Annotated in this window: 37 protein-coding genes; 14 read left to right on the forward strand and 23 right to left on the reverse strand. The window is 65.1% G+C overall.

Translation table 11 applies throughout. The features are described from left to right. Nucleotides 1–68: 68 nt before the first annotated feature. Nucleotides 69–422 (reverse strand): hypothetical protein, encoded by a 354-nt coding sequence (locus XnspCFBP7698_RS20395; RefSeq protein WP_233549045.1) that lies wholly within the window; start codon nt 420–422, stop codon nt 69–71. A gap of 335 nt (nt 423–757) precedes the next feature. On the opposite strand from XnspCFBP7698_RS20395, the gene XnspCFBP7698_RS20405 reads away from it, so the two are divergent. Together XnspCFBP7698_RS20405 and XnspCFBP7698_RS20410 are read left to right on the forward strand one after the other, a co-directional pair. Next, on the forward strand, nt 758–1792 hold the full coding sequence (locus XnspCFBP7698_RS20405; RefSeq protein ID WP_104581713.1) for a kelch repeat-containing protein: 1035 nt from the start codon (nt 758–760) through the stop codon (nt 1790–1792). A gap of 115 nt (nt 1793–1907) precedes the next feature. Beyond that, entirely contained in the window at nt 1908–2804 is an 897-nt protein-coding gene (locus XnspCFBP7698_RS20410) for a DUF3800 domain-containing protein (protein ID WP_233549046.1), read from the forward strand. Between the two features lie 199 nt (nt 2805–3003). Here the strand turns inward: XnspCFBP7698_RS20410 and XnspCFBP7698_RS20415 are convergent, their stop codons facing one another. The 6 genes from XnspCFBP7698_RS20415 to XnspCFBP7698_RS20440 form a co-directional block, all read right to left on the reverse strand. Beyond that, nucleotides 3004–4041: an SMP-30/gluconolactonase/LRE family protein gene (locus tag XnspCFBP7698_RS20415; RefSeq protein WP_047694008.1), complete on the reverse strand. Its 1038-nt coding sequence runs from the start codon at nt 4039–4041 to the stop codon at nt 3004–3006. A 78-nt stretch (nt 4042–4119) separates the two neighbouring features. Beyond that, nucleotides 4120–5289, reverse strand: coding sequence for an endo-1,4-beta-xylanase (locus XnspCFBP7698_RS20420; RefSeq protein WP_104581711.1), 1170 nt, complete (start codon nt 5287–5289; stop codon nt 4120–4122). A gap of 60 nt (nt 5290–5349) precedes the next feature. Continuing rightward, nucleotides 5350–8061 carry a beta-galactosidase GalB gene (galB, locus tag XnspCFBP7698_RS20425; RefSeq protein WP_104581710.1) on the reverse strand — a complete coding sequence of 904 codons (2712 nt, stop codon included), beginning with the start codon at nt 8059–8061 and terminating at the stop codon, nt 5350–5352. 160 nt (nt 8062–8221) lie between these two features. After that, nucleotides 8222–9643 carry a glucuronate isomerase gene (gene uxaC / locus XnspCFBP7698_RS20430; RefSeq protein ID WP_104581709.1) on the reverse strand — a complete coding sequence of 474 codons (1422 nt, stop codon included), beginning with the start codon at nt 9641–9643 and terminating at the stop codon, nt 8222–8224. Nucleotides 9644–9696: 53 nt separating this feature from the next. Next, nucleotides 9697–10689, reverse strand: coding sequence for an endo-1,4-beta-xylanase (locus tag XnspCFBP7698_RS20435; protein ID WP_104581708.1), 993 nt, complete (start codon nt 10687–10689; stop codon nt 9697–9699). Between the two features lie 9 nt (nt 10690–10698). Further along, nucleotides 10699–12015, reverse strand: a complete 1317-nt coding sequence (locus XnspCFBP7698_RS20440) for an MFS transporter (RefSeq protein WP_199680249.1) — start codon at nt 12013–12015, stop codon at nt 10699–10701. Nucleotides 12016–12477: 462 nt separating this feature from the next. Here XnspCFBP7698_RS20440 and XnspCFBP7698_RS20445 point away from each other — a divergent pair, with 462 nt between their 5' ends. From XnspCFBP7698_RS20445 to XnspCFBP7698_RS20455, 3 genes are all read left to right on the forward strand, one after another. Further along, a complete protein-coding gene (locus XnspCFBP7698_RS20445; protein ID WP_184372347.1) occupies nt 12478–15408 on the forward strand; it encodes a TonB-dependent receptor in 2931 nt (976 codons plus the stop codon). 232 nt (nt 15409–15640) lie between these two features. Beyond that, nucleotides 15641–17128, forward strand: coding sequence for an MFS transporter (locus tag XnspCFBP7698_RS20450; RefSeq protein ID WP_123137719.1), 1488 nt, complete (start codon nt 15641–15643; stop codon nt 17126–17128). A gap of 33 nt (nt 17129–17161) precedes the next feature. Then, on the forward strand, nt 17162–18196 hold the full coding sequence (locus XnspCFBP7698_RS20455) for a glycoside hydrolase family 43 protein (RefSeq protein ID WP_104581705.1): 1035 nt from the start codon (nt 17162–17164) through the stop codon (nt 18194–18196). 161 nt (nt 18197–18357) lie between these two features. Here the strand turns inward: XnspCFBP7698_RS20455 and XnspCFBP7698_RS20460 are convergent, their stop codons facing one another. Further along, on the reverse strand, nt 18358–19905 hold the full coding sequence (locus XnspCFBP7698_RS20460) for a hypothetical protein (protein ID WP_104581704.1): 1548 nt from the start codon (nt 19903–19905) through the stop codon (nt 18358–18360). A gap of 205 nt (nt 19906–20110) precedes the next feature. On the opposite strand from XnspCFBP7698_RS20460, the gene XnspCFBP7698_RS20465 reads away from it, so the two are divergent. Further along, complete coding sequence (locus XnspCFBP7698_RS20465; protein ID WP_123137730.1) at nt 20111–20644, forward strand: lipocalin family protein; 534 nt, start codon at nt 20111–20113, stop codon at nt 20642–20644. A gap of 28 nt (nt 20645–20672) precedes the next feature. On the opposite strand, the gene XnspCFBP7698_RS20470 is transcribed toward XnspCFBP7698_RS20465, so the two are convergent. The 5 genes from XnspCFBP7698_RS20470 to XnspCFBP7698_RS20490 form a co-directional block, all read right to left on the reverse strand. After that, the gene (locus tag XnspCFBP7698_RS20470; protein ID WP_123137720.1) at nt 20673–21038 is read right to left on the reverse strand and encodes a hypothetical protein; all 366 of its coding nucleotides are present in this window, start codon (nt 21036–21038) and stop codon (nt 20673–20675) included. 88 nt (nt 21039–21126) lie between these two features. Further along, nucleotides 21127–21450, reverse strand: coding sequence for a YbjQ family protein (locus XnspCFBP7698_RS20475; RefSeq protein ID WP_199680254.1), 324 nt, complete (start codon nt 21448–21450; stop codon nt 21127–21129). 144 nt (nt 21451–21594) lie between these two features. Next, nucleotides 21595–21936, reverse strand: coding sequence for a ribonuclease E inhibitor RraB (locus tag XnspCFBP7698_RS20480; RefSeq protein WP_047694057.1), 342 nt, complete (start codon nt 21934–21936; stop codon nt 21595–21597). 199 nt (nt 21937–22135) lie between these two features. Then, a complete protein-coding gene (locus XnspCFBP7698_RS20485; RefSeq protein WP_104581701.1) occupies nt 22136–22435 on the reverse strand; it encodes a DUF5076 domain-containing protein in 300 nt (99 codons plus the stop codon). A gap of 88 nt (nt 22436–22523) precedes the next feature. Further along, nucleotides 22524–23096, reverse strand: a complete 573-nt coding sequence (locus XnspCFBP7698_RS20490; protein ID WP_104581700.1) for a hypothetical protein — start codon at nt 23094–23096, stop codon at nt 22524–22526. A gap of 154 nt (nt 23097–23250) precedes the next feature. On the opposite strand from XnspCFBP7698_RS20490, the gene XnspCFBP7698_RS20495 reads away from it, so the two are divergent. Continuing rightward, nucleotides 23251–23454 (forward strand): YdcH family protein, encoded by a 204-nt coding sequence (locus XnspCFBP7698_RS20495; protein WP_039408929.1) that lies wholly within the window; start codon nt 23251–23253, stop codon nt 23452–23454. 630 nt (nt 23455–24084) lie between these two features. Here the strand turns inward: XnspCFBP7698_RS20495 and XnspCFBP7698_RS20500 are convergent. From XnspCFBP7698_RS20500 to XnspCFBP7698_RS20510, 3 genes are all read right to left on the reverse strand, one after another. Then, entirely contained in the window at nt 24085–25065 is a 981-nt protein-coding gene (locus XnspCFBP7698_RS20500; RefSeq protein WP_104581699.1) for a zinc-binding dehydrogenase, read from the reverse strand. A 307-nt stretch (nt 25066–25372) separates the two neighbouring features. Next, on the reverse strand, nt 25373–28039 hold the full coding sequence (plsB, locus tag XnspCFBP7698_RS20505) for a glycerol-3-phosphate 1-O-acyltransferase PlsB (RefSeq protein WP_104581698.1): 2667 nt from the start codon (nt 28037–28039) through the stop codon (nt 25373–25375). Then, nucleotides 28039–29019, reverse strand: a complete 981-nt coding sequence (locus XnspCFBP7698_RS20510) for a hypothetical protein (RefSeq protein WP_047694033.1) — start codon at nt 29017–29019, stop codon at nt 28039–28041. The genes plsB and XnspCFBP7698_RS20510 overlap by 1 nt, the downstream gene beginning before the upstream one ends. A gap of 406 nt (nt 29020–29425) precedes the next feature. Between XnspCFBP7698_RS20510 and XnspCFBP7698_RS20515 the strand changes: the two genes are divergently transcribed. The 4 genes from XnspCFBP7698_RS20515 (at nt 29426) to XnspCFBP7698_RS20530 (ending at nt 38669) form a co-directional block, all read left to right on the forward strand. After that, complete coding sequence (locus tag XnspCFBP7698_RS20515) at nt 29426–30478, forward strand: LacI family DNA-binding transcriptional regulator (RefSeq protein ID WP_047694035.1); 1053 nt, start codon at nt 29426–29428, stop codon at nt 30476–30478. 165 nt (nt 30479–30643) lie between these two features. After that, nucleotides 30644–33682, forward strand: a complete 3039-nt coding sequence (locus XnspCFBP7698_RS20520) for a TonB-dependent receptor (RefSeq protein ID WP_104581697.1) — start codon at nt 30644–30646, stop codon at nt 33680–33682. Nucleotides 33683–34007: 325 nt separating this feature from the next. Continuing rightward, on the forward strand, nt 34008–37043 hold the full coding sequence (locus XnspCFBP7698_RS20525; RefSeq protein WP_123137721.1) for a TonB-dependent receptor: 3036 nt from the start codon (nt 34008–34010) through the stop codon (nt 37041–37043). Nucleotides 37044–37148: 105 nt separating this feature from the next. Next, nucleotides 37149–38669, forward strand: coding sequence for a tryptophan halogenase family protein (locus tag XnspCFBP7698_RS20530; protein ID WP_123137722.1), 1521 nt, complete (start codon nt 37149–37151; stop codon nt 38667–38669). Between the two features lie 294 nt (nt 38670–38963). Here the strand turns inward: XnspCFBP7698_RS20530 and pyrF are convergent, their stop codons facing one another. Further along, on the reverse strand, nt 38964–39695 hold the full coding sequence (gene pyrF / locus XnspCFBP7698_RS20535) for an orotidine-5'-phosphate decarboxylase (protein WP_123137723.1): 732 nt from the start codon (nt 39693–39695) through the stop codon (nt 38964–38966). Beyond that, complete coding sequence (locus XnspCFBP7698_RS20540) at nt 39692–40651, reverse strand: 5'-nucleotidase, lipoprotein e(P4) family (RefSeq protein WP_123137724.1); 960 nt, start codon at nt 40649–40651, stop codon at nt 39692–39694. Before XnspCFBP7698_RS20540 ends, pyrF begins: the two co-directional genes overlap by 4 nt. A gap of 320 nt (nt 40652–40971) precedes the next feature. Between XnspCFBP7698_RS20540 and XnspCFBP7698_RS20545 the strand changes: the two genes are divergently transcribed. Beyond that, a complete protein-coding gene (locus XnspCFBP7698_RS20545; RefSeq protein ID WP_123137725.1) occupies nt 40972–41640 on the forward strand; it encodes a DUF480 domain-containing protein in 669 nt (222 codons plus the stop codon). A gap of 248 nt (nt 41641–41888) precedes the next feature. Here the strand turns inward: XnspCFBP7698_RS20545 and XnspCFBP7698_RS20550 are convergent, their stop codons facing one another. Continuing rightward, nucleotides 41889–42440 carry a GNAT family N-acetyltransferase gene (locus XnspCFBP7698_RS20550; RefSeq protein WP_123137726.1) on the reverse strand — a complete coding sequence of 184 codons (552 nt, stop codon included), beginning with the start codon at nt 42438–42440 and terminating at the stop codon, nt 41889–41891. Between the two features lie 87 nt (nt 42441–42527). After that, the gene (gene rep, locus XnspCFBP7698_RS20555; protein WP_104581689.1) at nt 42528–44504 is read right to left on the reverse strand and encodes a DNA helicase Rep; all 1977 of its coding nucleotides are present in this window, start codon (nt 44502–44504) and stop codon (nt 42528–42530) included. Between the two features lie 212 nt (nt 44505–44716). Here rep and XnspCFBP7698_RS20560 point away from each other — a divergent pair, with 212 nt between their 5' ends. Together XnspCFBP7698_RS20560 and XnspCFBP7698_RS20565 are read left to right on the forward strand one after the other, a co-directional pair. After that, nucleotides 44717–45346, forward strand: coding sequence for a thymidine kinase (locus tag XnspCFBP7698_RS20560; RefSeq protein ID WP_123137727.1), 630 nt, complete (start codon nt 44717–44719; stop codon nt 45344–45346). Between the two features lie 440 nt (nt 45347–45786). Further along, nucleotides 45787–47031 carry a GAF domain-containing sensor histidine kinase gene (locus tag XnspCFBP7698_RS20565; RefSeq protein WP_039413568.1) on the forward strand — a complete coding sequence of 415 codons (1245 nt, stop codon included), beginning with the start codon at nt 45787–45789 and terminating at the stop codon, nt 47029–47031. A 357-nt stretch (nt 47032–47388) separates the two neighbouring features. On the opposite strand, the gene XnspCFBP7698_RS20570 is transcribed toward XnspCFBP7698_RS20565, so the two are convergent. From XnspCFBP7698_RS20570 to mutM, 3 genes are all read right to left on the reverse strand, one after another. Continuing rightward, entirely contained in the window at nt 47389–48990 is a 1602-nt protein-coding gene (locus XnspCFBP7698_RS20570) for a glucan biosynthesis protein D (protein WP_123137731.1), read from the reverse strand. 68 nt (nt 48991–49058) lie between these two features. Beyond that, complete coding sequence (locus tag XnspCFBP7698_RS20575) at nt 49059–50162, reverse strand: DUF4380 domain-containing protein (protein ID WP_123137728.1); 1104 nt, start codon at nt 50160–50162, stop codon at nt 49059–49061. A gap of 282 nt (nt 50163–50444) precedes the next feature. Beyond that, a complete protein-coding gene (mutM, locus tag XnspCFBP7698_RS20580) occupies nt 50445–51260 on the reverse strand; it encodes a bifunctional DNA-formamidopyrimidine glycosylase/DNA-(apurinic or apyrimidinic site) lyase (protein ID WP_123137729.1) in 816 nt (271 codons plus the stop codon). Between the last annotated feature and the right edge of the window lie 483 nt (nt 51261–51743).

The raw sequence follows: 51743 nt of genomic DNA on the forward strand, positions 1-51743 counted from the left end.
TCATGGAACCTCCTCGGAAAAGGGTACGAGAAAATTCCACTTCTGGCGTCAGCTAACCTGTGGGGGGATTACCCCTTCTTGCTCGCCCCTGCGTCCAGACGCTGGAGCAGACGTGCGGCCCAGCGCTGGCCTGCATCGCCGCCCCACAGCAGCCAGGCGATGTAGCCGGCCGAGGGGGCCTTGGCATCTGCCCAGCCTTTGCCGTTCTTGTCGACGCTGTGTCGGGCGAAGTAGGAATGCATGCGGCGAATGGTCTGTGCAGACAGCGACTTCTGCGCGGAGAGATCGCGCGCACGCGCCACGCCAATTGCGGTGCCGCCGCGCCCATGCTGCTCACGCAGGCGCAGGCCGCGCGCAGCGGCAGCAGCCACCGCCTTGGGTGGAGCGGTTTGCAGAACCTGCTTTGCTTGAGTGATGGCCACACGCATCTCCGGGTCGATTTACCGTAGTGTTCGCAAGCGCGGTTCAGCTGCACGTGAAGAGCTCGCAGTCACCGGCCCGCATGCCGCATGCGGCATGCGGGCGAATGGTTTGCGGCGCAGCTCATCGCCGCCCTTCCAGGTGGAACTCTGGACCAGGCCATGTTGCGGGACGAAGTGGAACAGCTGGGCTCCGGCATCTTGGAGGCTGGGCGCACCTGCCGCAATGCGTGCAACTCGCCACGCGCACACTGCTACCGGATCAGGCTGCTTGTGCAGCTGGATCGTGTGGCCGCTGTCGCTACACTGGTCTGCCATGGCCACTGGCAGAGCGCTTCATGCGACTGTTGAACATCACGCTCCGCACGGGGCTGCTCGCCGCGACCATTGGCTGCGTGCCTGTGCTCGGCATCGCGGCCGAACACGCTACGTCTGCCAAGACCGCCGCGCCATCGCCGCAGTGGCACTCGGTTGCCACACATGGCAAACCGCATGCGCGCCACGAGAACAGTCTGGTTGCCATTGGTGAGCGGCTGTATCTGATCGGTGGACGCGACCAGCGCCCGCTGGAGATCTTCGATACCCGCACAGGTCGCTGGTCGCAAGGCAGCGCACCGCCGCTGATGGTCAGTCACGCGCAGGCAGTGGTGTCTGCAGGCAAGCTGTATTTCGTCGGCGGCTTCACCGGCGACTACCCGGAAGAAGCATCGCTGACCCACCTGCTGATCTACGATCCGCAAACGGACACGTGGCAGACGGGCGCGGAAATCCCGCAGCATCGGCGTCGCGGCGCCGCAGGCGCGGTCGCGCATGCCGGCGTGCTGTACCTGGTCGGCGGCAACACGCGCGGGCACATGAGCGGGTACGTGCCGTGGCTGGATGCCTTCGATACCAGGACCCAGCAGTGGACACAGCTGGCGGACGCGCCGCACGCGCGCGACCATTTCCATGCGGCCGTGATCGACGGAAAGCTGTATGCCGCCGGTGGACGCAGGTCGGCCCACGAAAGTGGCAACACCCTGGCGCAGACGATTGCGGAAGTGGATATCTACGACGTTCAACGCGGCACCTGGTCCGTTGCGCCGGCCGCGTTGCCGACGCAGCGGGCCGGCACCAGTGCCATTGCACGCAACGGCAAGCTGCTGATCATCGGCGGCGAGAGCCTGCGGCAGGTCACGGCGCATGACGAGGTGGAAGCCTACGACCCGCAGCGCGCCGCCTGGACAACGCTGCCAGCGCTACCGCAGGGGCGCCATGGCACGCAGGCCGCAGCCGTCGATGGCAGCCTGTATCTGGCTGCCGGCAGCGCCAACCGCGGCGGTGGCCCGGAGCTGGAGGATCTGCTTGTACTGAACGACGGCCAGACGCCATAGCGCAGGTCCGCGCCGACCCGCCGCCGTGCGAAACTTCAGGCATGAGCATCGTGCGGTGACAGGCGTGTAGCCAATCCGCCGACATGTCTTTCCGAGGCGGCGTGCAGGAGCGGCAATGGCCAAGCGCAGATCAGACCGACCACCACTGGCAACGCCCGGGATGGCAGGCCAGTTTTCACTGCCGCTTGTCCATATGGAAGGCAAGCCAGAGGCGCCGCCACTGCTGGCCACGCCCAACGAAAACTACAGCAACTACATCGTCTACGTCGACGAGAGTGGCGATCACGGGCTGGAGTCGATTGATCCCAATTACCCGGTGTTTGTGCTGGCGTTTTGTGTTTTTCACAAAAGACACTATGCACAGCGCGTGGTACCAGCGGTCGAATCCTTCAAGTTCCGGCACTTCGGGCATGATGTGGTCATTCTCCACGAGCACGATATCCGCAAGGAAAAAGGACATTTCCGATTCACGGATCGTGTGGAAAAGCAGACATTTCTCGAAGAACTCACCACGATCAACGAGTCACACAATTTCATCCTGATCAGCTGCGTCATCGACAAGACGCGGCTGAAGGAGAAATCGCAGATGGGCAACAATCCCTATCATCTGGCGCTCGCGTTCTGTCTGGAGACACTGTTCGAACTGATGCAGGAAAAACATCAAGACAAGGTTCCGACTCATGTGGTGGTCGAGTGCCGTGGCAAGAAAGAAGACCGTGACCTGGAGCTTGAATTCAGGCGCATTTGCGACGATGCGAACCGCTGGGGCCTGCAGTTGCCCTTCAACATCGTGTTTGCGGACAAGAAGGCCAACTCGTCCGGCTTGCAGTTGGCAGACTTGGTGGCGCGTCCCATTGGCCTGTCGGTACTCCGGCCGGGTCATCCCAATCGAGCGTTCGAGGTGTTGCAGCAAAAATTTTTCTGCAAAGAAGGACGGCGCAGGCTGGGAATCGACTACGCGGGCTGGGGCCTGAAGGTTTTCCCACCGCCGGAAAGCGAAAAGCCCCGGTGATCTCACCGAGGCTATGACGCCGACCGGGAACCCCCAGTCCACTTGGACGCGAGTCTAGATTCCTGGGCCAGGAAATTCAAGGACGCGCGAAAACTCAACGCAGTCATGCGGCATCGCAGTCGGACCACGTGCTGCGTGGATCGCCAGCGCTTCTGTGCCCATCTGGCGATCTCACGACAGGTTGCCTGACTCTGGCGAGCTACTTGGCGAACTGCAGCCCCAACGCCTTGACGCGCACGCGCGCCAGCATCGCGTGCGAGGTCATGTAGAGCGTATGGCCGTCGTTGCCGAAGGCGCAGTTGGAGACGGCTTCGCCGGTCTCGATGCGCCCCAGGCGCTGGCCGGCCGGGTTGAATACGATGACCCCACCCGGGCCGGTGGCGAACAGGTGGCCGTCGGCAGAGACCGCCATGCCGTCGGGCAGGCCGGGCGCGTCCTTGGCCACCAGGTCCGAGGCATCGGCGAACACGCGCTTGCCGGTGACGGCGCCCTGGGTGTCGAGCGCATACGCCATCCAGATCGGTCGCTCCGGGTCGGAGTTGGACACGTACAAGGTGCGCTCATCGGGCGAAAGCGCGATGCCGTTGGGAAAGCTCAGGCTGTCGTCGAGCAGATGCACGCTGCCGTCGGTGTCCAGCCGGTAGACGCCGTTGAAGCGCAGCTGCTTGACCGGCGAGTTGTTCAGATCCTTCAGGCCATACGGCGGATCGGTGAAGAACACCACGCCGTCGCTGCGACGCACCACATCGTTGGGACTGTTGAAGCGCTTGCCCTCGAAGCGGGTGGCCAGAGGGGTCTTCTTGCGCGTGACCGGGTCGAGCCGGGCCACGATGCGGGTACCGGAATCGGCCAGCAGCACGGTGCCGCTCGGCTCGGCGTAGAGCCCGTTGGCACCGGCCTCGCGCAGCGTGGCCTGCTCCGGGCCGGTATAGCCGGACGGCGACAGCAACACCGACAGGCCGGCCTGTTCGGACCAGCGATACAGCTTGTTTTCCGGCACGTCGGTAAACAGCAGGTAGCCTCCGTCGCGCACCCATGCCGGGCCTTCGGACCAGGTGAACCCCTCGGTGAGCTTTTCGATACGCGCATCGCTGGCAACCACATCGGCGAAGCTGCGGTCGAAGGTGTCCACATGCCCGATGGCCGGGAAGCGCGGCGGCGGCGGATCCTTCCTGGCGCAGGCGGCGACGATCGCCAGCAACGGAACAGCCAACAACAGATAGGGCGGCAAGCGCATCGGAGGGTCCGGACAATCAGGTGGGTCCATCATGCCATCAAGCCCGTGCAAGGTCCCTGCGCACGCTGGCAGACGCGACTAGGGAGCGGCCGAGGCCGGCACTGCCAGCACCGCCTCCAGTGCCGGTTTGGGCTGGTGGTTGCGGTCGAACAGCAATGGGTAATTGGTGCGGCCAGGCACGGGGTAATCGTTCTTCCACGACATGCCGTCGCTCACGCCCCAGACGCTGACGCGGGCGAGCTTGTCGCGCTTGCGCCAGAACAGCGCGAACAGCTCGGCGTAACGATCGCGCAATTGTGCCTGCACCTGCGGCGGCAGGCCATCGCGGTAGGGGTCGAGGAAGCGCTTGAACTCCGGCAACTGGAACTGCGCGTGCGCAAGCCCGGTGCCGATGACCTGGCCTTCGCGGGTAAGCGGCAGCACGTCCACGTCGAGCTCGGTGATCATGACCTTGATGCCGAGCGCGGCGTAGGCGTCGATGGCGTCCTCGATATCGCGCAGGCTGGGGTAATTGAGCCCCCAGTGCCCCTGCATGCCGACGCCATCGATACGGATGCCGGCCTGCTGCAGCATCTTGACCATGCGCACGATGCCCTCGCGCTTGGCCGGCCGCCAGGCATTGAAGTCGTTGTAGTAGAGCTCCGCATCCGGTGCGTAACGCTGCGCGAAGGCGAAGGCATTGCGCACCACCGTGTCGCCGTCGCCAACGCGCTGCACCCAGTTGGTCGAACGGTAGCTGCCGTCTTCGTCGATGATTTCGTTGACCACATCCCAGGCCTGCACCTTGCCGACATAACGGCCTGCCACCTGCTCGATATGTGCGCGCATGCGCTCGATCTGTGCGGCCGGGGTGTTTGCCGCGCCGCGCGTCCCCACAAAAAACCAGGCCGGGGTCTGGTTGTGCCAGACCAGCGTGTGGCCGACCACGAACAACCCGTTGCGTTGCGCATAGTCCACAAACGCATCGGCGGCGGTGAAGTCGAGTTCGCCGCGACGCGGCGCAACGACCTCGGCCTTCATCACGTTTTCCGGCGTCACCGCGGTGAAATGGCATGTCACCAACGCCGCGGAGGTGGCGTCCTTGCCGGACACGATGTCGGCATTGACGGCAGTGCCAAGCAGAAAGCCGTCGGCGTACGCCAGCTTGAGCGAGGTGCCGGGCGTGTCGCAGCGCGCCCATGCCGGAGCGGCAACGAGAATGGCAACGGCGGCGAATGCGCTTCGCAGCAAGGTGATCAGGTACGGCATGGCGTTGTGCCTGGTTGGGTTGCATTGCGGTGCTGCAGCGGGTGCCTCACAGGCTCAGCCTCACTGCACGACGATCTGGGCTTGCGCGGCATCCAGGTGCTCCGATTCCACATGCAGCGTGATCGTGCCGCGCCCGCCCGGCGTGGCGCGCACGATCGCCAGGCATAGCCCGTTGAAGGCGTTGCGTTGCGCTGAGGCAAACGACTCCAGATTGGTTGCATCGCCATTGTCGGTGGCCACCAGTTCGCCCGGGCCCTCGATGCGAAACCGCAGGCGGTCGCCGGCGGTGGGCGCCGGCCGCCCGTCGCGGTCCAGCAAGCGCACGGTGACAAAGCTCAGGTCACGGCCATCGCCCTCGATGCGGCTGCGGTCCGGGCTCACCTGCATGCGCGCCGCCGGCCCGGCCGTGAGCACGCGATCGTCGGCCCAGGGCTTGCCGTGCTTGTAGGCCTGCACGCGCAATTCGCCCGGCTGGTACACCACCGCATCCCAACGCAACCGGTACTGCAGTGCGCCCTTGCGCTTGCGCCCCTGCGAGATGCCGTTGACGAACAGCTCGGCCTCGTCGCCGGAGGTGAACACATGCACCGGTGTGACCTGGCCTTCGCGCCCGGGCCAGGTCCAGTGCGGCAGCAGGTGCGCCATCGGCAGCTCCGGGCGCCAGCGCGCCTGGTATAGCCAGTAGCGGTCCTTGGGAAAACCGGCCAGATCGAAAGTGCCGGAGTACGCGCTGCGCGAACTGTAGTACGGCGTGGGCTCGCCCAGGTAATCGAAGCCGGTCCAGACGAATTCGCCGGCGACATAAGGGTGCGTGTCCAACGCGGCAAACACCTTGTCGGCGCTGGAACCGAAGTCCACCGCATGCAGCTCGTACGCGCTGACCTGATGCACGGCCGAATCGCCACCGCGCCCATCGCGCACCGGTGCGCTAGTGTCCGGGGTGACCGGGAACAGGTACACGCCGCGGCTGCTCAGCGCCGAGGCTGTCTCGCTGCTGAGGATGGCCTTGTGCGGAAACCGCGCATGAAACGCCGGATACTGCGGCGGCTTGCGAATACGCTCGGTGCCTTCGAACTCGGGCGCATCACGAATGCCTTCGCCTTGGTAATTCAGGCTGATGACATCCAGCGCCGCCGGTAGCGGCATTTCGGGCGAGGCGTAGTTCATCGCCACCGTGGCCGGGCGCGTGGGGTCTTCCTCATGCACGATGGCGTGCAGCGTGCGCGCGATCGCTGCGCCCTGTTCGCCGGTGTATTGCTCGCCGACCTCGTTGCCCACACTCCACAGCATCACCGACGGATGATTGCGGTCGCGCCGCAGCATCGCGCGCAGATCCGGCTCGTGCCATTGCGGAAAGACCAGATGGAAATCGAGCGGGGTCTTCTTCATTTCCCAGCTGTCGAACACTTCATCCACCACCAGCAGGCCCATGCGGTCGGTGAGCTCCAGCAGCTCCGGCGCGGGCGGGTTGTGGCTCATGCGGATGGCATTGGCGCCCATCCGCTGCAGCAACTGCAGTTGGCGCTCGGCGGCGCGCACGTTGAATGCCGCACCGAGTGCGCCGAGATCATGGTGATTGTTCACGCCGCGGATCGGCACCTGTTCGCCGTTGACCAGCAGTCCCTTGTCGGCATCGAAGACGATGGCGCGGATGCCAAAAGGTGTCTCGTAGCGATCCACCAGCTGCCCGTTCTGGCGCACCTCGGTCACTGCCACATAGCGATGCGGCTGCTGGGTGGGCGGTGGGCCCCATAGGCGTGGCGCATCGATGTGCGCGGTGCCCTGCACCCGTGCGTGACCGCCGGCAGGCACCTCCACCGGCAGCGCGGCGATGCGCGCCACCGCCTCGCCGGTGCGTGTGCCGCTGGCTGCGTCGAGCACGTAGATCGCGGTGCTGACCTGCGCCTGTGCGGTGGTGGGTGCGGCGTTGTCCAGCGTCACCGCCAGCTGCACCTGTGCTGCAGCGGCCGACACCTGCGGCGTGGTCAGCTGCGTGCCCCAGTGCGCGATATGCAACGGCGCGGTCCTGGTCAGCCACACATTGCGATACAGCCCGCCACCGGGATACCAGCGCGCCGAGTCGGGCGGGTTGTCCAGCCGGATCGCCAGCTGGTTGACGCCGCCAGCGACCAGGCAAGACGTCAGATCCACCCGCCAGGAGCTGTAGCCATACGGCCAGCCGCCTACCAGCTGACCATTGCACCAGACCGTGGCGTACGCCATTGCGCCATCGAGATCGAGAAACAGCGAGCGGCCGCGGTCGCTGGCCGGAATATCCAGCGTCTTGCGATACCAGCCAATTCCCCAGCTCGGCAACCGTCCCATGCCGCCGTACGGACCATCGACCAGAAACGGCCCGGCAATCGCCCAATCGTGCGGCAGGTTCACCAGCTGCCATGCACTGTCGTCGAACTGCGCCTGCACATAGGCCACGTTGCTGCCCGGATGGCCGGGCGGGCGTTGGTGGCGTTGTGCCTGGTTGGCGATCAGCGCATTGGCGGTCGGCAGGATCCATGGCCTGAGCACATCCTTGGCGGTGGATTGCAGCGGCTGCGCCTGATCCGGGCGCGCATCGGCCACCTTGCCGTCGTCGCTGCCGTTGACCTGGGGGCGGGCCGCATAATCGAGCACCACCGGGTTGCCTGGCGGGTCGCCACGCTGAAAGCGCCATTGCGCATTGAGCGACACCCGCTCGCGCGGGGCGCCGGTCTGCGCGAGGGCGTCGAGCGCGGGCAGTGCCAAGCAGACACAGGCGAGCACGCGTCCTGTCATGCACGCCCACCTGGCCGCGATGCGCCGCGCTGCTACAGGTGCAGGGTGTGCCGCTGTCATGACGCCGGCTGCCGTTGCGCGCCACTGCGTGCCGCAGCGCGCGTCGGTGCCGCTGCAATGCGCTCGCGCCCGCGCGCGCACCGGCCACGCAGCGGCTGCCTCACAGCTTGTACGCCTGCTTGGGCAGCCGATACGCAAGATCCATCGCCACCTCCATCGCCTCGTCTTCCTCCAGCCGATGTTCGGCCACCAGCTTGGCCAGGAACGCACTGTCCACGCGCCGTGCCACATCGTGGCGCGCGGGTATCGACAAAAAGGCGCGGGTGTCGTCGTTGAAGCCCACGGTGTTGTAGAACCCGGCGCTGGCCAGGGTCTGCTCGCGAAAGCGCCACATGCCTTCCGGCGCGTCATGGAACCACCATGCCGGGCCGAGCAGCAGCGATGGGTAATGGCCGGCCAGCGGCGCCAGCTCGCGGCTGTAGCTGGTTTCGTCCAGCGTGAACACGATCAGGCGCAGACGCGGATCGTTGCCGTAGCGATCCAGCAGCGGCTTGAGCGCATGCACGTAGTCGGTGCGCATCGGGATGTCGGCACCCTTGTCGCGCCCGTAAGTGTCGAACAACTGCCGGTTGTGATTGCGAAAACAGCCTGGGTGCAGCTGCATCACCAAGCCATCGTCCAGGCTCATCGCCGCCATTTCGGTCAGCACCTGTGCGCGGAACAACTCGGCCTCCGCCGGCGTGGCCGCACCGCGTACCACCGTGTCGAACAGCCGCTGCGCCTCGGCAGGCGACAGATCTGCGGTGGCGGCGCTGGGGTGCCCATGGTCGGTCGAGGTGGCACCGTGTGCGGCAAAGAACGCACGCCGTTGCTGGTGCGCACGCAGATAGCCGGGCCAGCTCAGCACGTCCTCGCCGGTGAGCGCGCCGAACTGCTGCAATGCACCGGCAAATTGTTCGTGTTCCGGGTCCACCACCGGGTCGGGGCGATACGCAGTCACCACCCGTCCCTGCCAGCCGCTGGCGGCAATGTCCGCATGGTGCTGCAGCGAATCCAGCGGCGATTCGGTGGTGGCGATCACCTCGATGTTGAAGCGCGTAAACAGCGCGCGGGGAAGAAAGCCCGGCGTCTGCAGCGCAGCAGTGATGTGGTCGTAGTAATGATCGGCGGTGCCGGCATCCAGCCGGATGCGCAGATCGAAGACCTCATGGAACACATGATTGAGCCATAGCGCCGACGGGGTGCCGCGCAGCAGCGTGTAGTGCTCGGCAAACACGCGCCACGCCGCGCGCGGATCCACCGGCGCGCGCGTGCCGTCGGCACGCGGAATGCCCAGCGTATCCAGGCGGATGCCCTGGCTGTACAGCATGCGGAACACGTAGTGGTCCGGCACCAACAGCAACTCGGTGGCGTTGGCGAACGGCGCATTGCCGGCGAACCACGCCGGGTCGGTGTGGCCATGCGGGCTGATGATCGGCAGGTTGGCGATCTGCGTGTACAGCCTGCGCGCGATCGCCCGCGTGCCGGGGTCGGCAGGCAACAGGCGGTCGTCGTGCAATGCGAGGGGCAAGGAAGCAGGCATGGATCAGGACACCAGGCAGAATGGAAAACATGCAAGGCAACCGGCGCAGCGCATCATGGCGCCGGCGTGCCGGGATGGGCGGCCACGTAGTCACGTAGCCAGGTCATGGCCGGCCGCTCACTGCCGTCGCCGCGCACCAGATACGCGGCCTCCTTATCCCGCCACAGCCCGGGGCGAAATCCCCACAGCGTGATGCCGCGCACTGCAGGGTGCTCCCAGAACACCGGAAACACGCGCTGGTAATCGGCCAGCTGCTGCGCATCGGTGGGCCCGTCCAGATCGAACTCGGTGATATAGATCGGCAGGCCGGTGGCGGCCAGCGCATCGAGATTGGTGCGGTGCACCGACATCGCCACGTTCGGCGTGGTCTCGAAGGCGTGCTCCTGGATGCCGATCGCATCCACCAGGCGCTCGCGCTGCAGCAGCTGCACGATGTGCAGGTACTTCTGCGTGGCCTGCGCGCTGTTGGTGATGCTGTAGTCATTGAGCATCAGCTTGGTCTGCGGAAAGTGCTGGCGCGCAAGCCGGAACGACTGCAGCACCCATTCCCAGCCGCTGTCGCCAGTGCCGCCGAGCGCCTGCAGATAATTGCCGCCGCCGGTATCGGCCTTGCTTGGCGGGTCGTTGAGCGGCTCATTGACCACTTCCAGCAGATCGATCTCCGGGTAGCGCTGCGCCACGGCGGCAAACCACTGCTCGATCTCGCGCCGCTGTTCGGCCGGGCGCAGGGTCTTGATCCATTCCGGCTGCTGGTTGCCCCACACCATCACATGCATCTGGAATGGCAGGCCGTTGGCCTTTGCGAACCGGTACGCGGTGTCCAGCGCACTCCAGTCCATCTGGTCGCGCACCGCTTCCACCGTGCCCCATTTACCGCCGTTCTCCGGAGTGAGCTTGTTCCAGTACTGTGCAAACCCCGCATGCTGTTGCGGGCTATAGGCGCTGCCCAGAAACTTGGATGCACCGGCCGCCAATGGCGCGGCCTGCGCGGTCGGTGCGAGGCTTGCCGCCAACAACAGGGCCAGGGTGAACGGGCGCAGATGCATGATGATTCCTCAGGACGAAGAAGGCGTGGCAGTGGTCGCCGGCAGCTGCGCCGGGTCCAGTCGCGGCACCAGAGAGTGCACCATTGCCAGCGCCAGCAGATAGGCCGACCCTGCCATCAGGAACACCGGCACATAACTTCCGGTCGCCTGTAGCAAAAAGCCGATGAAGGTGGCAATGAGCATGCCGCCCACCGCGCCGGCAAACCCGCCGATGCCCACCACGGTGGCCACCGCATGCCGCGGAAACATGTCCGAGGGCAGGGTGAACAGATTGGCCGACCAGCCCTGGTGCGCAGCGGTTGCCAGGCCGATCAGCGCCACCGCCAGCCACAGGTTGTCCGCACGTGCGGCAAACACGATCGGCACCACTGACACCGCGCAGATCAGCATGGCGGTCTTGCGCGCGCGGTTGACGCTCCAGCCGCGCGCGATGAAGCGCCCGGCCACCCAGCCGCCCGCGATGCTGCCGATATCGGCCAGCACGAAGATCACGATCAATGGCGCGCCAAGTTGCAGCAGGCTCAAACCATATTCGGCATGCAGGAACTTGGGCAGCCAGAACAGGAAGAACCACCAGATCGGGTCGGTGATGAACTTGCCCAGCACGAACGCCCAGGCCTGCCGATGCCGCAGCACCTGCAACCACGACAGCCGTGCCTGCACCGGCTCGTGGACATCGCTGCGGATATGCGCCAGTTCCGCTGGCGACAGGCCGGGCTGCTGTTCGGGCGGGTGATAGGTGAGCCACCACACCACCAGCCAGGTGGCACTCAACACGCCGGTGAACAGGAACGCTGCCTGCCAGCCCCACGCGGTGGCGATCACCGGCACCAGCAATGGCGCAACGATGGCACCGATGTTGGAGCCGGAATTGAAGATGCCGGTGGCCAGCGCGCGTTCGCGCCGGGGGAACCATTCGGCCACCGTCTTGAGCGCAGCAGGAAAATTGCCCGACTCCCCCAACCCCAGGAAAAACCGCGCAATCGCAAAGCCCACCACGCTGGTCGCCAATGCATGGCCCATTGCCGCCAGGCTCCACACCCCGATCGCCAACGCATACCCGAGCCGCGTGCCGAAACGGTCGATCACCGCGCCGCTGCACAACAGCCCCAACGCATAGGCAGCCTGGAACGCGGTGACGATGTAGCCGTACTGGATCTCGTTCCAGCCGATCTGGGTCTGCAAGAATGGCGCCAGCACGCCCAGCACCTGGCGATCCACATAGTTGATGGTGGTGGCCGCCAGCAGCAAGGCGCACACGCGCCAGCGCACCCGGCCCAGCCGTGCCGACGCAGTGACAGGCGCAACGGTGGGCAGCTCGCTCATGCGTGTGGCCTGCACCACCGCAGCGGACCGCCTGCGGCCTGCACAGGGTGCAGGGCGTTGTGCATGCGTAAGCCAGCCAGCTGCCAGCCGGGCGTATCGCTGCCGCGTTTTTCGGTTCGATTCATCGGCCACTGCACCTGCACGAAGGTGGCCTTGCGCCACCGGTGATAGCGCTACCATTACCACGGCATTGCGATAAATCCATCGCGCAGTGCAGCACTGCGCCACCGTATGCATGCGTCTGGGCGCTGGCTTTGTTGCTCGCGCGGGCTGCTTGCGGCCATGCCCCCACAACTATGCTGCCCTGCAGCGTGATGTTCTGAATTTGGTAGCGCTAACATCCAGCGCCACTGATCGCCCGTCTCCCCACCGCACCATCGCCGCGCCGATTCCAGGCAGCGGCACTCCCTGCGCCGGGGCGATGCGTGGGACATCTGCTCACCTGTTAGGGAAGGGATTACGGTGAAGAACAGCTACGCACATACCGCGTTGTCCTGCGCGTTGGGGTCCATCCTGCTGGGCATGACCAGCGCTGCCGCCTGGGCACAATCCACCGATGCCACCGCCGCGCCACCGCCGCCGGACCCGGCAGGCAGCAACGACGCGGTGACCCAGCTCGACACCGTCACCGTCTCCGGCTACCGACGCAGCATCCAGTTTTCCACCGACGCCAAGCGCGATTCGGTCGGCTTTGCCGATACCGTGTTTGCCGAAGACATCGGCAAATTTCCGGACATGAACATCGCCGAGTCGCTCAACCGTATTCCCGGTGTGCAGCTGGCGCGCGACGTCAACGGCGAAGGCCTCAACATCGCCATCCGCGGCCTGGGCACCAGCTTCACCAAGACCACGCTCAACGGCTCCAGCATCGCCACCGCCTCGATCGGCCTGAACGCGCAGAACCAAAATCGCGAAGTCGATCTGAACCTGTTCCCCACCGAATTCTTCACCCAGCTCACCGTGAGCAAGACGCCCACCGCGAGCATGCTCGAAGGCGGCGTCTCCGGTGTGGTGGACATGCGCAGCGCGCGCCCGTTCGATCGCCCCGGTGTGCACTTCACCTACCAGGCGCAGGCCGACTGGAACAGCACCAGCGAGAAGACGACCCCGCGTGGCGCCTTCATGGGCAGTTGGACCAACGAGGCAGGCACGCTCGGCGCGTTGTTCGGCGTGGCCTCGGTGCGCAGCAAGCTCGGCGTGCGCGGCTTCGAGAGCGTGGGCTGGACCAACCCCGGCCTGACCTACACCCAGTGCGGCCTCACCCCGCCGGCGGGCACGCCGGCCACCAATCAACCGGCCGCCTGCAACGTCAACGGCGGCGGCAACTGGCGCATTCCCGACCGCGTGCCGGCCACCGCCGGCAACGGCCTCACCACCGGCGAAACCATCGATGCCGCGTGGCTGCTGGCACGCAACCCGGGCCTGAGCATCGACCAGATCAGCGATGCCTTGATTCCGCGGTTAGGCCGCCAGGTCTACATGGATGGCGATCGCGACCGCGATGCCTCGGTGATGTCGCTGGAATGGCGCCCTTCCGACAGCCTGCATTTCTATCTGGACACACTGTATTCCGAAGCCAAACGCACCACCGAGCGGATCAGCATGAATCTGATCGGCCGCAACGGCAACATGATTCCGCTGGGCATGCAGCTGGACCAGAACAACGTGGTCACCAGCGCCACCTTTGCCAATGCGCAGTACTTTCTGGAAGCGCGCCCGTATCGCGAGAACGTCAAGTTCTGGAGCGTCAATCCCGGCGCAGAGCTGCTGTTCGGTGCCGAGCAGGACATCAAGCTCAACGTGCAGGCCAACGCCACCCGCAGCTGGCTTGACCGCGAATCGCCCAGCATCCTGGTCACCTCGCCGTTCACCACCGTGGACTATCGCAACCAGGGCGGCGACCGCCCCTCGATCAGCAGCCCGCTGGATCTCAATGACCCCAACCTGGGCTGGGGCTGGAGCGGTGGCCGGGTCAATATCCAGAACGAAAAACGCGTGACCGAAACGCGTGGCGCACGCGCCGACCTGCAGTTCGGCGAAGACAAGCGCAACATCAAGATCGGCGCAGCCTACGACCAGGCCGAGCGCACCATTCGCGGCTTCGACAACAGCGTGGCCTGGGAACAGGTGGTGTGCCGCGGCGGTGGCGGCAACGTCTGCAATGGCGGGCCTGGCTCGGCGGTACCGAGTTCGGTGCTGGCCACGTATCTGACGCCCGGCCCGGACGGTTTCATCACCGCCGACTTCGACCGTTTCCTGCGCGACACCAACTACTACCCGCTGCGCGATTCCGCACCGGAAACCAACTCCGCCAACACCGGCGCCTCGGCCGGCGGCATCCGCGAGAAGAACCTGGGGTTCTACATCGAGACCAACGCCGAAACCGAAGTGTGGAACCGCACCCTGCGCATCAACGCCGGCGTGCGTTATGTCACCACCGACCAGACCATCACCGGCCCGGTCACCATCAACGGCATCCGCCGCATCCAGGTGCTGGACTCGGATTACAAGGAAACCCTGCCCTCGTTCAACGCGGCCTGGGATGTGGCCGACAATGTGGTGCTGCGCCTGTCCAGCTCGCGCACGCTCACCCGCCCGGACCCGAGCGCGATGTTGCCCAACACCAACTTTAGCGACCCCTCCGCACAGACCGCAACGCAGGGCAATCCGAACCTGGCGCCGTACCTGTCCACCAACGTGGATTTCGGCGGCGAGTGGTACACCGGCGGCGAGGGCTATGTGGGCCTGACGCTGTTCAACAAGCGCATCAGCGGCTTCACCGTCAATGGCGTGCGGCGCATTCCGTTCAACGACCTGGGCGTGCCGTACGAGAGCCTGCTGCCGATCCAGCAGGCCGGCCTGGACCAGCGCGGTGGCCCGAACGCCGCCACGGTGGACGTGCAGACCCAGGTCAATGCCGAGGGCGTGCTCAATATCCGCGGCACCGAGGCGATCTGGGTGCAGCCGCTGGACAAGCTGGTCGACGGCATGGGCTTCAGCGTGAACTACACGCATGTCACCCAATCCTCCGAAGGCGAAGGCATCCCGGCAGTGGCGGTCGGGGTGGCGCCGAACCTGTGGAACGGCACCGTGTACTGGGAAAAGAACGCCGCCTCGGTGCGCCTGTCCTACACCTGGAACGACGACATGGTGATCTCCGGCGCCAACCAGAACGGCATCCCGTACGCGCGCCTCAACGCCGATGCACGCGGCCAGCTGGATCTGTCGGCCAGCTATGCGCTGGACTGGCTGCCGTCCAAGCCGCAGATCACCCTCAACGTCACCAACATCACCGACGAGCCGCTGCGCACCACCTACGCCTGGCCCAACGCAACCTACGATCTGTACGAGCCCGGGCGCACGGTGATGCTCGGCATCCGCGGTACGTTCTGAGCGTGCGCCTCGCCATGACGACGCGGGTGCCGGGCCGGTGCGGCCGCTCCACCGCAGGCGCGCGGGCTGGCGGCACAGCGCGCGCCGTCGCCTCCTCCCTGGCGACGGCGCGCACGGTTTTGCTGGACACTTCAGCCGCCATGCCTGCTGCCGCGATCCGGCTGGATTGCGGCAGCAGGCATGGCGCGCGCCGCGGCGTTTTCCGCAGCACTCATCGAGCCCGCCCCACCTCATGAACGATCGGTCACAGCAGCTCTCCGTGCGCGAAAAGATCGGCTACAGCCTGGGCGACCTGGCGGCCAATCTGATCTTCCAGACGCTGGTCACCTTCCTGGCGTTCTTCTACACCGATGTGTTCCGCATCCCGGCGAGCGCGGCGGCCACGTTGATCTTCGTGGTCGGCCTGCTCGGCGCGTTCGTGTTCACGCCCATCATCGGCATCCTGGCCGATCGCACCCGTACCCGCTGGGGCAAGTTCCGTCCGTGGATCCTGTGGACGGCACTGCCCTTCGGCGCATTGTCGCTGGCGGCGTTCAACACGCCCGACCTCGGCGAGCACGGCAAGATCACCTATGCCTTCGCCACCTACACCTTGCTGATGCTGGTCTACGTGGCCAACAACCTGCCCTATTCGGCATTGAGCGGCGTGCTCACCGGCAGCATGGAGCAGCGCAACAGCCTGTCTGCGTATCGTTTTCTGGCGGTGACCCTCGCGCAGTTCATCATCCAGGTGTTGCTGCTGCCGCTGGTGCTGATCCTGGGCAATGGCGACAAGGCGCAAGGCTTTCGCAACACCATGGCGCTGTTCGCCGCGGTCGGCACGCTGTGCTTTCTGATCACCTTCTTCACCACGCGCGAGCGCGTGCTGCCAATCACCGAACACCGCAGCAGCGTGCGCCAGGACCTGACCGACCTGGTCCGCAACAAACCCTGGCTGGTGATGCTGGCACTCACCATCCTGGTGTTCATCAATCTCGCCATGAAGGGCGGGATGTACATCTACTACTTCAAGTATTACCTCGACGCCGGTGCGCTGACCCACTTTCTCGACGCCGCCGGCTTCAACCGCTTCATCGCTGCCATCAACAGTGTGCTGACCGGCGCCGGCATGAGCGCCTTGCAATGGCCGCAGGACGCACCGACCTCGGCCTTCAGCGTGTTCAGTGCCGGCGGCATCCTGGCGATGATCGTGGGCATCGGCTTTTCCAAGCGCCTGGCGGATCGCTATGGCAAGCGCAATGTGTTCGGCGGCGCACTGTTGATTTCCACGCTGTTTTTGCTGGCGTTCTACGTGTATCCGCCGGATGCGATTGGCTGGGTATTCGCCTCCTACGTGCTGCACGGATTTTTCTACGGCATCACCATCCCGCTGCTGTGGGCGATGATCGCCGACGTGGCCGATTACTCGGAGTGGAAGAACCACCGCCGCGCCACCGCGATCATCTTTTCGGCGATGTTGTGCGGCCTGAAGATCGGCCTGAGCGTGGGCGGCGCACTGGTCGCCGGCATCCTGGCGTTTTACGGCTATGACGCAGCACTGCCCCAGCAAAGCGCGGCGGTCACCGACGGCATCCGTCTGGCCATCAGCGTGTATGCCTCCCTCCCGTTCCTGCTCGGCACCGCGCTGCTGGCGCTGTACGAAATCGACAAACCACTGGAAACCCGCATCGAACACGAGCTGGGCGCGCGCCGCCGGGCCACTCCATCCGCTTCGCCATGATCTCTCTCTCCCACCTCATGCACAGGTACGCGCATGTCCGATGAACTGGAAGCCGCTGCACTGCAGGCGCTGACGCGCACCGCCATTTCCGCACCGCTGGTCACCCACCTCTATACCGCCGACCCGTCTGCGCATGTGTTCGACGGCGCGTTGTACATCTATCCCTCGCACGACATCGATGCCGGCGTGGCCTTCAGCGACGACGGCTCGCATTTCGACATGGCCGACTACCACGTGTTTCGCATGGAGCATCCCGATGCAGCGGTCGAGGACCTGGGCCAAGTGCTGCATGTGCGCGACGTGCCCTGGGCACAGCGCCAGATGTGGGCACCGGATGCGGCGCAACGCAACGGCAAGACCTACCTGTATTTCCCGGCCAAGCGCGCCGACGGCATCTTCCAGATCGGCGTTGCGGTAGGCGACCAACCGCAAGGCCCGTTCGTCGCCGAACCCGAGCCCATTGCCGGCACCTACTCGATCGACCCGGCCGTGTTCGCCGACGACGATGGCACGCATTACCTGTATTTCGGCGGCATCTGGGGCGGCCAACTGCAGCACTACCGCAACAACGCCTATGCGGATACGCATCAGGAGCCGGTAGGCGACGCGCCCGCACTCGGCCCACGCGTGGCGCGCCTACACGACAGCATGACCGAACTGGCCGAGCCCACCCGCGAGATCGTCATCCTCGACGAACACGGCGCCCCACTCCGCGCCGACGACCACGCCCGCCGCTTCTTCGAAGGCCCCTGGGTCCATCGTCACGCCGGCCGGTATTACCTGTCGTATTCCACCGGCGACACCCACCGGATCTGCTACGCCACCAGCGATTCACCCTATGGCCCATTCGTCTACCAAGGCGTGCTACTCGCACCGGTGGTCGGCTGGACCACGCATCACTCCATTTGCGCCTTTGACGACCAGTGGTATCTGTTCTATCACGACGCCAGCCTGTCGCAAGGCCAGACGCATCTGCGCAGCATCAAGATGACCCCGCTGCAGCACGACGCCGATGGCAAGATCGCGACAATTTATCCGTATGGGGAGCAGGCGGTATCGCCTTGGTGACGGCTGGGCTGGCGTCTTGTGCTGCGACCCGTAGGATCGGGTCATCTCGTCGATCGCCGGGAATGCATTCGAGATCATTTCTTCCGGGCGAATGCACACCGGTCAATGGTTGCCATGACGACCGAGCCCTTGCCCGCGATCCGATGGGCAGATCCTGAATCTTAAGGCTCCGTCATTTTCGATCGTTGGCGCAATGCAGCACTCTCGTTCTTCAAGGCGGCCATGAAGTCGTTCAGACGGTAGCGACCGGTCAAATGCTCTTCGACATTGGGGAACTGCGACGCCACGTAGAGCATCAGATAGGTCAGCCCGTCGCTTGGTTCACTATGCAGGACAAGGTTGAGCCGTTGGAGTTCGGTACTGTCCGGGAAGTCGCGTGCGGCCTCGGCCACAGCATGCTGGTAATCGGGATCGGTCTCGGCCAGCCCTTTGACATAGCTCAGCGCATAGTTCTGGATGTGTAGCGTCTTCCAGCCATACAGGTCCAGGCCCTTCAATTTTTCCTTGCGACCATTCGCGCTGTAAAGAAAGGCGAGCAGGTCCAGCGTCGAGCGGTCGTCGGGCGCCTGCTGATGCCGGGCTTCCAGCAACGCTCCGTAGCGCTCCAGGATCTCAACCGGGGTCGCCAACTTCCGCTCGTTCAACTGGCTGATCAATCTATACGTTGCAGCAGGATCTTCCGGAAGCGCAAATCGATTCCCCCAGTACCCCGCTGAAGACACATAGTCCCGAAATGCCTGGTCATCGAGAGCGACTGCTTCAATGCAGAGTCTTGCGGCGAGATCGATCTTGTTGTTGTGTTTGGCCAAACCCCTGATCAGTGCAATGTCGTGCTTGAGAAAGTCGGCTTGTTCCTTCGTATTCCACCAATCGATCTCCCAGTTTTTGTCCAGCTTGATGAGCTCGCAGACGCCACCTGCATCACCAGCCATGATGGACTGGATCAGTTGCTCTCGCTCGGCATCCGGGTTGGCTTTCGAGAAAATCTCGTACATCGCCTTTTCGATCGCCGTATGGTTTTCCCGAAATTCCACTTTTTCCCAAGCAGAAATCGCGCCAGCGGCATCACCAAGCATCAAGTGGCAATGGGTGACGTATGCCCACAGTGTGGCCGGACGTTGCTTGCCCTTGAACGATCGGCTGGCCCTCTCGTACAGCGGAAGTGCGGCCGCACAATGTCCAGCACGATGTTCGTGCATTGCGCGCTCAAACAGAATGAGAGGATTGTTTGGTAGCGCCCTCTCCGCTGTCTTCATGTACGCATCGCTCGTAGGAATATCGGAGCGATAGAGCATGTTCGACAGCACGAAATAGTCGATTACCGTCTTTTCATTGTCAGGCACCAGGGCCTTCAAGCGCGCGTTGACCTGGCTCTTGCGGCCTTGTTCGATCAGTAGCTGCGCTTCGGGCGATCTGGCCAGGCGTTCATACGTTGCGGCGACCTCGCCAACGCGAGAGGTGAAGTCTTCCTGCGTGGCGCTGTAAGCGGGCCCAATCCATATCAAGAGGGTTGCGAACACAAACTGCGGTAAATTTTTCACACGTAAAGCTCCATCGTTCAATGTTGCGGCCTCCGGCCACGTTCTCAGCAAAGTTTTCGTCAAGCCCGGCAAGCCTGATTTGCGCCTGATGCACTGCATCCCCCAATACGCGGTGAGTACACCATCACGCAGGCTCTTCAGCAAACGCAGTTGCAGGCTGCTCGCCATTATCAGCCCGGCAGGGCTTGGGGCTCGGGCGGCTAACCTCATACTGCCCAACGTCAATAGCGATGATGGCGCTCACGCTATGGCCGCTACGATGGTCATCAGCCAGCCTCGACCTGCGTCGCCGGTATGCGATATCTCGCCCACTGCATCCGTCTGCAGTGCCGCTACGTAGCTTATTGAACTACGTTCAAAGATGGAGATTGCCATGCGCCGGAGCTCGATGCTGCTCTTACTGACGCTCGCCGTTTACGGGAGCGCAAGCGCGAACGAGCCGTGTCCTGCGCTGCCCCGCGCAGACTACGTGGACGTGCCGCGCTTCATGGGCGATTGGTATGTGATCGCGCATATTCCGACCCGGCCGGAGCGCAAGGCCTATGACGCGGTGGAGAGCTATGCGCTGCGGCCGGACGGCCGCATCCAGACCACCTTCACGTTTCGCAAGGGCAGCTTCCAGGCGCCGCTCAAGTCCATGCATCCGGTCGGCCAAGTGGCAAAGGAGGGCAATGGCGCACTGTGGAGCATGCAGTTCCTCTGGCCGTTCAAGGCCGAGTATGTAATCGCCTGGCGCGATGCAGATTATGCGCAGACCATCGTGGCACGCAGCAAGCGTGATTACGTCTGGTACATGGCGCGCACCCCGCAGGTTTCAGAGGCCGACTATCAACAGGCCGTTCAACGTATTGCCGCAATGGGTTACGACGTCTCGCAGCTGCGACGCGTGCCGCAGTCAGCACGCTGATGCGGAAGCGTTTTCCATCGCACCGGCGTTACCAACGCCATCCGTATCTCTTCTTTCGTTCTTCATGGACTGGCTTATCGTCAAGGATGTCGTACTTCCGGTAGCCTCGTCCGTAAATCCCCCAGTGGACGAAGAGATAGCCGATGGGCACCAGAACTCCTAACCACAAGACCGACGAAACCGGAGCTGCCCCGACGACGATTCGATAGATCAAGATGCTGCCGCCGCCCCATAAGCAAAGCGCCACGCCGAAGCAGGACACGCGCCTTATCAGAAGCCAGATGCCAGCGAATAATCGCTCGACCTTGCTGGGCGGCTTGTCGCGTCGGGATTGAAAGTAGTATTGCACGCCGAAGAGCGCGGCTACAAAAGCAAAGGGAACCAATATATCCATCAGGCAACTCTATTCGGCCAGCGTGTCCATCCATTAGGAAGTCGGCATCTGACCTTGTTCTTTCCCGGTCAATGTACGTAGCGCGTTTTCAGTTGTCTTGTGCTTCCACCACAACCGCGGTGCCATAACAAAGCACTTCAGTCAGCCCTGCCATTAACTCGGTCGCGTCATACCGAACAGCGATGATGCCGTTCGCGCCCAGCTGCCTGGCATGCTGCACCATGTCGCAATACGTTTCCGAACGCGCTTGCTCGCACAGTTCGGTGTAGATGGTGATGTTGCCGCCGAACAGTGTCTGCAGACTGCCGAAGAAATTGCCCACGATGGAGCGCGACCTCACGGTGATGCCGCGCACCAAGCCTAGGTTGCGCACGATCCGGTAACCCGGCAGTTCCAGCGCGGTGGTCACCATGGTGTCGTTGAGCGACGAGATCGATGTATGGACCGGCGAAGAATCGTATGGATTTGTCACGAACGCCTCTCTCGACAGGATGAAAACGCGCTTGCCTTCTATGCCGGAGGCATGCAGGCGTGGGGAAGCTGCAACCGCTGCGTTCTACTGCTCCGAAAATCCCCAGCCATCGTTATAGCCGCCCAACGGCGTGGCCTGTGACGCCAGCTCCTCTTCGAACGCAACGATGGCCTTGTACGTCGGCACCATGGTCGGGTACACGGTGACGTCCATGGGGAAGGCGGTGTTTTCCGGGTAATGACGACAGCACACCTTTTGCTCGCAGCGGAGCATGGCTACCGAGAACTCCAGTGCCGATTCCTTGGTGGGGAAGACCACCGAAAAATCGATCTCCCTGGGTTTGGTCAGGTCCACTCCCTGCTGGGCGATGTGCCACAGGGTGTCGCCGTTGTCGTCTTTGGGATATAGAACAGGATCTCTCTGCATGGCGCTCTCTTGAAGGTGGTGGCTAGGGCAACCCATGACGTCGGCATCTGCGCCGCGCATCGGCAGGCGGGGAGCGATACGTACCAGCAGGCCCCATGATGAGATGCCAGGATGCGCTTTGCAGCTCGACCACGCTGGGCAGGGCCAACGGTGGCGAGGCTGACGCCCACCCCGCACCGCGCGGGCGTCAACGACACTGCTAATGCTCCGGGGGAATGGCTCCCTCCCGGCTACCGGTTGGATCGGCGACGCGCCGCAGGAAATCGTCCAGCATCAACGTGCGGCACTGGGCCAGCGGCATACGGTCGCGCTGGGCGAACATGCGCGAGGCATGCTCAAACAGGTCGGCCAGCAGTTCGCCAAAATCCTCTGCCCCGCCGCCCAGACCGCTGTCGATGCTGACGTGCAGTTGCTCGTGCGCGGCCCATAGCCGCAGGATCTCGAACGCATCCGGGTCGGCCAGTGCATCAGGCGGGATGATCAACTCTGCTTTGTGCATGGCGTGCCTTCTCCCAGGCGTTGAACGGTGCGTCGAGACGCTGCCGGCAGCAACGGCGCTGCCGGGCGGCGTTTGCGCTCGTTGCGCCTCACTGTACCCAGATCAGGTTCATCAACTGCGGATCGGCGGTCACCTTGACCAGCTTGCCGCTGGGGCCGAACTGCACCTGGTACTCGGAGAAGCTGTCGCGCCAGTAGCGCCACAGCGACGCTTCCAGGTTGGGGTTTTCGCTGCTGATCGGGTAGCCGACCGCCATCAGCACCTGCTCGCGGGTCATGCCGCCGGTGAGCTTGCCGTCCACGATGGCCTGGCGGATCTTGGGCGGGAAGGTGGCGAGCTTGAGCTTGGGGTCGGCGGTGACGACATAGCGGGCGGCGAAGGCGGTGTTGTCCAGGTCGCGGCTGTAGTCGTTGCCGATGGACTGCTTTTCGCCGGCGATCTTGAGGTTGACGCGGTTGCGGCCAAAGCCGGTGACGCTGACCGGGGTGCCCACCGGGAGCACGCGCTTGCCGTCTTCGGCGTAGTTGCTGTCGCTGATCCAGCTACCGTCGGTGCGCAGGTTGCAGCACAAAAAGCCGTCGTACTTGGCGACTTCGGCGGCGCTGGCCAGGTTGGCGGCGGTGAGCAGGCCCAGGGCCAGCAGGGACGAATACAGACGCATCGTAAGACTCCTTTCTCGACGGCCGTAGCCGCGCGGCAATGATGGAATGAGGTGCGCCGCCGTTTCCCCGAGGGCGCGCGGGCATTGTCGCAGCCTGCAGCCGCTTGGCAAGCGCGGGTGACGCGCGTCGCCGTAGGTTGTGTATGCTCGGGGCGTGGACACCCTCTTACCCGCCGAGATCGTCGAGCAGATCGCCGAGTTGCGACGCGCCCACCGCGCGTTGGACGAGGAGATCCAGCGCATGCCTGCAAATCTGGAAGACGAGCTGCAGATGAAGCGGTTGAAGAAGCGCAAGCTGCAGATCAAGGACTGCATCATCCGGCTGGAAATGGAGCTGGTGCCCGACGAGCCGGCATAAGGCCGCCTTGCGCTTGGGTCTGGTTGCTTGCATGCGTGCGCTTGGCGGGGTGACCGCCTGACCCCGTGCGGGGATGCCCGACTGAACTGCGGTATGCAGGCGTGCGCCGTCGGCAGGGTAACGGCATGGACCCGAGGCGGGTGCTGCATGGCGGCTGTGGCGGGCTGGTTGGCGCTTGGCAGGTTGGTTGGCAATGCGCGACATGCGTCTGCTTGGGCGACGCCGCGTCCCCCCATCCGCCCTTCGGGCACCTTCCCCCGCAAGCGGGAGAAGGGAGGACCAGTGGACCACCGTGTGCGGCTGCTCAGCCGGCGCGCAACAGGATCTTGCCGCCGCCTTGGTTGGCGCCTGGCGATGCACGACGTGCGTTTGTTTGGGCGACGCTGCGTCTCCCCCATCCGCCCTTCGGGCACCTTCCCCCGCAAGCGGGAGAAGGGAGGACTATTGGACTACCGTGTGCGGGTGCGCAGCCGGCGCGCATCAGGATCTTGCCGCCGCGCCTTGGTTGGCGCCTGGCGATGCACGACGTGCGTTTGTTTGGGCGACGCCGCGTCTCCCCCATCCGCCCTTCGGGCACCTTCCCCCGCAGGCGGGAGAAGGGAGGACCATTGGACTACCGTGTGCAGCTGCTCAGCCGGCGCGCAACAGGATCTTGCCGCCGCGCCCCGGCTCGGCGCTGGCGGCGGCTGCCTTGGCCGCATCGGCCAGGTCGAACACGGCCTCCACCGGCAGTGCCAGCGTACCGTCGACAGCGGCCTTGAGCAGTTCGCCGATCATGCGGCGCTTGTCCTCGGGTTTGGTGGCCTGCATGACCTTGCTGCCCCAGAAGCCGCGGACCGTGGCCTGCTTGAAGATGACATCGCCGCTGGAAATCTGCAGCGGTTCGCCGGTCATCGAGCCGAAGGAAATCAGCTCGCCGCCTTCGGCCAGCAGGCCCATCAGCTCGCCTGCCGCCTTGCCGGCGACCGAGTCGATGGCGCGCACGATGGGCGCGTCGCCGGCCAGCGCGCGAACGGAGTCTTGCCAACCGTCCTGCGCAGTCGACACCGCGTTCCCGATGCCCAGCGCTTTCAGTTCATCCACGCCGGCATCGCGACGCACCAGATTGATCACGTTGATGCCGCGCGCCGCAGCGAGCATGGCGACCGTCTTGCCGACCGCGCCGTTGGCGGTGTTCTGCACGATCCAGTCGCCTTTTTCGACCTGCAAAAACTCGATCAACATCAACGCGCTCAGCGGCATGGCGATCAGCTGGCAGCCGCGATCGTCGTCTAGTCCGTCGGGCAGCGGGACAACGCCGCTTGCATCGGCGAGAAAGAACTCCGCCCAGCTTTCGTGCACGCCGGCCGCGACCACGCGCTGGCCAACCTGCAGGCCTTCAACGCCTCCGCCGAGTGCGTCGACTACGCCGGCCGCTTCGCTGCCGCCGATCGCCGGGAGTTCGGGCTTGTAGCCGTAGTTGCCGCGCACCGTCCACAGGTCGTGATTGTGGATCGGCGAACGCCGCATCGCAATGCGGACCTGGCCCTTGCCAGGCTGCGGCGTGGGGCGTTCTGCGAGTTCAAGCACCTTGGCCGGATCGCCGAACTGGGTGTGGATGGCTGCGCGCATGAAAGTCTCCTGCCGGGCACGCCCATCATTACAACGCGCCCGATCACTATGAAAGGTAGCGCGATGCTAGCGGCACGGCTGCAAGAGAGGGATGAAGCGGGCAGAACTGTTGTGTGAAGTTGGTGAGACTTGTGCAGCGCGCCGGCGGTGGATCTGGTTGAGGGCGGAGCTGGGTCATTTGCTTGCTGACCGGCCCTCATCCGCCCCTCGGGCGCCTTCTCCCGGAGTGAGAAGGGAGCGTCGTCGGCGTCGGGCAGCGCCGCTTTGCTCCGCTGCTGCCCTGCTGCTGCCCCGCTGCAACGCCGCGTTACTCAGCCGGTGGCAGCACCACATCCGGCTTGACCGCTTCGGGGCTGACCCGCTCGATGGTGTGGCGCAGCTCGCGGCCAAGAATGAACTTGGCATCTTTCGCCCAGGCATCCAGTCGGTCGTCGAACATCAGCTTGCTGTTCTCGTCCGGCCACACCAGACGCAACTCGCGCAGTTTCTGGATGAAGCTGCGGAACAGCGTCTTGTCGAAGAATTCCGGCGCGGCCGGTGCGTACAACAGGCTCAGGCGTTGCGCGGCCTGTTGGCACAGGCTTTCCAGTTCGCCGGCACCGAGCACGCCGGGGCCGTTCTTCACCAGCACCGAGATGGCGATGTAATAGCGCTCGAAGGCCTGTTGCAGCGAATGACCGATCGCACGCAGACGGAACACTTCATCGGTCTGCCCGGTGTTGCGCGCCAGGATGCCACCGTCGTCGTCGGTGACGTTGAGCAGCAGGCCTTCGCGCACGAACATGTCGATGGTCTGTTCGATGCGCTCGGCAAAGCGGTCTTCGCTCCACGGCAGGAACAGCTCCGCCTGCAGGAACGGGTACACCGTACGCCCCAGCCGCAACAGACCGGCGCGGCTCATGCGGCGGTTGTTCTGGAAGCAGCACGCCACCCACGAGGAGGCGGTAAACAGGTGCAGCACGTTGTTGCGGAAGTAGCTGAGCAACACCGCGGTGTCGCCGCTGACGCTCAGCACATCGCCCAGCGGATGCGACACGCGCGTGAGCACGTTGATCTCTTCGGCGTGGGTGATGATGCGCGCCGGGGTGTGCGGGGTGACGGTGACGCGGTCCGAGTACGGCATTTCGGCCAGCAGCTTCTTGCACAACTCGATCTGGGCGATCAGGTCGGCCTCGCCCATCGCGTGCTTGGGCGTGGACAGCAGCGCCAGCGCCAGCAGGTTGATCGGGTTGACGTCGGCGGCGCAGTTGATGCGGGTCTGGATCTGGGTGGACAGCGTGTCCACCGCCGGTGCCAGCCAGGTGGGTTTTTCGTCTTCCGGCAGCGGCTGGCCGTCCCAATCGGGCGCGTGCTTGGCCAGCACGTCGTTGAGCGCGATCGGCTCGCCGAAGTTCACCACCACCTGGCCGTAGTTCTGCTTGAGCACCTTGGGGATGGACCACAGCAGGCCCCAGATGGATTCCTTTTCCTTGGGCCGGCCGGTGAGTTCGTCCAGGTAGCTGTTGCCTTCCATCAGCTTCTCGTAGCCGATGTACACCGGCTGGAACAGCACCGGCTTGCGCGGCTGGCGCAGGTAGGCGCGCAGCGTCATGGCGATCATGCCGCCCTTGGGCTGCAGCAACCGCCCGGTGCGCGAACGCCCGCCTTCGACGAAGTATTCGATCGAATACCCGCCAGCCACCAGCTGCGCGACGTATTCGCTGAGCACTGCCGAATACAGCGCGTTGCCCTTGATCGAGCGGCGGATGAAGAACGCACCGCCCTTGCGCAGCAGCGTGCCGACCACCGGCAGGTTGAGGTTGATGCCGGCCACGATGTGCGGCGGCACGATGCCGCGTTCGTACAGCAGGTAGCTCAGCAGCAGGTAATCCATGTGGCTGCGGTGGCTGGGCACGTAGACCACTTCATGCCCGGGCGCGGCCTGCTTGAGCTTGTCCAGGTGGTGCACCAGCACGCCGGCGTAGATGCGGTTCCACACGTGGGTGAGCAGGAAGCTGGCCGAACGCACCACCGGGCTGGAATAGTCGGCGGCGATTTCCCAGGCATAGGCGTGCGCCTTGCGCCAGGCATCGACCGGCTTGGAGTTGTCGCGCTTGGCCTGGGTGGCGATGGCCTCGCGCACCGAATCGGCGGCCAGCACCTGGTCCACCAGCAGGCGGCGGGTGGACAGGTCCGGCCCGATCACCGCCTCGCGGATGCGCCGGAAGTGCGTGCGCAACACGCGCTGCAGCTTGCGCAAGGTGCGCTCGGGCGGCAGCCCTTCGGCCATGGTCTGGCGCAGCGAGATCGGCGGGGCGAAGCGCACGATGGTGGTACGGCCGTTGAGCAGCACCGACAGCAGGCGGCGGAAGCGGCCAACCAGCGCCCAGTTTTCCGAGAACAGCACCGCGAACCAGCCGCTCTGCTTGTCCGGCGCGCGGCCGACGAAGATCGACACCGGCACCAGGTGCACGTCCAGGTCGGCGCGCACGCGGTGCGCCTGCAGCAACTTGGCCAGCGAGTCGGAATGGGTCTTGCCGCCGCGCTGCTCGGGAATCAGCGAATTGCTGCTGCTCCGGCGCGACAGGGCCAGGTAGGCGCGCTTGCGCTCCAGCGGGTCGCCCGGCAGCGGCACCAGCGGCGACGGCAGGCCGACTTCGCGGCAGGCCTTGTCCAGGATCAGCGCGTTGGACAGGCCGTAGTCTTCCAGCACGTACACCACCGGGCGGCCATCGTCGTAGCGGCCGGGTTGATCCGGCTCGATGGTCAGGCTCAGCCAGGGGTCGGCCAGCCGGCCGAGCAGGCGCGCCCACCACGGGCGCTTGGCGCTACGGGCAGCGGCAACGCCGGGCGCGATCGCCGGCGCGACCTCCGCAGGCAGCGGCGCGGCAACCGGCAACGCCGCCGCCTGGGCAGCGGGGTCGGCGGCAGCGTTGGAGGGAGCGGGCTGGCCGTCAGGAAACGGCAGGGGATTCTGTTCTGGCATCACGGGCATTATCGCCCAGCCGGGCGTTGCCCGGTGTCGGCGGGCGTGGCGGGCGGGACCGCCGGGGTATCGGACGCCGGCGCGGCGCCCGGCAAGGCCGGTGCCGGTGCCGGCGCGGCACTGAGCACGGCCTGCACCTCGTCCTGGGTCTGCTGCTGGTACCAATGGCCATCGCGCTTGATCAGCGCAACGCTCAGATCGATGTCGTGGGCAGCCAGCGGATAGCGCAGCCGGACCTGGGCGGTGTCGGCGTCCTGCTTGATCAAGCCGGTACGCAGTGCGTCCAGGCTGCTGTCGATCGACAGGCCGTAACGCTCCAGCACCTTCTTGCAGGTTTCCCAAAACGGCCCGAGCCGGCGCAGGCTTTCTTCCATGCCCAGCTGCTGCAGGTCGGCGTCGGAGGTAATGCCGGTGGCACGCGCGGCGGTCACCAGATCGGCGATGCTGGCCTTGGCACGCGGGCGGTCGGCCAGCGGCGCGGTGGCGGCCCAGGCGCTGAGCGCATCGACCAGCTGCACATAGTGGGCCCGCTGCTCGGGCTGGTAGTCGTTGCGACTGCGCAGATACTGCACGCCGAACTGGCCCAGCGATTGCGCGGCCTGGGCAATGCCCCGCGACTGCCCGGCCAGCTGCGCATCGAAGGCCTGCTGCAGGCGGCGCTCGGCGTCCGGGGCCGACAGCGACCCCAGCAAGGCGCCCACCTCGTTGGGCAGCGGCAACTCGGTCAACGGCCACCGGCTGGCACCGCTGCGCCAGGCCGCTTCCAGTTGCGTGTACTGCGCGGGGGTAACCCGGATGCGCGCATAGGCAACCAGGTCGTTACGCCGCAGCGGCAGGGTCATCGACTGCATCGCGGCGGCCGGCTCGGCCTTGGCGCCGGGCAACGGCGCGGCGGTGTCGGTGCGCTGGCAGCCGCCCACGCACAGTGCCGCCAGCAGCCCCCACGCAATGAACTGGAACCGGCCGGCGCGGACGGTAGATGGCGACATGCGCACGCTGTTCCCCTGATCGATCGGCGCATCTTGCTGTCTGAATGCACCGGCGGCAAGGCGCGCCTCACACCGTGCGCCACGGTATGGGCCAAAGATGTTACGTTTTCGTCGCTACCCAGGCGTTGTCAGTCGGTGTCTGCCGTTGACGCGCGTTGTCTCGCCGGACAAATTTGTCCACTCACCAGGTCGCAGCCCTTGTCCCAGCGATGTTTGGCCCGATGCTGCATCGCATCATGTAAGCGCTTGCAGATCCTGCTAGCGTGCGCGCCATCTCGTTTCGAGGTCGCCATCGGATGGGGCCGATGACCTTCATGTGCCTGTGCGACACGAACGTTCTGCGCCCGCAGGCCGTGCGCCCTGCCCGGGCGCGTGGTCGCCACTGCCTTGTTTTGGAGAAAGCGCCATGAGTCGGCCACGTTCGGAAGGCGGCAGCGTCACCATCAAGGATGTCGCGCGCCAGGCGCAGGTGTCGGTGGCCACGGTGTCGCGCACCATGAACGGCCATCAGCACGTGGCCGAGTCGGTGCGCGAGCGCGTGCTGCAGGTGGCGCGTGCGCTCAATTACATCCCGCACCACGCTGCGCGCAGCCTCAGCAGCCGGCGCACCCACACCATCGGGGTGGTGCTGCCGGACCTGCATGGCGAATTCTTTTCCGAATTGATCCGCGGCATCGACCAGGTGGCGCGCGACCAGGGGTATCACCTGCTGGTGTCCAGCTCGCACGGCGACCCGCAGGCGCAGCGACGGGCGCTGGAGCGCCTGCCCGGGCGCGTGGACGGGGTGGTGGTGATGTCGCCCTCGCTGGGCGACACCGGCGTGCACGAGGACGCACTGCCCGGCGGGCTGCCCGCGGTGCTGCTCAACTGCGCCGGCAGCGCCAGCCAGCGGCCGGTGCTCAATGTGGACAACTACGGCGGCGCGCGGGTGATGACGCGGCATCTGCGCGACAGCGGCCACCGCCGCATCGCCTTCATCGCCGGGCCGGCCGACAACTTCGATGCGCACGAGCGTCTGCGCGGCTACCGCGACGAGCTGGCGCTGGATGCGGACGCGCAGCCGTGGGTGTTGCCGGGCAACTTCGATGAGGAGTCCGGCTACCGCGCCGGCCAGGCGCTGGCGCAAGACGCGCGCCCGGATGCGGTGTTTGCCGCCAACGACATGATGGCGCTGGGCTGCCTGTTCGCGCTGGGCCATGCCGGGCTGAAGGTGCCGCAGGACATCGCGTTGGCCGGGTTCGACGATGTGCCGATGGCGCGCTACGTGTTGCCGGCGCTGACCACCATGCGGGTGGATATCGCCGGCCTGGGTGCGCGTGCCTTGCGCTTGCTGCTGGGCCAGCAGTTGGTGGATGCGCCCGCGCCGCCTGCCGACGCCGCACCGCCGGCGTTTTCGGAAATGGTGCCGGAGCTGATCGTGCGCGCGTCCAGCGCCGCGCGCGGCTCGCCCGGCGGCTGATCCGGTACTCCATCGCATCTTCACGAAATCTTTGCGCTTTTTTATGCTTTTTATAACGCCTGTCCGTTGCTTGCCGCTGTTCTGCCGTCGTTGAAACAACGCACCATCCGCGCCACGCCGACCATCTCCGCCGGTACGCGCCCTGACCCCTGGGAGGGGGACGTCATGAAGACCTACCGCACCGTTTCCACCCTGCCGGCGCGCAGCCTGCTGTGCTGCGCCCTGGCCGCTTCGTTGCTGGCCGCCGCTCCGGCCATGGCCCAGTCCAGCAATGCCACGTTGCGCGGGCAGGTGGCCGCGTCGCAGGCCGGCACCACCGTGACCGCCACCAATGTCACCAGCGGCGCGGTGCGACGGGTGACCACCGGCGCGGACGGTAGCTATGCGTTGGTCGGCCTGCCGCCGGGCACCTACGAGGTCGATGCCGGCCCCGGCACCGAGCAGACGGTGACCCTGTCGGTGGCCTCGTCGGTCAGCCTGAACCTGGGTAGCGGCGGTGAGGCGGCCGCACCGGCCGCAGATGGCACGGCCACCACCCTGGACACGGTCAAGGTCACCGCCACCACGCTGCAGGAGGTCAAGACCTCCGAAGTCGGCACCACCATCTCGCTCAAGCAGATCAACACGGTGCCGCAGCTGACGCGCAACTTCCTGGAGTTTGCCGACACCGTCCCGGGCATGCAGTTCGAGACCGACTCCAACGGCAACAGCCGGGTGCGCGGCGGCGCGCAGGCCAGTTCGGCGGTCAATGTGTACATCGACGGCGTGGGCCAGAAGAGCTATCTGTTCGGTGGCGTATCCGGCCAGCAACAGAGCGCGGGCAACCCGTTCCCGCAGCTGGCGATCGGCGAGTACAAGGTCATCACCTCCAACTACAAGGCCGAGTTCGACCAGGTGGGGTCGGCGGCGATCGTGGCGTCCACCAAGTCCGGTGGCAACGAATTCCATGGCGAGATCTTCGGGCGTACCACCAATACCGATTTCCGCGCGCGCCAGGCCGACGAACGCGCCGGCGCGCCCAATGCCGATGGCAACAAGCGCCAGACGCACCAGGACGAATACGGCGCGGCGTTCAGCGGGCCGATCGTCAAGGACAAGGCGCACTTCTTCGTCAGCTACGAAGGCAAGGGCTTTGAGGTGTCGGCCAACCCGGTCGCGGTGCCGGACCGTTTCAGCGCACTGAGCGACGATCTGCCGGCCGGCGTGCAGAGCCGCCTGGGCTCGGTCACCCGTCCGTTCAAGGAAGACCTGTACTTCGGCAAGATCGATTGGGACATCGGCGACAACGACCGCCTGGAGCTTACCGCCAAGGTCCGCGACGAAGAAAGCCGCGACAGCGTTGGCGACCAGAACACCGCCATCGCCGCCAAGATCAACCTCAATTCCGAAGAGCGCTACGACCTGCGTTGGCAGCACTTCGGCGAGCGCTACATCAACGAGGCACGGCTTTCGTACGAAGACGTGCTGTTCAACCCTACCGCCTACACCATCGGCAGCCAGACCGTGTACACGCGCGGCATCGCCGAAGACGACGTGCTGCTCAACGACGACGCCACCAGTGGCCTGGCGATCCAGCGCAAGGGACAGAAGGGCCCCAGCTTCCAGAACGACCTGACCTTCAACAACATCGAGTGGCATGGCAACCACGTCATCAAGATGGGCGTGAAGTACAAGGAAGTGGAGCTGACCCAGAGCGAGAACTCTGCGGCCAATCCGTCGTTCTACTACGCGGTGAACGATGGCGCGGGGACCGCGCCCATTCCGTACCAGGTCCGCTTCAATCTGCCGTTTGCCGGCGCCGCGCCGTCGGTGACCACCACCAGCAAGCAGCTGGGCCTGTACATCCAGGACGATTGGGACGTCAACGACAAGCTGCAGTTGAATCTGGGCGTGCGCTGGGATGGCGAAAAGATTCCGTCTTACCTGGACAACGTGACCCCGCCGGAAGTGATCGCCGCCTTGAACGGCCCCGGCACCGACCCGGCGGTCAGCGCCACCTATGCCGAGCAGCTGGCCAAGGGCGGGGTCGATATCAACGACTACATCAGCAACGGCCGCAATCGCAAACAGGACAACAACAACTTCGCACCGCGTCTGGGGTTCTCCTACGACTTCCGCGGCGACGAATCGCTGGTGCTGTTCGGCGGTGCCGGGCGCAGCTACGACCGCAATCTGTTCGACATCATGGGCCTGGAACAGGTCAAGTCGGCGCTGTCGCAGTACACCATCCGCTTTGTCGAATCCTCCAACTGCACGCCGGCGCCGGGCACCTGCACCAACTTCAATCCGGCCTTTGTCAGCAATCCGGACAGCCTGGGCGGCCTGGTCAATGCGCGCGTGCGCAATGGCGAGATCGACCTGCTCAACAACGATCTGAAGACGCCGTATTCGGACCAGTATTCCATCGGCCTGCGCACGCGCGTGGGCGAGTGGAGCAACTCGGGCACGGTGTCGTATATCCACAGCAAGGACGGTTTGATCCTGACCCTGGGCAACCGCTATCCCAATGGCGATTTCTTCCAGAATGGCGGACAGCCGTGGACCCAGTCACCGGCGGGATTCGGCAACCTGATCATCGGCAACAATGGTGTGGAGACCAAGACCGCACAGCTGTTGCTGTCCACCGACAAGGCCTACACCAAGGAAAGCGGCTGGGGCCTGACTGCGGCGTACACGTTCTCGCGCGCACGCGGCAATCGCGGCAACGACGAGCAGTACGGATTCGATGCGGCCACCATCGCCAGCTATCCGTTCCTGGATCTGAACTCGGTGCCGCGCCATCGCCTGGTGGTCACCGGCATCTACGACCTGTTCTGGGGCATCAGCGCCTCGGCCAAGCTGACCCTGGCCACGGTGCCGCCGCGTAACGAAGCGGTCTCCTTCGATCAATACGGCGGCCCGCCGTCGGACAATATCCGCATCGTCTCGGTGGATGCGCCCGGCGGCAAGTTCCTGGCCGGTGGCGACATCTTCGGCACGCGGCAGCTGGATCTGTCGCTGTCCAAGGACATGCATGTGACCGATGCGCTCACCGTGCAGGTACGCGGCGATCTGATCAATGCGTTGAACTTCCGCAACTACGATCAGTACGCCATCGACTGGGGCAACGGCGGGGTGTTCAGCCCGCGCGCCAGCATCAACCAGTACGGCGCGCTGTCCACTCCGCCGCGCACGCTGTTCCTGAGCGCGCGCATCATCTGGTAATTCGATAAGAAAACGCCAGCTCGGCCTGCGGCGCCAGCAACCGGCGATCGCCCGTGCTGGCAGCGCACATGGACGCACGCCGGCGCATCGCCAGCGTGTGCATTGCCTGTTGAACGCCGATGCGCTGCATCGGCCACGCGCCGCCAGTGTTCACCCGTCTCGACCCGTGCCTGAAGGAGCAGCCGCCCGTCACCGCAGACCTTTGTCGTTCTTGCAGCCCTTGCGGCTGTTGTTGCCTGCCGTTCCGTGTTTCACCCCAAAAGCACCAACCCAACGCGCCAGTCACTCCACTGCGTCGCGCTTTACCCCTGGGAGGGGGAAAGTCATGAAGACCCACCGTACCGTCTCCACCCTGCCGGCGCGCAGCCTGTTGTGCTGCGCCCTGGCCGCTTCGTTGTTCGCCACCACCCCGGCCATGGCCCAGTCCAGCAACGCCACCTTGCGCGGCCAGGTCGCCTCCGCGCAGAGCGGCAGCGAAGTGGTCGTCACCAACATCGCCACCGGCTCGGTGCGACGCGCACCGGTCAATGCGAACGGCAACTACACCATCGTCGGGCTGCAGCCGGGCACCTACAAAGTCGAATCCAACGGCATCAGCCGCACGGTGACCTTGTCGGTGGCCTCCAGTGCCACGGTGGATCTTGGCAATGACGCGCCCGCCGCGCAGGCAGGCGATGCGACCACGCTGGACACGGTCACGGTCAGCGCGCCGATGATTCGCGATGTGAAAACATCCGAGGTAGGTAACACCATTTCCGCGCGGCAGATCCAGCAGTTGCCGCAGGCCACGCGCAACTTCCTGGAGTTTGCCGACACCGTGCCGGGCATGGTGTTTCAGGTCGACGGCAACGGCAACACCAAGCTGCGCGGCGGTGCATCCAACGCCAGCGCCGGCAATCTGTACATCGATGGCGTCGGCCAGAAGAGCTACGTGCGCAGCGGCGGCGTTGCCGGCCAGAGCGATACGCAGGGCAACCCGTTCCCGCAGCTCGCCATCGGCGAGTACAAGGTGATCACCTCCAATTACAAGGCCGAGTACGGCCAGATCAGTGGCGCGGCGATCACTGCGGCCACCAAGTCCGGCACCAACGAGTTGCACGGCGAGGTGTTCTACCGCTACACCGATCAGGACCTGCGCGACAAGCGGCCCGACGAAGAAGAAAACGGCAAGATCGATTCGCAGACCAAGGAATACGGGTTTGCGTTGGGCGGACCTATCATCCAGGACCGCATGCATTTCTTCGTCGCCTACGAAGGCAAGGAGAACGTGGCGCCCAAGAGCGTGCAGCCGAGCGCCGAGGCAGCCGCCTTCGTCAACCAGCTGCCGTCCAACCTGGCCAGCCAGTACGGCCCGGCCAACATGCCGTTCGAAGAAGACCTGTTCTTCGGCAAGATCGATTTCGAGCCCACCGACCGCGATCGCATCGAGCTGAGCACGATTTATCGCGACGAAACCCAGACCGCGAACGTGGGCGGCACCAACACGCTGGCGCAGGCCACCGACAAGATCAACAAGGACAAGCGCACCAACCTGCGTTGGCAGCACAGCGCCGACAACTGGTTCAACGAGGTCATCGTCGGCACCGAGAACTCGGAGAACAACCCCACCCCGCGCACGCTTGGCAACGGCATCGTCTACAAGTATTTCCAGCCACGCGCCGGCTCGACCGATATCGATGAGCGTACCTTCCTGACCACCGGCTCGGCGGGCGGTCTCAATGCGCAGCGCAAAAGTCAGAAGGGCTGGTTCATCCAGAACGATCTGACCTTCACCAGCTTCCAGTGGCATGGCGAACACACCATCAAGATGGGTGTGAACTACAAGGACGTCGAGCTGACCTCGCAGGATGCGGCGGCGGTGAATCCGCAATTCAGCTATCGGGTCAACGGTGGCAACGTGGAGGCTACGCCGTATCGCGTCGACTTCGTGGCGCCCTACACCACGCCCGGCCAGCGCGCGACGGTGGTGTCGCCGTCCAAGCAGTACGGCATCTACCTGCAGGACGATTGGGCCGCCACCGACAAGCTGATGATCAACATCGGCGTGCGCTACGACTACGAAGACACACCGGCCTATACCAACTTCGTCACCTCGCAGCCGTTCGTGGACGCGTTGTACGCAAACGATGCGGAAAACCCGGGCCAGCCGTGGGCCAACCGTCTGCTGCCCAGCGGCATCAACGTGGCCGATTACATCAGCACCGGCAACAACCGCAAGAACTTCAAGGACGCGTGGGCGCCGCGCTTCGGCTTCTCGTATGACTTCTTCGGCGACGAAGCCGCCATCCTGCACGGCGGTGCGGCGCGCTCGTACGACCGCAACCTGTTCGAGCAGTTGGCACTGGAAACCAGCAAGGCGGCGTTGTCGCCGGTGGCGGTGTATTTCGAAAATCCCGCGACCCAACAGTGCTATCGCGCCGACCGTCCCTGCATTGCGTTCGATCCACGCTATCTCAACGGTATCGATCAGCTCAACACCATTCCCGACGTCAGCGGCAGCGCCGAGCTGTTCATGTTCAACAACAAGCTCAAGACGCCGTATAGCGATCAGTACAGCATCGGCATCACCAATCAGGTGGGCGAGTGGCTGACCGATGTCACCTTCCAGCGCATCCTGAGCTACGACGGTTTTGCGATGGGCTTGATCAACCGCTATCCGGACGGTTCGTACTTCCAGAATGGCAATGTGCCCTGGGGCGAGCCGGTGCCGGGCTACCAGAACACCATCCTGGGCACCAATGGTCTGGAACAGCGCAACAGCCAGGTCCTGCTGTCGGCCGACAAGCCCTACACCAAAGAATCCGGTTGGGGCCTGACCTTGTCCTACACCCACACCAGCGCGCGCCAGAACCGCAACATCGATGAGCCATACGGCTTCGACAAGGCGACCATCCGTGGCTATCCGTTTGTGAAGTCCGACGCGGTGGCCGCGCATCGCTTCGTGGCCTCCGGCTCGATCGATATCCCGTGGGGGGTGACATTGGGCGCCAAGTTGGTGCTGGCAACGCCCGAGCCGATCAACACGATTGCCTGCTTCGGCTTTACCGATCCCGATGGGGCGACCTGCCAGCAAGTGGGTGTCACGCCTCCGGGCAGCGGCAAGTTCCTGGTGGGCGGCGATATCTGGGGCTACCGCACGGTGGACTTCCAGGCCACCAAGGAGTTCACCGTGGTTGGCGACTTCAAGATGTCGGCACGCGTGAACCTGCTCAACGCGTTCAACTTCAAGAACTACAGTGCGTACGCCTACAACGGCTTCGGCAGCAATGGGCAGTTTGATCCGGACATCGCGATCAATACCAGCGGCGAAATCAACTATGTGCCGCGTAGCGTGGTGTTGGAACTCGGCGCCAAGTTCTGAGTGATCGTCATCGCCACACGCGTGCGGCTGCGCGTGTGGTCCTTCGCGACGGGGCCAACTGGCCCCGTTCGTGTGTCCGTCCCTAATGATCAGGAACGTGCAGACATGATTCCCGCTCCACTCCGCAACATCGTCATCGTCGGCGGCGGCACCGCCGGCTGGATGGCCGCCGCGGCCTTCGCACGCGTGCTGGGCCCTAGCTTCAACGTGCAGCTGATCGAATCCGAACAGCTCGGCACCGTCGGTGTGGGCGAAGCCACCGTGCCGCACATCAAGGCCTTCAATAACCTGCTCGGTATCGACGAAGCCGAGTTCGTGCGGCAGACCCAGGGCAGTTTCAAACTCGGTATCGAGTTCGTCGATTGGCAACGCCCCGGCACCTCCTACATGCATGGGTTCGGCACCCAGATCGGACACCCGCTCGGGCTGCTGCCGTTCCACCAGTACTGGATCAAGCAGCACGCGCGCGGCAAGGCGCAGCCGCTGGGCGCCTATACGCTCAACACCGTGGCCGCGGTGCGCGGCAAGTTCATGACCTCGCCCGGCGATGTGCCGGCCACCTCCCCGCTGGCCAATATCGCCTACGCGTATCACTTCGATGCCGCGCTGTACGCGCGCTTCCTGCGCGGGTTTGCCGAGGCACGCGGCGTCACGCGCATCGAAGGCATGGTGGAGCAGGTGCAGCTGCATCCGGAATCGGGCAACGTGGTGGCGCTGCACCTGGCGTCGGGCCAGGTAATCGCCGGCGACCTGTTTATCGATTGCTCGGGCTTTCGCGGGCTGTTGATCGAAGACGCGCTGCACACCGGCTACCAGGACTTCACCCACTGGCTGCCCTGCGATCGCGCGCTCGCGGTGCCCTGCGAAAATGTCGGCCCACCTACACCGTACACGCGCTGCACCGCGCGCGCGGCCGGTTGGCAATGGCGCATTCCGCTGCAGCACCGCACCGGCAACGGCTATGTGTACTGCAGCGCGCACATCAGCGACGACGAAGCCGCCGCCACCTTGCTGGCCAATCTGGATGGCAAGCCGCTGGCCGCCCCCCGCCCGCTGCGCTTTACCACCGGCCGGCGCAAGCAGTGCTGGAACCGCAACGTGGTCGCGCTGGGCCTGGCCAGCGGGTTCCTGGAGCCGCTGGAATCGACCAGCATCCATCTCATCCAGTCCGGCATTTCCAAATTGCTGGAGCTGTTTCCGCGCGAGGGCATCAGCCCGGTGCTGCTGCAGCGCTACAACGACCGGCTGGCATTCGAGTTCGACCGCATCCGCGATTTCCTGTTGCTGCATTACCACGCCACCGAGCGCGACGACAGCGCGTTCTGGCAGCATTGCCGCCAGATGCCGATCACCCCGGAGCTTCAGGCCACGCTGGACCTGTTCCGCGACAGCGGGCGGTTCTATCGCAATGCCGAGGAGATGTTTGCCGAGATCAGCTGGGTGCAGGTGATGGTGGGCCAGGGCATCGTGCCGACCGGCTATCACCCACTGGTGGACCAGGTCCCCGACCGCGACGCCGAAGGCTTCCTGGCCAGTGTGGCGCAGACCATCGCGCACTGCGTGGACGTGATGCCTACCCACCAGCAATTCATCGACCGCTTCTGCAAGGCGCCCGCGACACGCTGAGCGGAGCCCTGGCGACGAGGGCGAGGCAGGCACTCCTACGGCGGGCAGGCGGGAGACCACCAGGCAGAGGCGGCGCTGCGCCTGCCGGGCAATCCAACGGGCAAAAAAAAGGATCGGGCACAAGGCCCGATCCCTTCGAAAACCGGGACAAGCCCGGTGGACAATGAGTGGCACAGCTTCCGACTGACATCGGACGCCGGCATGTTAACGAGACTTTCACATTAAAGCAATGCTTTAATTTTCATGGCTTAACTCTTTGATTCTATTGGCTAGACGCCAGCAACAGCTGGGCGATCAGTCCTTGTGCTGCACCACCGCCGCACGGATCTCGGCCTGCATCGCAGCCGCCGCGGCGGCCGGATCGACCGCCAGGCGGATCGGCCGACCGACGACGATCGCGTCGGCGCCGTCGGTGAAGGCCTCGGCCACGCCCACGGTACGTTGCTGGTCATCGCCAACCGGACCGCCGGGGCGGATGCCGGGGCAGACGATCGAGAATGCCGGGCCGGTGGCGCGCCGGATCGGGCCCGCTTCCTGGCCGGAGGCAATGACGCCATCGATGCCGGCGGCCTGGGCGGCCAGCGCGCGCTCCACCACCACCTCCACCGGCTCGCGGTCGATGCCCATCGCCGCCAGGTCCGGGCGGCCCATCGAGGTCAGCACGGTCACCGCCAGCAGGCGCATGTCGCCCTGGTTGGCTTCGGCGGCGGCTTGCAGCATGCCGGCATGCCAGCCGTGCACGGTGCAATAGCTCACCGGCCACTGCGACAGGCGGCGGATGGTGCCGGCCACGGTGGCGGGGATGTCGAAGAACTTCAGGTCCACGAACACCCGCTTGTTGCGCTTGGCCAGCGCATCGAGCACATGGAAGTACTCGCCCGACGCCAGCAGCTCCATGCCGATCTTGTAGAAAGACACCGACTCGCCCAGGCGGTCCACCCAGGCGATCGCCTCGTCATGGCCGGGGACGTCCAGCGCAAAGATCAGCCGCTCGTGCGCGGCCAGGGCTAACGGGGGACGGTTCATCGGGCGGTCTCCAATGCGGCGCGCTTGGCGTCGTGGCGTGCTTTCCAGGGTTGCGCATAATCGTTGTTGAACTGCGCCGGCTCCCAGCCGCCGTAGCTGGGGTTGGGCAGCATCCACCAGCGCTCGCCGAACCAGTCGTGGTACTGCTGCAGCAGCGCGCCACGCGCCTGGCCGGTGTTGGCGCTGACCTGCACGAAGTCGCCCAGCTGGTCACCGAACTGCATCAGCACGCGGTACGTCTGCCCGGCCAGCTGGCGGCGGCAATTCTTCTCGCTGCCGTTCTGCTCGCACCCGGGCACCACGGTGCCCAGGCCCAGGAACACGCTGTCGTCGGCCACCGGCAACCCCACGCTGCGCAGATTGGCCAGCGTGGCGTCCTTCAGGTGCACGGCGCGGTTGGAAATGTAGATCAGGGTGACGCCGCGGGCGTTGGCGGCCTTGGCGAAATCCACCACCCCCGGGATCGCGGTGGCTTTCTTCTCGGCCACCCACTGGTCCCAACTGAGCTCGTCGTATTCCTTGCCGTCGCGCAGCAGGCGTGCCTGGTAGGGCGAGTTATCCAGCACGGTCTCGTCCACATCCAGCACCACCGCCGGCTTCAGGCCGGTGGCAGCGTTGGCGCGCTCTTCCGGGACCAGTGCGTCCCAGTTGGGCTGTTTGAGCGCGGTGTCGAGCTTGTCGGCGGCGGCGCGATAGGTCTGCTCGGCCACGGCGCGGTATTCCTCCGAGCGCTGCATCCACAGCACCGCGTTGAGGTTGTCGTCGCCTGCCGGCGCGGTGGTCGCCGACGTTGCGGCCTTGGTGACCGCGGCGCCGGCATCGGCATGGGCGGTTGCGGCGGCAGCCTGCGCAGGCTGAGCCGGTTGCGTGTCGCCGGGCTTGCAGGCGCTCAGGGCCAGCGCGGTGCAGGCGAGCAGGGACAACGGTGCGTAAAGCGAGGGGCGCATGGCATCCACCAGAACAGGAACGGCAATGAAGAGCGCAATTTTAGCGGGTTCGCGCCAGTCCGCTCGCGGTTGCCGCTGCCAGGAGGCGAGCCGTGCGCGCCACCCGTGCGACGCGGCTTGTAGGGCAGCCTGGCCGGACGGGGTTTCGGCACGATGCGCATGCGGATGCGGGCCTGCGCCTGTTCCTGCAGGCGCAGGCGTGTTTCGCCGCACCACGCAGACCGGCGCCATCCGGAGTTCGCTGCCGCCGCCGCGCGTGTTCGCTGCATCGAAAGAACGCTGGCAGCAGATCGGCATATCCTTGTGCGCTGATTGCCCCGGAGTCACCGATGACCGAACTCTCGTCCCCGCCCGTTCTCGACACCGCCCAGGCCCGCGTGCTCGGCTGTCTGATCGAAAAGGAAGCGACCACCCCGGATGCGTATCCGCTCACCGTCAACGCCGCCCAGGTCGCCGCCAACCAGAAGACCGCGCGCGAGCCGGTATTGAACCTGCAGACCGGGGTGGTGCACCACGCGCTGCGCCAGCTGGAAACCCTGGGCCTGGTGCGCCAGCAGTTCTCTTCGCGTGCCGAGCGCTACGAACACCGCCTGGGCAACGTGCTGGACCTGACCCGTCAGCAGGTGGCCCTGATCGGCCTGCTGCTGTTGCGCGGCCCACAGACGCTGGGCGAGCTGTTTGCGCGCAGCGAGCGGCTGGCGCGTTTCAACGATGCCGACGACGTGCGCCATCACCTGGACCGCTTGATCCAGCGCGGCCTGGCGGCGCAACTGCCCCGCGCCAGCGGCCAGCGCGAAGACCGCTACGCGCATCTGCTCAGCGGCGAGCTGGATATCGACGCCTTGCAGGCCGCCGCTGCGCGTGCCGCACCGGGCACACGCAGCGGCAGCGACACCAGCGAACTGGACGCCCGCGTGCAGACCCTGGAAGCCACGGTCGCCGAGCTGCAGGAGGCGCTGGCCGCGGTGCAGGCGCGGCTGGACGCGGCCGGCGCCTGATCCGACGGTCGGCAGCCGACAGCTGCGACATCAGCGCTGTGGCCGGTCTGCAGCGCTGCCGCCTCTCGCCTTGGGGTTGAGGCCAAGAACGGCTACAAGGGCGGACTTGCAGCGTGTCCCGTGAGGGTGGGCGGGCAAGGGCCCCGCAGCCGAACCGAGATCGGCTGCTCATGCATTAGACCGCATGAAGTCGTCTATCAGGCGCCATCACGCTTGCATGAGCGAATGAGCCGATATCGCCTGGGCGCTTAGCCGGACCTACCGGCAGGCGCAAGATCGATTGCGTAATACAGCACTGCAGGGGTGTCGGGACTCAATACCCGCAGGCCCTCGCGTTGCAAGCCCAATGCCTCCAGCGCGCGGATCGACGCGGCGTTGTCCGGCGACACGATTGCGCACAGCTCCATCAGTCCCAACACGTCGCGCGCATGCTCGAGCACCGCCCGCCCGGCCTCGGTCACATAGCCCTTGCCGCGGTGCGCGGGCAACAGCGCAAAACCGAGATGCGGCACCGGCAAAGGATCGCGGCACAACAGCCCCAACGTACCGATAAACGCGGCATCCTCACGCGTTTCCACTGCCCAGTGCGCGAACCCATACCGCGCGTGGTGCGCCTGCGCCCATTCGCACAGATGCGCTCGCGCCTGCTCGCGGGTGCGGATACCACGGTCGTTGATGCCGGCGATAAATCCGGGGTCGTTGACCAGCGCCAACATCGCATCGGCGTCGCGCTCGGGATCGAGCAGACGCAAGCGCAGACGCGGGGTTTCGATCACGACGGTCACGGCGCACTCCGGCATCGGGGGAAACCAGACTGCCGTGCGGCCGCGTCACTGGCAAGCGATGCAATGCGTGCTGCGGGTTGCGGTGCAACCGCGCACCATGCGTCAGTCGAACAAGGCCTGGATCGCGGCCAACCCCGCGCTGGCGCGCTCCTTCTTGCGCTCGGCATCGGCCACCGGGTCGGCACCGTCGCGCTGCAATTCCTCGGCCGGAATCTCGTCGAAGAAGCGGCTCGGCTTGAGCCGCACATGCTCGCCGAACTTGCGTGTCAGCTTGCTATGGCTCATCCACAACTGTTCCTTGGCGCGGGTGATACCCACATACAGCAAGCGGCGTTCTTCCTGCAGATTGCCTTCTTCCAGGCTCACTTCGTGCGGCAGCACACCGTCCTCGCAGCCGACGATGAACACATAGCGAAATTCCAGCCCCTTGGACGCATGCATGGTCATCATGCGTACCTGGTTGCCGCCATCGTCCTTGTCGTTGCGCGACAGCAGCGCCAGCTGCGCGGCCAGATCGCTGGCACTCGCACCGCGCGGACCACCTTCGAACCACTCGGCCAGCTCGTCCAGATTGCGCTTGCGCCGCTGGAAGCCGGTCTCGTCCTTGGACTGGTTGCGCAGATCGTTGAGCAGGCCAGACTTGTCGGCCAGCATGCGTACCAGTTCCCCCGCTGGCAGCCTGGTCGAATGCTCGCGCATCTCACGCAGGATGTCGGTAAACGCACTCAGGCCGTTGGCCGCACGCGGCGGCAGATGCTGCAACGCGCCCATCGACTCGGCCGCGCGCGACATCGGCACCGACTTGCCGCTGGCCAGTTCCGCCAGGCGCGCCAGCGAGGTGGCACCGACCTCGCGCTTGGGCGATTGCACCGCACGCAAAAACGCCGCGTCATCGTCGGGGTTGACGATCAGGCGCAGCCAAGACAGCAGGTCCTTGACCTCCTGTCGCTCCAGAAATGCGGTCCCACCCGTCAGGTGGTACGGCACGCGCAGCAGCTGCAAGGCTTTTTCCAGCGGCCGCGATTGGAAATTGCCACGGAACAGGATGCAGAAATCGCTCCACGGCACCTGCTTGGCCGTGCCCAGGAATGAAATCTCGGCCGCGACCTTTTCCGCTTCGTGCTCGCTGTCGCGGCACTCCCACACGCGGATGCGCTCGCCGTCGGCCTGGTCGCTCCACAATGTCTTCAAGTGCTCGTGCGGGTTATGCGCGATCAACGCATTGGCCGCGCGCAGCACGCGGTTGGAGCAACGGTAGTTCTGCTCCAGCTTGATGATTTCCAGCGCCGGATAGTCGCGCGCCATCTGCTGCAGGTTTTCCGGGTTGGCGCCGCGCCAGGCGTAGATGCTCTGGTCGTCGTCGCCCACGCAGGTGAAGTTGCCGCGCGGCCCGGCCAGCATCTTGAGCAGCCGGTACTGTGCATCGTTGGTGTCCTGGCACTCGTCCACCAGCAGGTAGCCGATGCGCTCGCGCCAGCCCAGCACGATCTCTTCGTTGGCTTCCAGGATCTGCACCGGCAGGCGGATCAGGTCATCGAAATCCACCGCATTGAAGGTGGTCAGCCGCGCCTGGTAGCGCTCATACAAGCTGGCGGCCTCTTTCTCGCGGTTGCTGCGCGCCGCTGCCATCGCCTGTTCCGGCGACAGGCCGGCATTCTTGGCGCGCGAGATCAGGTTCTTGGCATCTTCGATCGCATCGGGCTTGGCGCCATGCATCAGGTCCTTGATCTGGGCGGCGGCATCGTCCGAATCGAAGATCGAAAAGCCGCGCTTCAACCCGGCCGCCGCATGCTCGATCTGCAGGAACTTCAGCCCCAGCGCATGGAAGGTACAGATGGTCAGCCCATCGGCGCCATCGCCGCGGATGCGCTTGGCCACACGTTCGCGCATTTCCTTGGCCGACTTGTTGGTGAAGGTGATCGCCGCGATACGCTTGGCCGGATAGCGGCCGGTGGCGATCAGGTGGGCGATCTTCTCCACGATCACGCGCGTCTTGCCGCTGCCGGCACCGGCCAGCACCAACAAGGGACCTTCGCAGTGCAGCACTGCAGCGCTTTGCGGGGGATTGAGACCGTGCATAGGAGCTTCCGACAGAGCGCGCCATTGTACCGGGGCGGCCTGCCGCTGGCCGGCGCGACGGGTTCATCCGGTCAGGCAGGCGCGTGTTCGCGCTGGGCCAGCGATGCAGGCCGCGCAGCGCGGCGTTGAAGCTGGGCAGCGCTCAGGCCCCGGCATGGCCATCTGGCAGCACGCACCCCGCAATCAGCCGCCCGGCCCGGTAAAATCGACCGATGGCCAAGCTCTACTTCTACTATTCGGCGATGAATGCCGGCAAGACCACCACCTTGCTGCAGTCGGCGCACAACTACCGCGAGCGCGGCATGCGCACGCTGATCCTCACCCCCAAGCTCGACCACCGCGCCGGCAGCGGCGTGGTCGCCTCGCGGATCGGCCTGCGCGCGGACGGGCGCCCGTTCGATCGCGATACCGAACTGCAGCAACTGGTGGAACGCGATATCGCCAGCCAGGGCGCGCTGCATTGCGTGCTGGTCGATGAGGCGCAGTTCCTCAGCCGGGCACAGGTCTGGCAGCTGAGCGAAGTGGTCGACCGCCTGCGCATCCCGGTGCTGTGCTACGGCCTGCGCACCGACTTTCGCGGCGAGCTGTTCGAAGGCAGCCAGTTCCTGCTGGCCTGGGCCGACGAACTGGAAGAGATCAAGACCATCTGCCATAGCGGCAGCAAGGCCACCATGACCGTGCGCGTGGATGCGCAAGGGCATGCCGTGCAGGATGGCCCGCAGGTGGAGATCGGCGGCAACGAGCGCTATGTGTCGGTCAGCCGCGCCGAGTTCAAGAAGATCATGCGCGGCGAAGGCCGCATCGATCCGCTGCAGATCGCCCTGCCGCTGCCGTTTGCGTAGACGTAGGCGAGGGCTGACCTCGACGCTTCGGCCCTCCTTCGCAGGATCGACGCCGGAGTGGCAACAGCGATCGATTCCAGCGCATGCAACGCCCTCACTGTGCCGCCCACGCAACCAGCGCGTCACAGCCGCTTGCGAGCAGCTGTGACGTGGTGCGACAGCCCAGCCCAAACGGCCCTCTGATTCAGCGTCGCCGCTGGCGGCCGCAGGTTGCTCGCCAAGGTTCCACCGGTGGATGCGTGCCCGGTCAACACCATCCGTCCTGGTCGACCTATACGTTCCCTCTGCACCGCTAGACCTGTTCGGGCATGGGCCCGTTGCGGCATCGTCCATGCCCGCCGACAGGCGTATTGTTGGGCGCGTGACGCCGCACCGTTGCGTACAACCAGGCCCATCCGCAGTCCTGTAGACTGCGCTCCATCCACTGTCGGGAGGCACCCATGGATTCGCTTCCTGCCGAGTTACGCGCCGATATCGCGCGGGTGGGCCGGCTATCGTCGGTTCCCGATGTCCTGAGCATCCTGACGCGGCTGACCGGCATGGGGTTTGCTGCCGTGGCGCGGGTGACCGAAGCGCGCTGGATCACCTGCCAGGTGCGCGACGACCTGTCCTTCGGCCTGCTGCCCGGCGACGAACTACCGCTGGCGACCACCTTCTGCGACAGCGTGCGGGTCAAGGGCAATGCCGTGTGGTTCGGGCATGCCTCGGACGACCCGGTCTACCGCGACCACCCGTCGCCGCGCCTGTATGGCTTTGAAAGCTATGTCTCGGTGCCGATCCGCTTCGACGATGGCAGCGTGTTCGGCACCTTGTGTGCACTGGATCCGCTGCCACGCGCGATGGACCAGCAACTGGTCGAGAAGGTCGAATTGCTCGCGCAACTGCTCGCCGCGCAGATCCAGGCGGAACAGCGCGCCGAAGAAAGCGCACAGGAATCGCGCCGCGCACGCAGCGAACTGGGCCGCGCCGGCGCCTCGGCACGATTGCGCGAAGAGTTCATCGGCATTCTCGGCCACGACCTGCGCAACCCGCTGCAATCCATGCACGCAGTGGTGGACATGCTCTCCATCGACCAGCTCAGCCAGCGCCAGGGCGGGGCCATCCGCTCGATGCAGCGCAGCCTGCAGCGCATGGAAGAACTGATCGATTTCGCCTGTGATTTTGCCCGCGGCATCGAACGCGACTGGCTGCAGCTGGACTACGGCAACGGCAGCGACCTGCTCGACGCACTGTCGCAGGTCGTGGACGAAACCCGCGCCGCGTATCCCAACCAGGTGCTGTCCACGCATGTGGCGATCGACGAGCCGGTGCATGGCGATGCGGTGCGCCTGGCGCAGATGTTCGGCAGCATGATGATCAACGCGGTGGTGCAAGGTCAGCAGAGTTCGCTGATCAAGGCGGTCGCCGTCACCGAGCAGGGCCGGCTCCGCATCGAGGTCTGCAACCTCGATGGCATCGACCCGCGCCGGCTGGATGTCCTGCATGCCTCCACCCATGTGCACAGCGCCGGCCGGCCAGCGCCGGAAGTGGACCTGGGCCTGCATATGGCCGCGCAGATTGCGCAGGCGCATCAGGGCGAGCTGCGCATCACCAGCGGCAAGAACGGCACCTGCTTCCGCGTGGAGCTGTCCTGCGCCCGCCCACGCGCACGCATGCAGCTGGTCAAGGGCACGACGTCGGCCTGAGCTTGCCGGCCGACAACTGCGCTTGCTCGCAGCGTGATCCAACCCGCGTGCCGAGCAACCCACCTCGCTTATCTGCCAGCCGCGCCCAGCAGCGGTAGGCGCATGACCGGTGCCGCATGCATGCGATGCACGCGATGCACGCCATCCCTGCCACGCACATAGGCGCAGGTGCGTCGCCGATGGCTGCGCCGGCAACCGGTGCAGTGCACGCCTGTTCGGGCGAGCTGTCATGGTCACGGCGCGGCTGACCGCTACCGTAAAGGTGCGGTCCTGCGCAGCCCGAGGATCAGCGACGACATGCCGGTAGCGGCACCCCGCCAGCCTGGCAGCGCCGCATGCGCGGCGCGTTGCACACGCTCAGTAGAGTTTGCGCTCGTTCGCCGGCGGCGGCGTCCATTGGTAAAGCCAGGTTTCGGTGAGCGGCTTGCCGTTGGCGCGCAGATACAGGCGGATATCGATCTGCTGGGTACCTTCGTCCGGCGGCACCAGATCGAACATCGCCCGATAGCCCTTGAGCTCATGCAGCGGCCGCGCCGACACGATCTCGGTGGTGCCGCGCGACACCTGGATCACCGCCTCGACCTTGGTCTTGGCGTCCTTGACCAGGCCAGGCAACTCGCCACCGGCGAAGTCCACCGCAAACCGCCACGAGAAATGACCGCGCTTCTGCCCGACAACGCCGCCCAGACCGGTGCGCGTCGCCACGCAGTGCGCCAACGGCGAACTGGCTGGCGGCTGCGCACCCCAATACAGGCGGTAGCCCATCAACAGTTCCTGCCCCGGCTGTGGCTTGGCCTGCGGGTTCCAGAACGCCACGATATTGTCGAAGGTCTCATCCACGGTCGGGATCTCGACCAGTTGCACCGAGCCCTTGCCCCAACCGCTCTTGGGTTCCACCCACAGACACGGGCGCTTCTCGTAGAACACCCCGTCGTCCTGGTAATGGTCGAAGTTGCGGTCGCGCTGCAGCAGCCCGAACCCGCGCGGGTTCTCGTCGACAAACATGTTGAAGCGCAGCTGCGGCGGGTTGCACAACGGGCGCCAGATCCATTCACCGCCACCGGTCCACATTGCCAGGCCATCGGTATCGTGGATTTCCGGGCGCCAGTCCCAGTCCATGCGGTTATCGTTTTCGCCAACCTGGTACATGCTGGTGCACGGGCCGATCCCCAGCCGCTCGATCGCCTTGCGCGGGTACAGCGCACTGTCGATGTCCATCACCAGCACCTCGCCATTGGTGATGGCAAAGCGGTAGGCACCGGCGACGCTGGGCGAGTCCAGCAGGCCGTAGACCACCACGGTGTTCGAATCGTCTGCGGGCTGCTCGAGGTAGTAGGCAATGAAGTCCGGAAACTCCTCCGGGCCACCCGTACCGGTGTCGATGGCCAACCCACGCGCCGACTGCCCGTACTGGCCTTCCCTGCCCACCGCGCGGAAATAGCTCGCCCCCAGAAACGCCGAAAAATCGCGGTCGGTGTCCTTGCGGGTATTGAGCCGGAAGCCGGCAAAGCCCAGATCCTTGGGCAATTGCTTGCCGCCCAGCCCGCTGCTGCCGTAATCGAACGCAGCCGGGTCATAGGCCAACTGCTGCGCCTTGCCATCGACGATGTCGTAGATGTGTACCGGGGTGTGGAAGTACAACCCCAGGTGGAAGAACTTCGCCTGGAACTTGCCGTTGCCATCGGCCCATAGCGCATGGTCCTGACGGTAGCGGATCGACTGGTACTGATCCCAGTTCAATGCTTCCAGCGGGCCTGGCAGGATCTGCTTGTGACTCTTGTACGGCGCGGCGGCCAGCGCACGTGCCTGCCCCTTGAGCCAGGCATAGTCGAACGGCTGCGGCTGACCCAACCGACGCAACCCCACGGCCTTGGCAGCCAATGCCCACTGCGGCACTGCCGGTAAACCGAGCGCAGCCAGGGCGGCAGCAGCATTCTTCAGGAAATGGCGTCGTTGCATGCGCATCGATCTGGTCAGGGAATGGGCGACATCATAGCCACAGCCTGACGTGGACGCGCATACCGGACTCAACGCGCTGCGGCTTCCGCTACACAGGCGTGTTCCAGCGCCAGTTCCTTCGCCTTGCCGCACAGGAACTGTCGCTGTGCCTGCTCCTCGTCCGGCCCGGTGTATTGCAGCAAGGTCCACTGCTCCATGGCCTGCATTTGCGCGCCCGGCGCCAGCTGGCGGTAAGGCGCATGCACCTCCATTTCCAGCAGGCCATCTGCCGCACGCCGGGCTGGCGCATCCATGTACAACTCCACCTGCCCCTGCTCGGGATGGATGGCAGCCCGTTGCTCATGCGCAAAGCGAATGACCAGCACCTGCGCACCGGCAAAACCCGCCATCCAGCCTGCCGATGGCTGCAGCAACAGCTTGCCGCGCTGGATCAGCCCGTCTTCGCGCGCGTCCGCGCGCAGAGCAAGAAGGCCGGCACGGTGCTGGTAGGCCGGCGGTACGGTACCGGCCTCAGTCGGCGGCTGCACGCGGATATCGGCAGTCGCTGCCACCGGCACGAACACACGGGTGCTTGCTGCAACGCGCGTGTTGAACCATAGATCCCAGGCAACCGCCTGCTTGCGGATATTGCGTGCAGCAGCATGCACCTCAACCGTGTCCGCCCGTGTGCTGGACAGCGCGATGCGCTTGGTCAGCTGCACCCCCGTCACCGGGCTGGGCACGCCTTCCAACGTCAGCTGGCCCGCATCACGCGCCACCACACGCGTGGTGGCCAATGACAAATACGGATCAGGCGGCCATACCGCTGCCGCGGCCTTGCGCTCGGGGTTGACCTGCTGGTGCAGCCACCACTGGCTCTGCGGCCCCACCCATATGTCATGGCCCAGATACGGAACATCCCCCGACCGCGCCGACACTTCAGCCACGGGTGAGCGGTCCACGGCGCGACCGATCTTCAACACACTGGGCTGCCCGCGCAGCTGAAACGACAGGATGCGTCCGCCAAAGGACGGCGTTGCACTCAGCTGCACTACATCGTTGCTCAGCTGGATGCGCTGCGCGGCAGCTGCCTGTTCTTTTGCGGGCTCATCGGCATGTGCGCCACTTACGCACAGCACCGCCAACGCAGTGACAACAACCTGCGATAGGCGCAGAGACGGTGAGGTGGGCATGCAGCACTTCCAGATGCAGGACGCAGGGATTGTGGCGCGGTGTCACGCTGGAAACTAGCAGCACGGTGTTGGCCGCTATAGAGCAGTGACGCAATGCTCCCCTGCTCAGCCGTTGAGTCCTCATGACATCGCGCCGTCGCAGTGGAAAGCCTGGACGGGCTGGAAGCGCACTTCCGCGACAAGGTGCGCGGATTGGATAACGGCGCGCTAAAAACTCCGGGCTTTCTCGCACGATTCGCGGTGACGGGCTTGCTTTAGTCGCCCGCAATACCCGCGCCTTGCTTATCGCTGACAGCTCCCACACCACACAGTGGCGCGTTGCCCAATGGTGGCATGTTTCAATGCACGCCCGCACTGCTTGCAGGGCTCGCCTTCGCGCCCGTACACCGTTAATTCCTGCTCGAAATAGCCGGGTGCGCCATCGGGGCTGATAAAATCCCGCAGCGTGGTCCCGCCGCGCCTGATCGCGTAGTCGAGAATCTCCTTTACGGCGGCAACCAGGCCGCGATACCGGTCAAGCGAGACCTTTCCGGCTTCACGCAATGGACTGATGCCTGCACGATGCAAACTCTCGGCCGCATAAATATTGCCGACGCCAACCACCACCGCCTGATCCATCAAGAATGTCTTGACCGCCGCGCGGCGACCTCGCGAGAGCGCATAGAGATAATCGGCAGTAAATGCCTCCGATAATGGCTCGGGACCGAGTGCGGCAAGCAATTCATGCGTTTGTGCATCGGTTTGCCACAATAGACAACCAAACCGACGCGGGTCGTTGAAACGCAGGACGCGCCCATTCTGCAGGCTGATATCCACATGATCGTGCGCGCGCGGCAGGGTATCGCCCGGCAACACACGCAGGCTCCCCGACATGCCAAGATGCAGCAACGCGCTGCCACCTGCATCGGTATCCACCAGCAGATATTTCGCACGTCGCCGTACCTGCGTGATGGTGGCTCCAGGCAACAGGCGCTCGATCTGCTCGGCAATCGGCCACCGCAAATCCGGACGACGCAGGATCACGCCATGGATGCGTTGCCCAACCAGGTGTGGCGCAAGCCCACGCATGGTCGTTTCGACTTCGGGCAGCTCAGGCATCGAGGTTTCCAGATCAATCGGTCAGGCACCGGCAGACACCGATATGGAGGCCTGACTGCCGAAAAGCAATCAAGTGCAAACTTGCGCTGCGTTGATCCAGGCGCGATGCCCGACGTCGCTTAGCGCCGCCTTTCAACATCAGCCCCCCTGGTGCCCGCGGAGGCGGCAGTCGCTAGTTCTTAGCGGAAGTAGCCCCGCCGGACGAAGCATCGTAGATGCGTATCAGCGTGCTGCAATTGCCGCTGTCTGAGAGGCGGCCTGGCCGAAGAGGCGGCATGCCGCGGTATGCGCGGAGCAGGCGATGCGCAGGCAATCAGGCGTCCGTTGGACGCTGCGGGCGGCGTCGACTTGATGGCTCACATACCGCAGCCGCCGCAGTGCGCTACAAACGGAAGCTGTGCCCAATATCCGGGCAAAAAAGAAACCCTCAGTCCAGTTGGACTGAGGGTTTCGGGTAAAGCCCCTGGCGATGACCTACTCTCG

Source organism: Xanthomonas sp. CFBP 7698, assembly GCF_003600855.1.
GTDB classification, from domain to species: domain Bacteria; phylum Pseudomonadota; class Gammaproteobacteria; order Xanthomonadales; family Xanthomonadaceae; genus Xanthomonas; species Xanthomonas cannabis.

Coding starts and splice junctions, on each gene's coding strand:
- XnspCFBP7698_RS20465 (WP_123137730.1), top strand. CDS start 20,111: ATGCGCCGGAGCTCGATGCTGCTCTTACTGACGCTCGCCGTTTACGGG.
- XnspCFBP7698_RS20455 (WP_104581705.1), top strand. CDS start 17,162: ATGTCCGATGAACTGGAAGCCGCTGCACTGCAGGCGCTGACGCGCACC.
- XnspCFBP7698_RS20460 (WP_104581704.1), bottom strand. CDS start 19,905: ATGGCGAGCAGCCTGCAACTGCGTTTGCTGAAGAGCCTGCGTGATGGT.
- XnspCFBP7698_RS20545 (WP_123137725.1), top strand. CDS start 40,972: ATGACCGAACTCTCGTCCCCGCCCGTTCTCGACACCGCCCAGGCCCGC.
- XnspCFBP7698_RS20515 (WP_047694035.1), top strand. CDS start 29,426: ATGAGTCGGCCACGTTCGGAAGGCGGCAGCGTCACCATCAAGGATGTC.
- XnspCFBP7698_RS20500 (WP_104581699.1), bottom strand. CDS start 25,065: ATGCGCGCAGCCATCCACACCCAGTTCGGCGATCCGGCCAAGGTGCTT.
- XnspCFBP7698_RS20490 (WP_104581700.1), bottom strand. CDS start 23,096: ATGCGTCTGTATTCGTCCCTGCTGGCCCTGGGCCTGCTCACCGCCGCC.
- XnspCFBP7698_RS20420 (WP_104581711.1), bottom strand. CDS start 5,289: ATGCCGTACCTGATCACCTTGCTGCGAAGCGCATTCGCCGCCGTTGCC.
- pyrF (WP_123137723.1), bottom strand. CDS start 39,695: ATGAACCGTCCCCCGTTAGCCCTGGCCGCGCACGAGCGGCTGATCTTT.
- mutM (WP_123137729.1), bottom strand. CDS start 51,260: ATGCCTGAGCTGCCCGAAGTCGAAACGACCATGCGTGGGCTTGCGCCA.
- XnspCFBP7698_RS20405 (WP_104581713.1), top strand. CDS start 758: ATGCGACTGTTGAACATCACGCTCCGCACGGGGCTGCTCGCCGCGACC.
- uxaC (WP_104581709.1), bottom strand. CDS start 9,643: ATGCCTGCTTCCTTGCCCCTCGCATTGCACGACGACCGCCTGTTGCCT.
- XnspCFBP7698_RS20475 (WP_199680254.1), bottom strand. CDS start 21,450: ATGGTGACCACCGCGCTGGAACTGCCGGGTTACCGGATCGTGCGCAAC.
- XnspCFBP7698_RS20575 (WP_123137728.1), bottom strand. CDS start 50,162: ATGCCCACCTCACCGTCTCTGCGCCTATCGCAGGTTGTTGTCACTGCG.
- XnspCFBP7698_RS20510 (WP_047694033.1), bottom strand. CDS start 29,019: ATGTCGCCATCTACCGTCCGCGCCGGCCGGTTCCAGTTCATTGCGTGG.
- XnspCFBP7698_RS20480 (WP_047694057.1), bottom strand. CDS start 21,936: ATGCAGAGAGATCCTGTTCTATATCCCAAAGACGACAACGGCGACACC.
- XnspCFBP7698_RS20470 (WP_123137720.1), bottom strand. CDS start 21,038: ATGGATATATTGGTTCCCTTTGCTTTTGTAGCCGCGCTCTTCGGCGTG.
- XnspCFBP7698_RS20550 (WP_123137726.1), bottom strand. CDS start 42,440: ATGCCGGAGTGCGCCGTGACCGTCGTGATCGAAACCCCGCGTCTGCGC.
- XnspCFBP7698_RS20570 (WP_123137731.1), bottom strand. CDS start 48,990: ATGCAACGACGCCATTTCCTGAAGAATGCTGCTGCCGCCCTGGCTGCG.
- galB (WP_104581710.1), bottom strand. CDS start 8,061: ATGACAGGACGCGTGCTCGCCTGTGTCTGCTTGGCACTGCCCGCGCTC.
- XnspCFBP7698_RS20520 (WP_104581697.1), top strand. CDS start 30,644: ATGAAGACCTACCGCACCGTTTCCACCCTGCCGGCGCGCAGCCTGCTG.
- XnspCFBP7698_RS20450 (WP_123137719.1), top strand. CDS start 15,641: ATGAACGATCGGTCACAGCAGCTCTCCGTGCGCGAAAAGATCGGCTAC.
- XnspCFBP7698_RS20435 (WP_104581708.1), bottom strand. CDS start 10,689: ATGCATCTGCGCCCGTTCACCCTGGCCCTGTTGTTGGCGGCAAGCCTC.
- rep (WP_104581689.1), bottom strand. CDS start 44,504: ATGCACGGTCTCAATCCCCCGCAAAGCGCTGCAGTGCTGCACTGCGAA.
- XnspCFBP7698_RS20560 (WP_123137727.1), top strand. CDS start 44,717: ATGGCCAAGCTCTACTTCTACTATTCGGCGATGAATGCCGGCAAGACC.
- XnspCFBP7698_RS20565 (WP_039413568.1), top strand. CDS start 45,787: ATGGATTCGCTTCCTGCCGAGTTACGCGCCGATATCGCGCGGGTGGGC.
- XnspCFBP7698_RS20525 (WP_123137721.1), top strand. CDS start 34,008: ATGAAGACCCACCGTACCGTCTCCACCCTGCCGGCGCGCAGCCTGTTG.
- plsB (WP_104581698.1), bottom strand. CDS start 28,039: ATGCCCGTGATGCCAGAACAGAATCCCCTGCCGTTTCCTGACGGCCAG.
- XnspCFBP7698_RS20530 (WP_123137722.1), top strand. CDS start 37,149: ATGATTCCCGCTCCACTCCGCAACATCGTCATCGTCGGCGGCGGCACC.
- XnspCFBP7698_RS20440 (WP_199680249.1), bottom strand. CDS start 12,015: ATGAGCGAGCTGCCCACCGTTGCGCCTGTCACTGCGTCGGCACGGCTG.
- XnspCFBP7698_RS20485 (WP_104581701.1), bottom strand. CDS start 22,435: ATGCACAAAGCAGAGTTGATCATCCCGCCTGATGCACTGGCCGACCCG.
- XnspCFBP7698_RS20410 (WP_233549046.1), top strand. CDS start 1,908: ATGGCCAAGCGCAGATCAGACCGACCACCACTGGCAACGCCCGGGATG.
- XnspCFBP7698_RS20415 (WP_047694008.1), bottom strand. CDS start 4,041: ATGCGCTTGCCGCCCTATCTGTTGTTGGCTGTTCCGTTGCTGGCGATC.